Genomic DNA, 57671 nt, shown 5'->3' with positions numbered 1-57671 from the left:
CTTCGGTTCCGGCGGCGGCGAAGGTGTCGAGCGCAACCTGACCGAGCGGGGCGAGGCCGCCCTCGTCGGTGAAGGCGGGTTGGAAATTCCGCGCCGCATAGTAGGCGGCCAGCGTCTCCCGATCGGCCGACCGGGTGGAAAACCGCCCCAGCTCGCTCCCGACGATCGCCGCGAGCCGCATTGCAAATGCCGATTCGCCTGCCGACGCCGCTGGAGCCGCCAAAGCCGGTCCAGGTGCGGCACCCTTATCTGTCGCGGTGCCAGACGTGCCCTCGCCAAGGCCGGGCGCGCCGTCGCCCACCGTCGGCGCGGAGGGCAGAACCACCGCGCCAGGCTCGGCAGCAATGGATTCGGCGGCAAGAGGCATGGCCGGGCCGTACAGCGCCAGCGCCGCGCTACGGGCCGGGCTGGGGCGACGCGGATCGAGCGCATCGAAGGGCTGGCCGTCATCGGCGATCGCCGACAGGGCCGCCGCCGCCTCGCCCGAGCGCAGCATACCCGCCGCGCCGGCATCGAAAGCGGGGCGATCATCGCCGGTACCATGGCCGGCGCGGCCGACGGCGATGGCGCTGCCGGTCGTCGCCGCGCCGCTCTCCTGCGCCGCAACGGAAAGAACGGTGCCGCTGGCAGCCGCAAGGGCGAGACCCGCCACCGTCAACAGCCGCGTTGCGCCTGCGCTCCGGCAAACCACGCCGCGCCTCTCGACCTTACCCGTTACGCCGCGACCGGACATCGACTTCTCCGCTTGTTCCCGCCCCGGACAGACCGGCCTCGCCTCTCCCGGCAGGGATTCGGCGACGATCTGACCACAGCCCACAGACGGTTCAACTCACGAACACGGCAGGGGGATCCTCCGGGATTTTCTCGCCGGCCACTTTGCCGGGGCTTGGTAAAGGCCGTGTTAAGCATAACCCGGCCGCCGCTGGCGGGCTCCTGGCAAAACTCGGTCCGGCGCAAATGTCATCTTCCCTTGCTCCCGGGGCGGCGATTCCTATAATCCCCGCCTTTCCCTAAAGGTGTGGATAGACAGAATGAGCGACCTGACGGCCGGTATGGCCGCCGACCATCGACCCGTCGCCATCATCATGGGCAGCCAGTCGGACTGGGAAACCATGCGCCACGCCGCTGAGGTGCTGGAGGCGCTGGGCGTCTGCCATGACTGCCGCATCGTCTCGGCCCATCGCACGCCGGACCGCATGGTCGCCTTCGCCAAGGGCGCGCGCGAGGCGGGCACCAAGGTCATCATCGCCGGTGCCGGCGGCGCCGCCCACCTGCCCGGCATGGTCGCCTCGCTCACCTCGCTCCCCGTGTTCGGCGTTCCGGTGGAATCGAAGGCGCTGTCCGGCCTCGACAGCCTCTATTCCATCGTGCAGATGCCGGCCGGCATCCCGGTCGGCACGCTCGCCATCGGCAAGGCCGGCGCCACCAACGCCGCCCTGCTCGCCGCTGCCGTGCTCGCCCTTACCGACGAGGCGCTGGCAGCACGGCTGGACGCCTGGCGTGCGGCGCGCACCGCCGCCGTGACGGAGCGGCCGGAATGAGCCTCCCCTCCCGCATTCTCGCCCCCGGCGACACGATCGGCATTCTCGGCGGCGGCCAGCTGGCCCGCATGATCGCCCTTGCCGCCGCCCCGCTCGGGCTGAAGACGCATATCTACGCTCCCGAGGAAGGCAGCCCGGCCTTCGATGTGGCGGGCACCCACACCCGCGCCGCCTATGACGATTTCGGCGCACTGGAGCACTTCGCCAAGGCGGTCGACGTCGTCACCTACGAATTCGAGAACGTGCCGGTCTACACTGCGGAATTCCTGTCCCGCCACGTGCCGGTGCATCCCGGTGCGCGGGCGCTGGGCATCACCCAGGACCGGCTGGACGAGAAGACCTTCGTCTCCCGCCTCGGCATCGAGACCGCGCCCTTCGCCGCCGTGCAGGACGAGGCGGAGCTGGAGGCGGCGCTTGCCGAGATCGGCCGCCCGGCGGTGCTGAAGACCCGGCGCTTCGGCTATGATGGCAAGGGGCAGGTCATCATCCGCGAGGGTGACGATGCTGCGGCCGCGTTCGAGGCGGTCGGTCGCCATCCCTCGATCCTCGAAGGTTTCGTGCCGTTCGAGCGCGAGGTCTCCGTGGTCGCCGCTCGCACCGAGGATGGCCGCTTCAAGGCCTATGAGGTGACGGAGAACGAGCACCGCCATCACATCCTGTTCCGCTCCACGGTCCCGGCCAATGTGACCCCGGCGGTGGATGCGGTGGCCCGCGAGATCGCGCGGCGCATTGGTGAATCGCTCGGCTATGTCGGCGTGTTCGCGGTGGAGATGTTCCTCGTCGTGGTCGACGGCGCGCAGGGAGTGATCGTCAACGAGATCGCCCCTCGTGTGCACAATTCCGGCCACTGGACGCTGGACGGGGCCGTCACCAGCCAGTTCGAGCAGCATGTGCGTGCCATTGCCGGCTGGCCGCTCGGGGCGGTGGAGCGGCTCGGCCATGTCGAGATGACCAATCTCATCGGCGACGAGGCCGACGACTGGCAGGCCATTCTGGACGAGCCCGGCGCGCATCTGCACCTCTATGGCAAGGCCGAGGCCCGCCCCGGCCGCAAGATGGGCCATGTGACCCGCATCTTCGAGGAGTGAGGAAGCGGCGGGGCGGTCCACGCCTCTGTCAGGAACGCCCTCCCGTTTCAGGCGGCATCACATCATCGTGCGCGCCGCCGTTGAAATTCCGACGCCGCTGCGAGCGTATAGGCGGGGAACTGCCCCGTCACCGACCCCAGCGGACCGCCCATGCCCTTCCTGCGCGAAAATTCCGGCAAGCTCAGTACTGAGAAGATCGGCGCGCTGCTGGTCGTCCTCCTCCCCCTCGGCCTGCTGCTGGCGCAGGCGCTCGGCGGCGGCTTCGCCGCGCCGGACGCTCCCGGGCTCGGTGGGCCGGGACTCGGTGGGGCGGGTTTGGGCGCCCCCGGTCTCGGCGGCCCTCCGCCCGGCGGGGCGCTCGGGGGTGGGGCCTTGGGCGGCGAGGTGGCGCTGGGCGCCCGCCCGCTGATCCAGATCATCCATTTCGTCGGCGACTGGGCGGTGCGCCTGCTGCTGCTCTCGCTCGCGGTCACGCCGGCGCGCCGCTTGTTTAACTGGCCGAAATTGCTGCTCACCCGCCGCACCCTCGGCCTCGGCGCCGCCTTCCTGATCGGCGTGCATTTCGTGGTCTATCTGTTCGACACCGGCAGCCTCGCCACGGCAGCGAGTGAAATCGTGCTGCGAATCTACCTCACCATCGGCTTTGTCGCGCTGCTCGCCTTCGCCACGCTGTCCGCGACCTCCTGGGACGGCGCCATCCGTCGCCTCGGCGGGCCGCGCTGGAACCGGCTGCACCGGCTGGTCTATCCCGCCACCGCGCTCGCCCTGCTGCATTTCTTCATGCAGCAGAAGCTCGACGTGACCCAGCCGGTGCTGATGACCGGCTTCTTCGTCTGGCTCATGGGCTGGCGGGTGATGCAGCATTACGGGCGCGGCACCGGCATTTTCAACCTCGTCGCGCTGGCTGCCCTGTCGGGGCTGCTCACCGCGCTGATCGAGGCCGGCTGGTACGCCGCCGCCACCGGCATAGACCCGGCGCGGGTGCTGGCGGCCAACCTTTCCTTCGCCTATGCCATCAGCCCAAGCTGGTGGGTGGCGGGGGCCGGGCTTGGCGTGGCACTGCTGAGCGAAGCCGCCCTGTGGCTGCGCCCTCTCCCCGCGAGGCGCACCGCGCGGGCGTGAGCGCCGTCAGCCGACCGCACGCTCCAGCCAGGCCACGGCCTGCTCCCTGGGCAGCGCCGTCCAGCCGTCGAGCTGGTGGCGGAACCAGGTGTCCTGCCGCTTGGCATAGTGCCTTGTGTCGAGGATCGCCCCATCCACCGCCGCGTCCAGCGGGATCTCGCCGGCGAGATGGCGGGCGAACCACGGCATGCCGTGCGCCTTCAAAAGCGTGCGATCCGCCGGCAGGCCGCGCGCCAGCAAGGCCCGCGCCTCCTCCAGAGCGCCCTGCCCCATCATGGCGTGAAAGCGTTCGGCGATGCGCGCACGCAGGGCCGCCCGGTCGGTGGCGAGGAAGAGCCGCACGGCGCTCTCGGCCGCCAGCACCGGCGGCTCGGCCGTCTCCTGCTGCCAGCGCGCCAGCGGTCGGCCGGTCCCCTCGAACACTTCCAGCGCCCGCATCAGCCGCTGCGTGTCGGACGGCCGCAGCCGCGCCGCCGTCTCCGGATCGACCGCTTGCAGCCGCGCATGCAGGTCCGGCGCGTCGAGCGCTAGGCCGCGCACCCTCTCGCGCACCTCGGCCGGTATTGCCGGGATGGGCGAGAGCCCCTGCGTCAGCGCCTTGAAATAGAGCCCGGTGCCGCCGGTGAAGATAGGCAGCCGCCCCTCGCGCTCGGCCTCGCCCAGCGTGGCCCGCGCCTCCTCCAGCCAGTGCGCGACCGAATAGTCCGCGCGCCCGTCGACATGGCCGTAGAGGCGGTGAGGTGCGCGCGCTTCCTCCTCGACCGTCGGCCGCGCCGAGAGCACCCGGAGGTCGCGATAGACCTGCATGGAATCGGCATTGATCACGACGCCACCGACCCGTTCGGCCAAGGCAAGCGCCAGCGCCGACTTGCCGCTCGCGGTCGGTCCTGCAATAAGCACGGCGCGCGGGCGCGCAGCTCTCGCGGTCACGTCCGCCTCGCTTTTCCGGGTTTCCATCCTGCCTTTTTGCCCGATGCCGGCCCGGCGGCAAGGTCCCAGTTGCAGCCATGACGCATTCCGCTTCCCCTGCCCCGCTTTCCCACGTCGCTGTCCTCGTCTCGCACCCCGCGGCCCCGGCGGTGGATGACGCGCTCCTCGCCCGCGCCCGCGCCGCCCTGCCCGCACCCGGCGCGACGCGCTGGCTCAATCCCGGCATCGCGGTGGAAATCGCACATCACGGTGCGGCCGACGTCGAGGCATTGCGCGCGGTGCTGGCCGGCGCCCCAATCGATGTGGCGCTGCTCCCGGCGCAAGGGCGACGCAAGAAGCTGTTCCTCGCCGACATGGATTCCACCATGATCGGGCAGGAATGCATCGATGAACTGGCCGATTATGCCGACATGAAGACGCATGTCGCCGCCATCACCGAGCGTGCCATGCGCGGCGAGATCGCCTTCGAGCCAGCGCTGCGCGAGCGCGTGGCGCTGCTGAAGGGCTTGCCGCTGGCGGTTGTCGACACGGTAATCGCCGAGCGCATCCGCCTCACGCCGGGCGGCACGACGCTGGTGCGGACCATGAAGGCGCACGGCACCCACACGCTGCTGGTCTCCGGTGGCTTCACCCTGTTCACCGCGCGCGTGGCTGACATGATCGGCTTTGACGCCCACCGCGCCAATGTGCTGGTCGCCGATGGCGAGAGCTTCGCCGGACTGGTGGAGGAGCCGATCCTCGGCCGCGAGGCCAAGCTCGCCTCGCTGATCGAGTTGCGCACCCGCCTCGATCTCGCCCCTGCCGAAACGCTCGCGGTTGGCGATGGCGCCAATGATCTCGCCATGATCGGCGCGGCCGGCCTCGGCGTCGCCTATCATGCCAAGCCGGCGGTCGCGGCGGCGGCACAGGTGCGGATCGACCACGGCGATCTCACCGCCCTGCTCTATCTCCAGGGCTATGCCGCCGACGAGTTCGTCGACGGCTGAGCCGGGCTCACGGCGCCAGCGGCGGCAGGATCATCGGGTTGCGCAGCGGATCATTGGGAATGTCGACCGGCGGCGCCAGCGGCGGCGCGGCGCTGCCCGGCACCATCGCCCCCGGCGGGGTGTATTGCCCATAATAGGATTGTGGCGCGGCCGGCCGGGTAGGGCTCGCCGGCACGCGCGGGGCGGTGGGTGTTGCCGGCGCGCGGCGCGGCGCGGCATTCGGTGAGGCCGCGCGCGGCGCCGCTTGCGGGGCTGGCGCCTGCGAGGGATTGGACCGGCGCAGCGGCCCAGCGTCGGTCGCCTCGCCGCCATCGGTCAGCGGCGTGCGGCCATATTCCGCTTCCAGCCGCTTGGTTTCCCGCTCCAGCGCCCGCATGTTGATGGCGGTGCTCAGCGCGGTGAGGTCGAAACGGCGGTCCGGCGCAGCAAGCGGGCCCCGCCACTGCACGGCTGCGGCGGGAGCGGCCGGCAGGCCCACACTGGCGACATCCTGCATCTCCAGCGTGGCCTCGAAGCTCAGGGCTGGAATATCGAGCGCGCCGCTGAGGCCGAAACGCTGGTCGCCGGTCGCCAGACGGGCGGCACTGGTGCGCGCCACGCCATCGACCACGCTAACCGCGCTTTCCACCCGCGCCAACTTGAGCGGCGCGCGCGCCAGGCCGTCGCTCAGCAGCTGCGCCAGGCGCTGCTGGTCGGGCGGCGGGCCACGCTCGGTCGCCAGCATCACATATTGCAGCGCCTTCGGGTCGCTCTGGTCTACCTCCAGTCCTTCGATGGCGAGGCTGCCCTGCCCTTGTAGCTGGCTCGCCAGCGCGAAGGGCGAATTGCCCCGCCCGGTGACGTCAAGCGTGGTGCTCACACGGCCGCGCAGCTTCGGCTGCGTAACACCGAGGGCCGCAAAAAGCGCCGCGCTCTCGGCGCTGGTCAGCCCCAGTCGACCGTCGAACTGCACGGCCTCGCCGGCGCGGGCAAGGTTGAACTTACCGGCGAACGTCCCTCCGGCCAGCGTCCCGGTGGCGCTCTCCACCGCGAGCCTGCCTTCGGCGAGCCGCGCCACGATTTTCGCCTCGCCAAGCGCCAGTCCGCCGGGAAGGTCGAACCGCCCGACACTGAGCTTCAGCTCGGCGGCAACGGTAGCGAACGGCGCCGGGCCGAAGCGGGCCCGCGACCATCCCTCCGCCTCGCCCGCGCCGGAAGCGCCGACGACGAGACCCAGCGCCGTCGCCACATTCCAGCGCGGCGTGGCCAACTCCGCCCGCAGCGGCTCGCCCGGCATGTAGGCGAGGGCGCCGTCGAGCCGCTGCTCGCCTAGCGACCCGGAAAGCGCGCGTATCCACCAGCTCTCGCTCTCACGGCCGAGCGTTCCGGTGAACCGTGCAGGCACCGTCCCGGGGCCGGACGCTCCCAACTGCAGCACCAACGCCGCGAGGTCGGCGCTCTCCAGCGTCAGGTTGAGGTCGGGGTCGAGGCGGCCAGCGGCGTCGAAAGCGGCCGTGCCCTCTCCGCGCAGCCGTGTGCCGGCAAAATCCAGCGTCGCCTCGATCCGCTGATCGAGATCGAGCGTGAGGCGGGCCGGACCGAGATTAGGGCGGAGGCCCGGCACGCCGACGCCGGAGAGCACGGCGCTGCCATCGCGTGCATCGAGCGTGGCCCGGCCGCTCAGCTTGCCATCCGCGCCAAGCCCGATCTGCCCGCTGCCGGACAGGCCTCCGAGCCGGCCATTCGCGTCGATCGTGGTGCGACCGGCCTGCGACACCAGTGTGAGGGAAAGGTCCACCGGCGCGAGGCTCGCCTGCGTCGCGGCAAGGAACGGTTCGATCTGGGTCAGGCCGACGGCGCTCGCCAGCCCGGGCAGGCCATCGGCGCGCGCGCCGGAGAGCTTGGCGGTAAAGCGGGCATTGCCGGTGGTGTCGGCACCGAAGCCGGCAAGCCGGCCGGAGCCGGTGAGATCGAGCCCGGCAAAATTCTCGATGGCGAGCCGTTCGATCCCAAGGCCGTCGGCTCCGCCCTTGAGGATAATGTCGAGGCTTTGGGCGCTGCCCCCGGCAAGACGCACCTGCCGGCCGCTGAGGCTGAGATTGAGATCCGTCGTCCCCACGCCGAGGTTCACCAGACGCTGAATCGGCGGCAGCAGCGCGTCGACATCGACATCCGACGTGGTCAGCACCGCGTCGATCCGGCCACGCCCCGCGGCCGACGGCAGCGTATAGGCTGCTGTACCGGCAAACCGGCTCGCCCCGGCCGAAAGGTCGATCTTGTCCAGCGCGAAACCGCCGGCACTGACGCTGAGCTCGCCGGAAAGCCGGGCCGCACCGACAGGAAGGCTGGCGACAAGCCCACTGGCCTGCGGCACCGCCCAGGCAACGAAGGCCGGCAGGTCCTGCGCCTCTAGCACCCCGCTGCCACCGAACAGGGCCGCGTTCGCATCGCCGGTGCCGGCCACGCGCGGCAGGCTGCCGGAGAGCGTGATCCGTGCCCCGCCGGGCAGCCGTGCCTCCAGCGTGCGGGCGCGCCAGCCGCCGGGCGACCAGTCGAGACCCGCCTTCACCTCGCGCGCCGCGGCCCCGGCGAGCAGCACCGTGTCGCTGGAGAGATCGAGCGAGCCGACGACCGCGAGATCGGCCAGTGGTGCCAGCAGGCGGGCCAGTGCATCGGTTGCCGCCAGCGGGGTTGCGCCGCCGGTCATGGCGCCGAGATCGAGCTGGCGCGCCGCCAATGTCAGGTCGAGCCGAGATTCGGGATGACCCGGCGCAGCCCCGACGAGCCGGGCGGCGCCGGAAAGCGCCACTGGCCGCTCGGCGGCGTCGAGTGTCAGGTTGAGATCGCTGGCGGCGACCGCCTGCGGCGTCGCCTCCACCTTTGCCGACAGGCTCCAGGCCTTGAGCATGTCAGCACCAGCGCTGCCCGGCACAGCGGCGGTCGTGACAGGTGGCGCGGCGCGCACCAGCGCCGCCCGGCCGCGAAAGCTCGGCGCTCCGCCGGCAAGGCTCAGCACGCCGTCGGCATCGACACTGAGCGGCGAGCCGACATTCTGCGCCCCGAGCCGCATCTTGGCGGTGCCGGCGGCGGCGAATTGCGTCAGGTTGAGCCGCACCCGGCGGCGCAGGCCGGCCGCATTGGCCTCACCCTCCAGCCGCACCGGGCCGGTGGGCCCACCGACCTCGCCGGTCAGATCGACCGAATCGAGCTTGAGCGTGCGTTCATTGGCGCGGTCGACGATCTCGAACGCGCCCTCGGTGACGGAGAGCCCGGCGATGCTGAAACCGCCGGGCTTGGTAACTCCGGTGGGCAGCGAGAGCTTGCCTGTGGTGTCTACGACGAGCCGGGCGCGAGGGCGCAGCAGACCGACATGGTCGGCCACCACCTCGCCGCGCATCAGCGCGCCGAGATTGAGCCGCCCGGAGAGTTCCTCCACGGTGATGCCGGTGCCGCCGCCATCGAGGCCGATCGACACATCGCGCAGCACCACGCGCGGTGTGGGCAGGATCTGCGCGTCGATCGGGCCACGGATGACCACGGGCGCGCCCAGGGTACGGGCCGCCTGTGCCTCGAAGGTCGAGCGCCATTGCGACCAGTCAACGACGAACGGCGCCGCGAAGGCCGCCGCGACGGCCAGTATGATGGCGCCCGCAATCGTCAACAGCAGGTTCTGCACACATCCCTCCGGCCTTTCGGCCCCGGCATCGCCGCCCTCTGGCCGATGCCTTATCACTCTACGCTAGATCATTGATGATTTTCGCGTTCTCCGCGCCCCGCACAAGGCGCGAATTGATGCAGAAGCGGCACAAAGGCCCCGGCGAGCCCGCGGCTGTGCCCTTCGCGCTCCCCTCTCAGGGCAGGATCTTGCCGGGATTCATGATGTTCTGCGGGTCAAGCGCCTGCTTGATCGCCCGCATCGCATCCAGCGTGGCGCCACCATGCTCGGCCTCCATGTAGCCGCGCTTGCCCTGGCCCACGCCATGCTCGCCAGTGGCGGTGCCCCCCATGGCCAGCGAGCGCTTGACCATGCGCGAGATGAAGTCCTTCGCTTTCGCCACATCCTGCGGGTCGTTCATATCGACCAGCGTCACGGTGTGGAAATTGCCATCGCCGACATGGCCGACGATCGGGGCGAGCATGCCCATCTCCTCGATGTCGCGCTTGGTCTCGTCGACGCAGTCGGCGAGGCGGGAGAGCGGCACGCACACATCGGTTGCCAGCGCCTTGGCGCCGGGCTTCAGCGGCAGGCAGGCCCAGTAGGCGTCATGGCGCGCCTGCCACAGCCGGGTGCGCTCCTCGGGCCGTGTCGTCCATCTGAAGCCACCCCCGCCATATTCCGCCGCGATCTCGCTGAACCTCTCGCTCTGCTCGTAGACGCTCGCTTCCGTGCCGTGAAACTCGACGAACAGCGTCGGTTGCTCGGCGAGGTCGAGCTTCGAATAGGCGTTGCAGGCCCGCACCTGCACCTCGTCCAGCAGTTCGATCCGCGCCACCGGCAGGCCGGACTGGATTGTGAGGATCACCGCGTCACAGGCGGCGCGGATGGTGGGAAAGGCGCAGACCCCGCCCGAGATCGCCTCAGGAATGCCGGCGAGCCGCAACGTCAGGCTGGTGATGATGCCGAGCGTGCCCTCGGCGCCGACGAACAGCCTTGTGAGGTCATAGCCGGCGGCGGATTTGCGCGCCCGCCGCGCAGTGGTGATCACCTCGCCATTGGCCAGCACGGCGGTCAGCGCGATGACATTGTCCTTCATCGTGCCATAGCGCACCGCATTGGTGCCGGAGGCGCGGGTGGAGGCCATGCCGCCCAGCGAGGCATCCGCACCCGGGTCGATCGGGAAGAATAGGCCGGCATCGCGCAGATGCTCGTTCAGCTGCTTGCGCGTCACCCCCGGCTCGACGACGCAGTCGAGATCCTCGGGATGCACCGACAGCACCCGGTTCATGCGCGAGACGTCGACGCAAATACCGCCCTGAGGGGCATTGATCTGCCCTTCCAGCGAGGTGCCCGTGCCGAAGGCGATCACCGGCACCCCATGCCGGGCGCAGGCCCGCACGACAAGCTGAACCTCCTCGGTGCTCTCGACGAACACCACCGCATCCGGCGCCTCATTGGCCAGCCAGGTAATGGTGTTGGCATGCTGCTCGCGGATCGCCCGGCCGATGGCGAGCCGCTCGCCGAAATGAGCGGAAAGGGAGGCAATCACCTCCTGCACCGGGCCCGCCGGAACAGGGGCTGCCTGCGTCGCGGGACGCGCCTCGACCGTGGTTTCCATCCCGCTCTCCTTCCGCCTGGTTCCCCCGCCGCGCGGCGGCAAAGCCGGCAGCGCCAACGGCATATACCTTATCAAGGCAGGCCGCGACTCGCCCCGGCCGCCATTGCCGCGCAAAAAGCACCACGAAACCCCGCTGCCGCAAGAATTCAGTCATTCATTTGCCATCTCGGCAGGTGACGACTGCACGGAAAGTCGGCACAATGCTTGTCAATAAGGCAGCGCGGTACCTCGCGCTCGGCGGTCGGGATGGTGTCATGCTGGACGGGATCGATTTCGAACCCGTATTTTTCGCGCCCTTCGTGTCGTCCGTGATGACGGTTGACGCGGGCTGGGCCGATCACAACGGGCATTTGCATGCGGCCTTCTACAGCCTCCTGTTCGACCGCGCGGTCGACGAGGCGGTGTTTCTTGTCGGGCTCGGCCCGCATCTGGTGGAAAGCCGCAGCGCCTCCTTCGTGACGATGGAGGCCCATCAGCGTTTCCGGCGCGAGCTTCGCGCCGGGCAGGAGGTGCGGGCGACGCTCCGCCTGATCAACTATGACGACAAGCGCATGCATCTGTTCCAGGAGCTGCACCACGCCCGCGAGGGCTGGATCGCCTCGACCTACGAGCAGATCGCCCAGCATGTGGAAGCCGGCACCCGCCGCGTCGTGCCCTTCCCGGACGAGGTGCTGGAACGGCTGGCGCTGATGAAGGCCGCCCATGGCGCGCTGCCGGTGCCGGAAGGGCTCGGCCGGCCAGTCAATATGCCGATCCGGCTGAGCTGAGCGGCCCGCGCGCGAAAACGCCTCACCGCCGCGCGGCGGGCGTGATGTTGCGCCCGCGATCGGCCGTCAGCTCCAGCGTGGTCCAGCCCTCGATGGTACGGCGGCGCTTGAGGCGCAGCCCCTGCGCGCGATAGGCGGCCAGCGCCGCATTGGCATGCGAGGGCAGCAGCCCCGACAGCACCACCGTGCCGCCCGGCGCCAGCAGCCGGCTCAGCGGCCGGGCGATGCCCTTGAGCGGCGCCAGCAATATGTTGGCGAGGATCAGGTCGTAAGGCCCCTCGCGGCGGAACGCCCCCGCCCCCAGCCCCGGCGCGTGCAGGAAGCGAATATGCGGCGCGGCGCGGTTGGCTATCGCATTGGCCTGCGCCGTCGTCACCGCCACCTTGTCGATGTCGCTGGCCAGCACCGGGGCGTGGAACAGCCGCGCCGCCGCCATGGCGAGAACGCCGGTGCCGGTGCCGACATCGAGCGTGCGGCCCGGGCGGCGCTGCTTGCCGAAGGCATCGATGGCGGCCAGGCACCCCTTGGTGGTGCCGTGATGACCGGTGCCGAAGGCCAGCGCCGCCTCGATCTCGATGCCGATACGGCTCGGCGCCAGCCGGCCACGATCATGCGAGCCATGGACGACGAAGCGGCCGATGGCGACCGGGGCCAGCCCCTCCAGCGAGGCCGCCACCCAGTCCTTCTTGTCGAGCAGGGAAAACGTGGCCGCCGCGGCGGCCGCGGGCGAGACCAGCGCGATCAGCTCGCGCACCATGTCCTCATCAGGCGGATCGCCGAAATAGACCTCGACCGCCCAGCCAGCGCCCTCGGCGCGGTTCTCCACCTCGAAGGCGGCGGCCGCCACTTCCGCCGGATCGAAGCTCTCGCCGAGATATTCGGCGATGGCGCGCGCCTCATGCTCGGGCGCGTCCACATGCATCACATGCGAGGCGCCATTGGGCGGCAGTCCTTCGAGCATGGGGTCCTCACAGGGTGGCGGGCTTATCTCGGCTGCGCGCTCTGTAAGCGAGGATGCGCCCGAACGCCAGCGCGGCACCGCGACGATCGCTCATCACGCCGCCTCGACGAAGCTGTCGACCACCTTCTTCTCACCGGCCTTGTCGAACTGCACCGTAAGCTTGTTGCCTTCCACGGAGGCGACCTCGCCATAGCCGAACTTCTGGTGGAACACCCGGTCGCCGACAGCAAAGCGCGTGGCCGGGCCGGTGGAGCGGGCGATCAGCTCGCCCTCGATGACCAGCCCGCCGCGCGCCTTCTCGCTGGCTGAGAAGCGAGAAGGGCGGCTGTCGGCAAAGGTACCAGACCCACCGCCGGAGAATCCGCCGGAAGACCCACCCGAGCTCCCCGCGCCACCGCGCGCGGCGTTCTGCGCCCGCTGCCAGCCGGGTGTGGAATAGGAGGAACCGAAGGTCTGTGCCTCATCGAAGCGGCTCGGCCCGTAGCCATAGCGACCTGACTGGCCGCCGCCCCAGCCCTGGCCGCCGCGCGATTCCGTCACCTCGACGTCCTTCTCCGACAATTCGTCGAGGAACCGGCTCGGCACGGCGGACTGCCACTGCCCGTGGATGCGCCGGTTGGAGGCGAAGAACACCTTGGCCCGGCGCCGCGCCCGGGTGATGCCGACATAGGCGAGGCGGCGCTCCTCCTCCAGGCCGGCGCGGCCCTGCTCGTCAAGCGCGCGCTGGTTGGGGAACACGCCCTCCTCCCAGCCCGGCAGGAACACGGTGTCGAATTCCAGCCCCTTGGCCGAATGCAGCGTCATGATGCTGACGGCATCGCCCCCGGCGCCGCGATCCACGTCCATCACCAGCGAGATGTGTTCGAGGAAGCCGATCAGGTTCTCGAACGGCTCCATCGAGCGCACGAGTTCCTTCAGGTTGTCGAGCCGGCCCTGGGCGTCAGCGGAACGGTCCTTCTGCCACATCTCGGTGTAGCCGGATTCGTCCAGCACGATCTCGGCCAGCTCGTGATGGCGCATGGTGGCCATCTGTGCCCGCCAGCGATCGAAGGAGCCGACGAGGTCGCGCAAAGTGAGGCGCACCTTCGGCTTCAGTTCCTCGCTGGCCACCAGCTCGCGCGCGGCCTCGGCAAGCGGCAGCTGGGCGGCGCGGGCGTGGTCGTGGATCTGCCGCAGCGCCGCGTCGCCGAGCCCGCGCTTGGGCACGTTGACGATGCGCTCAAAGGCGAGGTCGTCGGTGGGCGAGGCGATGACGCGCAGATAGGCCAGCGCGTCGCGGATTTCCGCCCGCTCATAGAAGCGCGGGCCGCCGACGACGCGGTAGTTCAGCCCCAGTGTGACGAAGCGCTCTTCAAATTCGCGCATCTGGAACGAGGCGCGCACCAAGATGGCGACCTGCGCCAGCGCATGGCCGGTGCGCTGCAGCTGCTCGATTTCCTCGCCGACGGCGCGGGCCTCCTCCTGGCTGTCCCAGGCGCCCGTCACCGTCACCTTCTCGCCGCTCTCGCCTTCCGAGAACAGCGTCTTGCCGAGCCGCCCCGCATTATGGGCGATAAGGTTCGCCGCCGCGCCGAGGATATGGCCGGTAGAACGGTAATTGCGCTCCAGCCGCACCACGGTGGCGCCGGGAAAGTCGCTGTCGAAGCGCAGGATGTTGTCCACCTCCGCCCCGCGCCAGCCATAGATCGACTGATCATCGTCGCCGACGCAGCACACATTGCGCGAGCCCGCCGCCAGCAGGCGCAGCCAGAGATACTGGGCGACGTTTGTGTCCTGGTACTCGTCGACGAGAATGTAACGGAAGCGGCGGTGATATTCCGCCAGCACGTCGGGATTCTCGCGCAGGAGCCGGATGCTCTCCAGCAGCAAATCGCCGAAATCGACCGCGTTCAGCGCCTTCAGCCGCGCCTGATAGGCAGCATAGAACGCCCCGCCCCGCCCATTGGCGAAGGCTGAGCCCTCGCCGGCCGGCACCTGCGCCGGGCCGAGGCCGCGATTCTTCCAGCCGTCGATGGTGTTGGCGAGCAGCCGCGCCGGCCAGCGCTTTTCGTCGATATTCTCCGCCTGGAGCAGCTGCTTCAAAAGCCGGATCTGGTCGTCCGTATCGAGAATGGTGAAGCCGGAGCGCAGCCCGACCAGTTCGGCATGCCGGCGCAGCATACGCACGCCGATGGAGTGGAAGGTGCCGAGCCAGGGCATGCCCTCCACCTGCTCGCCGACCATGGCGCCGATGCGCTCCTTCATCTCCCGCGCCGCCTTGTTGGTGAAGGTGACGGCGAGGATCTGCGAGGGCCAGGCGAGGCCGAGCGAGAGAATATGGGCGATTCGGGTGGTCAGCACCCGCGTCTTGCCGGTGCCGGCACCGGCAAGCACGAGCACGGGGCCCTCGGTCGCTTCCACCGCCGCCCGCTGCTCGGGATTCAGCCCGTCGAGATAGACGCCGCGCCCCTGCACGGCGTGACCGGGATTTGCCAGCGCCGCCGCACGCGCGGCGATCCCGCCGGGGCGCGGGGTGGCGACCGGCAGGTCGAAAGGGAAGTCGGATGGATCGCCATCCGGGGTGTTTCGGGGATCGGCCAAAGGCCTGCTCTCAGTCATGATGAATGATTCTTGGCGGAACAAAATGGCACCGGCATGCCCGTTTGGCGAGGGCGCGGCGCGCGAGTGGGAATTTCAGCTCGCGCGAGAGCGCAGCGCCGGCAGCACGGCACCTATATGCGCGCCCAACGCCCGCGCCGCCAGAGAGGGGCTGGGATCGGCATATTCCAGCGCGATGCCGATGCTGGGTAGCGCCGGCATGCCCTGCGTGACGATGTGCAGGTCCGGCGGCACCGCCATCCGGGTCAGAACGGCGATGGCATGGCCGGAGCGGGCGATGGCGATCAGGCCGGCCAGGCTGTTGCTGGCGAAGGCGACGCGGTAGCGCCGCCCCACAGACTCCATCGCCGCGCAAGCGGCGCGGTAATCAAGGGTGAGCGGGGCGGAGAGCGCCAGCGGCAAGCTGGCCTGGCCCAGCACCGAGGGCGCGGGGTCGTTGGCCACCCAGACGAAATCCTCCTGCCGGATCACCTCGCGGCCGCCAGGATCGGGAACCGAGACCAGCGCCATCTCGATCTGCCGCCGGTGAAGCAGCGGACGCAGTTCAAGCGTCGGCGCGCACACCATGCGCAGTTCGACATCGGGATGGAGAGCGCAGAAGCCGCGCAGAAGCTCGGGCAGGAACGCGGCCGAATAATCTTCCGGGCAGCCGAAGCTCACCGAGCCGCGCAGCCCGGTCCCGACCATGTCGGCAAGGATCTCGTCATGGCGGGCGAGCAAGGCGTCGGCGTGCACCAGCAGTTTTTCGCCCGCTGTGGTGAGGCGGACGCCCGAGCCGCTGCGGTGCAGGAGCGGCTGGCCGAGCGCGCTTTCCAGCCGGTGCATCTGCATGCTCAACGCCGATTGGGTACGGCCAATCTGCAGGCAGGCGCCGCTGATCGACCCCGTGCGGGCCACGACGGTGAAACTGCGCAGCAGGGCGAGGTCGAGATCGGGAATGAGCGCCATTAGGATATCAATTTCACTAATATCGGAATGAAACAATATCAGTTTGCCTGACTGGGCAAGGCTCGCTAGCTCTTTGTGCCTCGCCATTCGAGGGTGATCCCATGCCGCTGAACGCCGTGCCGCTGAACACTGAATCGCTGAATGCGGACCCCGCGTTCTGGGCCGCTGCCGGCACCCATCTCACCCGCTACGGTCCGAGCTTCGAATCGATCATCGTCGAGCGGGCGGAGGGCAGCTTCGTCTATGACGCCGACGGGCGCGGCATTCTCGACTTCACCTCCGGCCAGATGAGCGCCGTGCTCGGCCACACCCATCCCGACATCGTGGCGACCGTCGAGCGCCAGATGGGCCGCGTCGCCCATCTGTTCTCGGGCATGCTCTCGCGCCCGGTGGTGGAACTCGCCTCCAGGCTCGCGGCGCTGGCACCGGGGCTGGAGCGGGTGCAACTGCTCTCCACCGGGGCGGAATCGAACGAGGCAGCCATCCGCATGGCTAAGCTCGTAACCGGCGGCCATGAGATCGTCGCCTTCGCCCAGAGCTGGCACGGCATGACCGGTGCAGCCGCCGCCGCCACCTACAGCGCCGGGCGCCGGGGCTATGGGCCGGTGACGCCGGGTTCCTTCGTCATTCCCGCCCCCAACTCCTACCGCCCGCGCTTCACCCATTCCGATGGCTCCAATGACTGGCAGACCGAGCTGGACGACGCCTTTTCGCTGATCGACCGCCAGTCCACCGGGGCGCTGGCCGCCTTCATCGCCGAGCCGATCCTGTCGAGCGGCGGCATTCTCGAACTGCCGCCGGGCTATCTCCGGGCGCTGAAGCGCAAATGCGAGGAGCGCGGCATGCTGCTCATTCTCGACGAGGCGCAGACCGGCATCGCCCGCACAGGCGACATGTTCGCCTTCAAGCGCGACGGCGTGACGCCGGACATCATGACCCTGTCGAAGACGCTGGGCGCCGGCCTGCCGCTCGCCGCCGTCATGACGGCCCCCGAGATCGAGGAAAAGGCGTTCGAGAAGGGTTTCCTGTTCTACACCACCCATGTCTCGGACCCGCTGCCGGCGGCCGTCGGCGTCACCGTGCTGGACGTGGTCGAGCGCGACGGGCTGGTCCAGCAGGCGATCGCGCGCGGAGCGCGGCTTAAGGAGGGCCTGCTCGCGCTGCAGCAGCGTTATGACTGCGTCGGCGATGTCCGTGGGCGCGGCCTGCTGCTTGGGCTGGAAATCGTGCTGGACCGGGGCACCAAGGAACCCGGCTTCGAGCTTGGCGCACGCGTCATGGAAGAGGCGATGAACCGGGGCCTCAGCATGAATATCGTCAAGCTCCCCGGCATGGGCGGCGTGTTCCGCATCGCCCCGCCGCTCACCGTAACGGAGGCCGAGATCGACCGCGGGCTGGAGATCATCTCCGACTCCATCGCCGCCGCCACACGCTGATGGGGGGCGCCGGCAGCGGCCTTTGCAAGCGCAGCCGACGGACGATCCCGAACCCAGGGGGAGGAGATGGGGCTGTTTAACGGTGCTGGCATCGGCGGGCCGGGCATGGTCTGATCGCGCGGAATCCTAACCGTGCAGCACGCTCCAAGGCCCCCGATGTTTGAAGCCAAGTTCCAGACTTTCGCCGATTCCGCCGCCCCCGCTTTGGGTACCGCCCGGCTCAGGCTGCTGCGCGAGGAACTGGAGCGGCGCGGGCTGGACGGCTTCATCGTACCCCGCGCCGACGCGCACCAGAACGAATATGTCCCGCCCTGCGACGAGCGCCTCGCCTGGCTCACCGGCTTCACCGGCTCAGCCGGCGTCGCGCTGGTGCTGCGCGAGGAGGCCGCACTCGTGGTTGATGGGCGCTACACGCTGCAGGCCGCCACCCAGGTCGACACCGCCTCCTTCACTGTGGTGCCGCTGGCCGAGACCGCGCCCGACCGCTGGCTGGAGAAGCACCTGCCGGCTGGCGCCCATTTCGGCTTTGACCCTTGGCTGACCACGGTGGAGAGCGAGCAGAAGCTGCGCCGCGCCGCCACCACCGCCGGGGCCGTACTGGTAGCGGTGGAGGGCAACCCGCTCGACGCGGTGTGGCACGACCGCCCGGCGCCGCCGCTCGCTCCCGTCACCCTGCGCGATCCCGCCCTAGCCGGCGAGAGCGCCCCCGACAAGATCGCCCGGGTGCAGGCGTCACTCGCCGAGCAGAAGCTCGACGCGCTTGTCATCTCCGACCCGCATTCCGTCGCCTGGGCCTTCAACATTCGCGGCGGCGATGTGAGCTTCACCCCGCTGCCGCTGTCCTGGGCGCTTATCCCCCGCGCTGGCCGTCCGACGCTGTTCGTCGACGGACGCAAGCTCTCCAATGCCGCGCGCGACGCCCTCGCCACCTTCACCGAAATCGCCGAGCCGGTGCTGCTGGAGCGGGCGGTAGAGATGGCGGCCGCCGGCGGCGCCACGCTGCGCCTCGACCAGGCCACCGCTCCCTGCCTGCTGGCGGCGCGGATCGAGGCAGCGGGCGGCAAGGCTTCAAACGGGGTGAGCCCGGTCGCGCTGATGCAGGCGGCCAAGAACCCTGCCGAGTTGGCCGGCATGCGCGCCGCGCACCGGCGCGACGGCGCCGCGCTCGCCCGCTTCCTCGCCTGGTTCGACGCCGAGGCCCCCAAGGGCGCGCTCACCGAGATCGACGCCGTCTGCGCGCTGGAGACGCTTCGCCGCGACACCGGCGCGCTGAAGGACGTCTCCTTCCCCAGCATTTCCGGCGCTGGACCCAATGGCGCCATCGTGCATTACCGTGTCAGCGAGGCGAGCAACCGGGCGATCCGCCCCGACGAGCTCTTTCTCATCGATTCCGGCGCGCAGTACGAAGACGGTACGACCGACGTCACCCGCACCCTCGTCGTCGGCACGGCCAGCGCGGAAATGCGGGACCGTTTCACCCGCGTGCTGAAGGGGCACATCGCCATTGCCCGCGCCGTGTTCCCGCTCGGCATCTCCGGCGCCCAGCTCGACAGCTTCGCCCGCCAGCATCTCTGGGCGGCGGGGCTGGACTTCGACCATGGCACCGGCCATGGCGTCGGCGCGTACCTCTCGGTGCATGAGGGGCCGGCGCGGATTTCCAAAGCCGGCACGGTGGCGCTGGCGCGCGGCATGGTGCTCTCCAACGAGCCCGGCTACTACAAGGCTGGCGCCTATGGCATCCGGCTGGAAAATCTGGAGATCGTCGTCGACGGCCCGGTGGTCGCCGGGGCGGAGCGGACGCTGCTCGCCTTTGAGACGCTCACCCTTGCTCCGTTCGACCGGCGCGGCCTCGCGCCGGAACTGCTCACCCCGGATGAGGTCGCCTGGCTCGACGCCTATCATGCCCGGGTGCGGGCCGAGATCGGGCCGCTGGTCGATGCGCCGACGCGCGCCTGGCTGGAGGCGGCGACCGCGCCGCTCGGGGGCTGAGGCCCCCGCTCAAAGACCCGATGAGAGAAGAATGGTTCAATGGAACCATCGCCTCGCGATGACGTTATCCCGGCGACCAATGTAACGGGATGGCTGGAGACTCGGCGATGACGACTATTCTGATTGTTATTCTGATCCTCATTCTTGTCGGCGCCCTGCCGAGCTGGGGCTACAGCCGGAATTGGGGCTATGGCCCGAGCGGTCTCGTCACCATCCTGCTGGTGATCCTGATCGTGATGATGCTTACCGGCCGCCTCTGACCGTCGCGCCCCGTAAGTAGAAAAGCCGCCGCGTCTCCCCCCGCGGCGGCTTTTTCATGTCGCCGGCCTCGGGCGTCGCACCCGGCTCGCTCAGCCGCGCAGCACAGCGGCGGCTTCGGCGGCCGGCACCACCTTTGCGCCGGCGAACTCCAGCGCGGCCATCATCGCCGCCTGAACCGCAGGCGCGGGAACCTTGGTGCCATCGAAGGACAGCGCCAGCGTGGCGGTTGCGTCATGGGCAAGCGTCACCTCATAGCCGAGATCGAGCGCCGCCCGGCTCGCCGCATCCACGCACATGTGGCTCATCGCCCCGGCAATCACCAGCCGGGTGATGCCCCGCCCGCGCAGCAGCGCGTCGAGATCGGTATTCAGGAAGGCATTCACCCCCTCCTTGACCACGACCGCCTCACCCTCCAGCGGCGCGAGGCTGGGATGAATTTCCGCGCCCTGCGTGCCGCGCGCGAAGAACGGGGCGTCCTCTCCCGTCATTTCATGACGCACGTGCACCACGTTCGCGCCCTCTTCACGGGCGAGCGCGAGCAGCTCACCCGCCTTCGCGGCTGCCGCCTCAGTGCCGTCCAGCGGGTAGCGGCCACCGGGGAAATAGTCGTTCTGCAAGTCGATGATCAGCAGCGCCGTCTTGGTCATGTGCTTTCCTCTCGCGGTCTCGCCGCCGTCAGCCAGCCACCAGTGCCAGCCACTCATCCTCGGTCAGAACAGCTACGCCGAGATCGCGCGCCTTGGCGAGCTTGGAGCCGGCATCGGCTCCGGCGACGACGTAATCGGTCTTCTTCGACACCGAGCCGGCCACCTTGGCGCCCAGCCGCTCAGCCATGGCCTTGGCTTCGTCGCGCGTCATCTTCTCCAGCGCGCCGGTGAACACCACCGTCTTGCCGGACACCGCCCCGGCGGTGGCGATCGCCTCCATCGGCGCGGGCGTGACCTCACGCAGCAGCGCGTCGACCGCGGCCTGGTTGTTCGGCTCGCCGAAGAAATCAACCACCGCCTCCGCCACCACCGCGCCGATTCCCTCGATGCCGACAAGTTCGGCCCAGGCCTCGTTGCCCTTGGGGTGGGCCTCGCCGGGCGGCACCGCCGCCAATGCCGTCTCGCGCAGCGCCTCGATGGTGGGGAAATGGCGCAGCAGGCGCTTCGCATTGGTCTCGCCGACATGGCGGATCCCGAGTGCGTAGAGGAAGCGGTTCACCGGCACCTGCCGGCGGGCGGCGATGGCCGCGAACAGATTCCTGGCCGACGTCTCGCCCCAGCCTTCGCGGTTCTTCAGCCTTGTGAGCGCGCCGGGCGCCGAATCGCGCGCCTCCAGGGTGAAGATGTCCGCCGGCTGCTTCACCAGCCCGGCCTCGAAGAACGCCTGCACCTGCTTCTCGCCCAGCCCCTCGATATCGAAGGCGTCGCGGGAGACGAAATGGCGGATGCGCTCCACCGCCTGCGCCGGGCACACCAGCCCGCCGGTGCAGCGGCGCACCGCCTCGCCCTCCTCGCGCACCGCATGCGAGCCGCAGGCCGGGCAGAGCGTGGGGAAGTCGTATCTTCTTGCGTCCGCAGGCCGGCGCTCCAGCTCGACGTCGACCACCTGAGGAATCACGTCGCCGGCGCGCTGGATCGTCACCCAGTCACCCTCGCGAATATCCACCCCGCCTCGGATCGGCTCGCCATTGCCGCCGATCCCGCGGATATAATCCTCATTGTGCAGTGAGGCATTGGAGACCACGACCCCGCCCACCGTCACCGGGGTGAGCTTGGCGACGGGGGTGAGTGCCCCGGTGCGCCCGACCTGAATCTCGATCCGCTCCAGCCGGGTGATCGCCCGCTGCGCCGGAAATTTATGCGCCAGCGCCCAGCGCGGCGAGCGCGAGACAAAGCCGAGCCGCCCCTGCAAAGCGAGGCTGTCGACCTTGTAGACGACGCCATCAATGTCGTAGCCCAGCGCCGCCCGCTGCTCGCCGATCATCCGGTAATGCGCCAGCAGCTCCGCCGCCGAGTGGCAGCGCACGGTCAGCGGGTTGGTCGGCAGGCCCCAGCGCGCGAACGCCTCGATCACGCCAAACTGAGTGTCGGCGGGAAGGCCGCCCTCGCTCACCTCGCCCCAGGCATAGGCGAAGAAACGCAGCGGCCGGCTGGCGGTGATCTTGGGGTCGAGTTGGCGCAGGCTGCCGGCGGCCGCGTTGCGCGGATTGGCGAAGAGCGGTTTGCCCACCTCCTGCTGGCGTTCATTGAGGGCGGCAAAGGCATTGTGGCTCATATAGACCTCGCCGCGCACCTCGAACACGGCGGGGACATCATCCCCCTTCAGCCGCTGCGGAATCTCGCCAATGGTGCGGACATTGGCGGTCACGTCCTCGCCCTCGAAGCCGTCGCCGCGCGTGGCCGCCTGCACGAACACGCCATTCACATAGCGCAGCGAGCAGGACAGGCCGTCGATCTTGGGCTCGGCGGTAAGCGAGACGTCCGCCTCCGTGGCAAGGCCGAGGAAGCGGCGGACACGGGCGACGAATTCCTCCACCTCCTCGTCGGAGAAGGCGTTGCCGAGCGAGAGCATCGGCACGGCGTGGCGCACCTTGGCGAATTTCGGGGCGGGCGCGGCGCCCACCTTTTCCGACAGGCTGTCCATGCCGCGCAGCTCGGGAAACTGCGCCTCGATCGCCTCATAGCGCCGGCGTAGGGCGTCGTAGTCGGCGTCGGAGACGGTCGGCGCGTCGTCCTGGTAGTAGCGCCGGTCATGACCGGCGATCTCCTCGCCGAGCCGCGCATGTGTGCGGGCCGCCTCGTCCGCGGTCATCGCGGCGACATCCTCCGGGTCGGCAGGGTTCGGCTGCTCGTCTGCCGGCGTAACAGAGGAAGGTGTCAGGGATCGCGACATAGCATTCACCGCAGGCATGGGCGGGATACCGCCGGGGCCCTCTCCCTTTTCCAGAAATCACCTTCCGCCTCAAGTGTGCCCGTCAGGGCGTGGCCGGCACCGGCCCGGCGGGGGCCGGCGCCTCCACCGGGTCAAGCCGGAACAGCCGTACAGGAGGCATGGTCACATCGCGAAAACGCCGCGACACATCGCCGAGGTCCTTGCGGTCATAGGCGGCACTGATCTCGTTGAAGGAACGGAAGGTGGACAGCACGAGCAGCAGCGGCCCCGGCAAAGACAGCGCTTCCGGCTCGTCCATGAAGGCGTAGCGCTGGCGCTCGTCGAATTGCCGTACGGTGACGCCGGGCAGTTCCCGCTTCAGCATGGCGGTCATCTGGTAATCATTGGTGAGGATGGCGCTGGCGCCGATGGCCCGGCGGCGGGCATCGATTTCAGCGGCGAATTCCGGCCAGCCGCGCGTCATCCGCAGCACGGCATCCTTGTTTCCCGCCAGCGTGGTGGGCACGAACAGTGCGTGAATCCCCAAGGCCAGTATCAGGCCGAACGCCAGCGGCAGCGTCGCTCGCGCCAGCCCGGGCAGATTCCGTCCTGCCCAGCCGCTGCCCGCCGGAGCCAGCATGCCCGACGCCGCCGCTATCGCGAGCAGCGGGTAGAGAAAGCCGACCCAATTGCCCTCGACTCGCGAGCGCAGCGCGTGGACAGCAAAATAGGCCAGCGGCACGAACAACAGGATCAGCACGAGCGCCCACCCGCTGCCCGGGCGGAAGGCGGCTCCCGCCCGGCGCGGAAGCAGGCCGAGCACGGCGAACAGGAAGATCAGCGGCGTCGCGAGCGCGATCTGCGAGCCGACGAATTCCGGCAGGAAGCCGGGCCGGAACGGCGCCTGCGCGGTCACCCGGCCGCCCTGCTTGGTCAGCGTCGCCCAGTCATGGGTCGCGTTCCAGACGATGTTCGGCAGGAAGACGAGCAGCGCCAGCAGGCCTGCCAGCCAGGGCCAGGGGGTGAGCAATTGCCGCCGCAGCGGCGACAGCGCCAGCACTGCCAGCGAGAAGGCACCCGCCAGCATCACGCCGGAATATTTCGATTGCGCTGCCAGTCCGGTCGCCAGTCCCATGGCCAGCCACCAGAGCGGCCGTGGCGCGCGCACCAGCCGCGCCGCGCACCACACCATAGCGGCGCAGAACAGCGCCAGCGGCGCGTCCGGCGTCGCCAGCGTCAGCCCGAGAAAGCCGAAGATCGTGGCGTTGAACAGCACCGCCGCAAGCGCCCCGGCGCGGCGATCCTCCAGCAGATCCTCCGCCGCCCGCCAGACGAACCAACTCGCCGGCACCGCGGCGAGCACGCAGAACAGCCGCACCCCGAGCGGGGTGTCGCCCAGCAGCATCTGCCCGGCGCGGATGAACAGTGCGATCATCGGCGGATGGTCGACATAGCCGGCCGAGAGCCCCTGCGCCCACAGCGCGTAATAGGCCTCGTCCGGCACCAGCGGCACGAAGGCGGCCAGCACCAGCCGCCAGGCCAGCATCAGGCCGATCAGCACCAGCGCGCCGCGCGTGGCGATGTCCACGCCGGAAGAAGAGGCCGACGCCGGGCCGGCGGAAACCGGGCTCATGCCGCGTCTTTCCACACCAGCGTCCGACTCATCGCGTAGTTCCACACTGCGCCGATGAAGGCCCCGGCGATGCCGGCAAGCCACCACTGCGCGGTCTGGTAGAAGGCCCATTCGGCGGCACCGACATTGGCCGCCGCTCCTAGCCCGCAAATCGCATAGAACGCCACCAGCCCGCGCAGGAAGGCCCAGCCGGAAAGCCGGCGGTCGCGATAGGTGAGCAGGTTGTTGAGCACATAATTGAACGTCATCGCCGTCAGCGTGGCGATGGTCTGCGCCACCAGGAAGCTGAGCGCGAAGCCAAGGCCAATGCGCAGCGCCGCGAGATGGACGACGAGCCCGGCCGCCCCCACCGTAGCGAAGGACAGGAAACGCAGCGAGACGAGGCCGCCGCTCGCCTTTGCGACGATAAGGCCGAGAAAATCCATCAGTACCCGGTTGTCGAGCTTGCTGTCGCCGCTCTGCCGGACGCCGAAGCTGTAGCTGAGTTCCGTCACCTTCAGCCGCCCCTTGGCGGTGGCGAGGATGTCCAGCAGGATCTTGAAGCCTTGCGTCGAGAGCTTCGGCGCCAGTTGCTCCAGCGTTTCCCGCCGCAGCATGAAGAAGCCGCTCATCGGGTCGGAGGAGGTCACGTGCAGCACGCGCTGGGCGAGCGTGGTGGCAAGCCGGCTGCCCCGGCCGCGCCAGGCGCTGAAGCCTTCCGCATCGCCGCCGGGGGCGTAGCGCGTGGCCACCACGACATCGGCGCCCACGCCCATCGCTTCCAGCATGCGCGGCAGCAGGCCCTCGTCGTGCTGGAGATCGGCGTCCATGACAGCCACGATCGGCGCCTGCGCCGCCAGCATACCCTCAATGCACGCCCCCGCCAGCCCGCGCCGCCCGATGCGGCGGATGCAGCGGATGCGCGGGTCGCGCCGGCCGATGGCGCGCAGCGCATCGGCGGTGCCGTCTGGGGAATTGTCGTCGACGAAGATCGCCTCCCAGGCGATGCCGGCCAGCACCCGCTCCAGCCGCGCCACCAGCGGCTCCAGATTGCCCCGCTCGTTGAAGGTGGGAATGACCACCGTCAGCGCGGGCGCCGGGGTATGGGACAGCGCCGGGCCTGTGGCATCGACGGAAGCAGGCACCGCTTGGGCAGGCGCGAGGGGCAGCGAAGACGTCATGAGAAGCCGGCAGAAAGAGGGACGGAGCGTGCAGATGTCGAATAGGACAGCACGGCGCGGAAGTCGACGGCCACGATGGCCGGTCCCGGCGGGGCCGCCGCCGTCTGGTTATCAGTCGGCGGCCGCACCTTTCAGCAGCCTGTCGGCCGCCGCCCGTGCCTCGGAGGTCACCTCGGCGCCGGAGAGCATGCGGGCGATCTCCTCGCGCCGGTGATCGGGCGCCAACGGCGCCACACGCGTGGCCACCCGGTCGAGATCGGCCATCGCCTCCTTGGCGATGCGGAAATGATTGCCCGCCCGTGCCGCCACCTGCGGGGCGTGTGTCACCGCCACCACCTGCACACGCGACGAGAGCCGGGCGAGCCGGGCGCCGATGGCGTCGGCCACCGCGCCGCCGACCCCGGTGTCGATCTCGTCGAAGACCAGCGTCGGCGCCGAGCCCTTGTCGGCCAGCACCACCTTCAGCGCCAGCAAGAAACGCGCCAGCTCGCCGCCGGACGCCACCTTCATCATCGGGCCGGGACGGGTGCCGGGGTTGGTCTGCACCCAGAATTCGATGCGGTCATAACCGTCCACCTGCGCGGCTTCGTCCATCTGACAGTCGGTGAGGAAGCGCGCCCGCTCCAGCTTCAGCGGCGGCAATTCGGCGTTCACTGCCGCATCCAGCGCCACGGCGGCCGCCCGGCGCTTCTGCGACAGGTCGCGCGCAGCCTGGCGATAGGCCGCTTCCATGGCGTCGGCGTGGGCCTCCAGCCCTCTCAGCGTCTCCGCCCCATGATCGAGCGCGTCGATCTGGTCGGCAAAGCGCGCCGCAACATTGGGAAGATCGTCCACCGTGCAGGCATATTTCCGCCCGGCCGCGCGCAGGGCGAACAGCCGCTCCTCGATTCGCTCCAGTTCGTGCGGGTCGAAATCGGCCTCGCGCAACGCCGCGTCGAGATGGGTGCGGGCGAGGTCCAGCGCGTTCAGCGCCGCGTCGATCGCCTCGACCGCCGGGCGCACCAGCGCCTCCACCTCGCCGGCCCGGCGCTCCAGCCGGCGCACGGCGGCCGCAAGGCCGGGAATGGGCGAACTATTGCCGCCGACGGCATCCTGCGCGTCGGCGAGATCGGTCGCTATCTTCTCGAAACGCATCATCTCGGTGCGGCGCGTGGCGAGGCGCTCTTCCTCGCCCGGCTCGGCACCGAGGGCGGTGAGTTCCTCCACCGCGTGGCGGATGAAGTCCGCCTCCTTGGCGGCCTCGTCGAGCCGCGCCTTTTCCTGCGCCGCCTCGGTGCGCGCCACGCGCCAGCCGCGCGCACGGGCGGCCACCTCCTCGGCAAGCTCCACCAGCCCGCCATAGGCGTCGAGCAGGGCGCGGTGCGAGGCGGGGTCGACCAGCGCCCGGTCGTCGTGCTGGCCGTGAATTTCCACCAGCCGCCGGCCCAGGTTGCGCAGCATCTGCGCGCTCACCGACTGGTCGTTCACGAAGGCCCGCGTGCGCCCATCGGCGTGCTGCACCCGTCGCAGCACCAGCGCGCCATCATCGTCAATGCCGGCTTCCGCCAGCAAACCGCGCACCGGATGGTCGGCGGCGAGGTCGAACTCGGCCGTCACCTGCCCCTGCGTCGTGCCCTGGCGCACCAGCGACCCATCGCCCCGCCCGCCAAGGGCAAGGGTGAAAGCATCAAGCAGGATCGACTTGCCCGCGCCGGTCTCGCCGGTCAGGACGGTGAGGCCGGAATGGAAGGAGAGGTCGAGCCGCTCGATGAGCACGATATCCCTGATCGACAGGGCGATCAGCATGCGTGAAGCTCCAGAACGTTTACCCGCAGGACAAGGGGGCGCGCCCTTCTAGCATGCCGCGACAGGGCGCGCATTCGCGTTCTTGCTATGTTCTCACAGGTAACGGCGCGGCGGAAGAGGCGTTTTCCATCTTCCGCTCCGCGCCGGCTGCTGGCCGATCGACAATCCGTCACAGGATTCCGCGCCACGCCGTCAGCCGAGGGTGAATCCCTTGAAGGCCTTGGCGATCCACGACTGCTCGTTCATCTTCGGATCGACACCGCGCGACTGCACCAGCTTGTAGGCGTCCTGATACCAGGAGCTGTCGGGGAAATTATAGCCGAGCACCGCCGCGGAGGTCTGCGCCTCGCTCATCACGCCCAAAGCCATATAGGCCTCCGTGAGGCGATACAGCGCCTCCTCGACGTGGCGGGTGGTCTGGTAGCGCGTCACGACCACCTTGAAGCGGTTGATGGCGCCGGCATAATTGCGCTGTTCGAGATAATAGCGCCCGATCATCATCTCCTTGCCGGCCAGCTGGTCGCGGGCGACTTCGAGCTTCTTCTTGGCGCTGACGGCGTATTCGGTGTTCGGGAATTTGCGAATCACCTCCTCCAGCGAATCCATCGCGCGCTGGGTGCGCTGCTGGTCGCGGGAGATGTCCGGGATCTGGTCGAAATAGGAAGCCGCGATCAGGTACTGCGCATAGGCCGCATCTTCCGAGCCCGGGTGCAGCGCGAGGTAGCGCCGCCCCGCCGCGATGCACTCGTCATAGGAACCCTGGGTGTAATTGGCATAGGCGATCATCAGCAGCGCCTTGCGCGCCCAATCGGAATAGGGGTGCTGGCGGTCGACATCCTCGAAGCGGGTGATCGCCTGCCCATATTCACCCTTCTGCATGAGGGTCAGGCCCTCATTGTAGCGCTGCTCGGCCGGAACGTCGGGGTAGATCGTTTCTTCCTTGCTGGTGTCGAACAGGCTGGCGCAGCCGCCGAGCGAGGCGCCGGCCAGGACAAGGCCCAGCAGGCGCACAGCGACGACACCCGAGCGCGCCGTGCCGGCGCGGCGGATGGCAGGGGTCCCGTGGGCGGGAACAGTCTGGCCGAGACAGAGAAGACGCATCACAAGTTCGATCCCGATCTGGTCGCTGCTTCGACGCCAAGTGCGTGGTCAGGCGCTAAGGCGGCTTTCCGACCGGATTATGGCGCCTTGGGATGCCAAGAGCAAAGAGGCGCCACCGGCCACCATTTCATGCCACCTGTTGCGCGCCGGACGCGGTCGAGGGGCGGGCGGAGAGAAGTGGCCCGGGCAGGACGCACCAAGGCGGGAGGAAAACGAGAAAGCCAAAGAGCACACGCAGCGGAAAAGACTCACGCCGAAGGCCGCCGGGCCGGTGGCCCTTGCCGATGCCGGGCAAAGGCGCAGCGACGGGTGTCTCACAGCTCCGGCGCGTAGGCCGGGACGGCGACCGCGATCAGGCCGGCATTGCTGCTGACGGTGCGGCGGGCCGGGATGCGGGCTTCGACGATCTCATAGGCGGAGCGGTCGGACAGCAGCGCGTCGACGACGGCGAAGTTCAGCTTGTGGCCGCCGCGATAGGAGCGGTAGCGAGCCAGCAGCGGCAGGCCGCCAATGGCGAGGTCGCCAATGGCGTCCAGGGCCTTGTGGCGCACGAATTCATCGGCATAGCGCAGGCCGGTGGTGTTGATCACGCCCTCGTCGCCAAGGCAGATCGTGTTGTCGAGCGAGGCGCCGAGCGCATAGCCAGCCTGCCACAGGCGCTCGACATCGCTGACGAAGCCGAAGGTGCGAGCGGCGGCGAGTTCCTTGCGGAACACCTCCGGCGACATGGTGGCGGCGAAGCGCTGGCGGCCGATGGCAGCGTGGTCGAAATCGATCTCGACTTCCAGCCGGAAGCCCATGTCATAGGGCACAAGCTCGCCGAAGCCGGTCTCGGTCTCAACGCGAATCGGCTTGAGCACGCGCAGATAGCGACGGGCATGGCCGGTCTCGACGATGCCGGCCTCGTCCACCGCCGCCACAAAATCGCCAGCGCTGCCATCGAGGATCGGCACTTCCGGCCCGTCGATCTCGACCCGGGCATTGTCGACGCCAAGGCCGGCGAAGCAGGCTAGCAGATGCTCGACCGTGGAAACGGCCGGACCATTCGAATCGCGCAGCACGGTGGCAAGGTCGCTGCCGCGCACCGCACCGCGGCAGGCGCGCACCGACTGGTTGGTGTCCTTGCGGAAGAAGACGATGCCGCTGTCGGCCTCGGCGGGCGAGAGGTGCATCTGCGCCATCTTGCCGGAATGGACGCCGACGCCGGAAAGCGTCACGTCGTCGCCAAGGGTGGTCTGCCGTACAGCGTTCATTCGACCCAAAAAGCGGACGCGTCGGGCGCTCCGCTCTCCCCAATCCCCGAAACCAACACAGTGCGCCGCCTTGTGGGGCACGGAACCGAATCCGCAGCGGACGCTTATCGTTGGCTGGCAAGATAACGGCGCCGTGAGTCCGCGCCAAATCACGCTTGCTTACCGTCTGTTACCGTTTTTATGGTGACGCAAAGACCTATAAAATCCTTTAATTCCAAACAGCTACGCCCGAGCCTCACGACTCGGGCGCTGCATTGCGGTACGCAGTGTGTAACAGGTGGCGCGCGGCCGCCTGCCGGGCGCTCCTCAGCCCTGACGGCGCAGGAAGGCCGGGATGTCGAGATGGTCGTCCTCGGCCGGGCGCGCGGCGCGCGGATCGGCGGGGCGAGCCGCCGGGCGCTTGGCGTATTCTGAGGCTTCGGGGCGCATCTCGGCGAGCGGCCGGGCCTCGGGCTGGGCCGGCGCGCGGCGCACCACGGGACGCATATCGGCCGGGGGCTCCACCTCGTCCTCGTCCTGGCTGCGGCCGAGGCCGACATTGGCGAGGCGCTGCAGCAACGTCATGCGCTTCTTCTCGGCATGATGATGCTCGGTCATCTCGCCGCGTGCGGCGCGGATCTGGTTCTGCGCCGGCATGGGCAGCTCGTCGACGCGCGGCATGCGCGGGGCGGGACGCTCAGCCTGCGGCGGGATGAAGGGCTCGATCGCGTGCTCTTCGTAGGCCGCCTCATTATAGGGGGCGGGCTCCGGCTCGGCATAGAGCGCGGGCTTGGGCGCCATCTGGCGGATCGTCACCTCGTCGATCGCGGCGGAGGCCTGCGAATAGGCGGGCTGCGTGTAGGCCGGCTCGCCATAGGGGTGGTCGTTGACCGGCGCGGCGGCGAAGCTCGGCTCGTGATGCGGGGCGCCGAAATCCTCCGCGTCGAGCGCCGAGGCGACCGAACGCAGGGCGGCGTCGCGGCGCGCTTCCACAGCAGCGCGGCCGGCATTCGAGACGCGGCGACCACCGAGATCGGGAAGGTTGTTGAGCGCGTGCGGGATCTGCTCGGGAATCACCGCCGGGTCGATGCCGGTGGCGACGACGGACACGCGGATCAGGCCTTCCAGCGTCTCGTCGAAGGTGGCGCCGAGGATGATGTTGGCGTCGGGATCGACTTCCTCGCGGATGCGGGTCGCCGCCTCGTCGACCTCGAACAGGGTCAGATCCTTGCCGCCGGTGATCGAGATCAGCAGGCCGCGCGCGCCGCGCATCGACACTTCGTCGAGCAGCGGGTTGGCGATCGCCGCCTCGGCCGCGTGGCGGGCGCGCTGCTCGCCGGAGGCCTCGCCCGTGCCCATCATCGCCTTGCCCATCTCGCGCATCACGGCGCGGACGTCGGCGAAGTCGAGATTGATCAGGCCTTCCTTCACCATCAGGTCGGTGATGCAGGCGACGCCCGAATAGAGCACCTGGTCCGCCATGGCGAAGGCGTCGGCGAAGGTGGTGCGCTCATTGGCAACCCGGAACAGGTTCTGGTTCGGGATGACGATGAGCGTGTCGACGCCCTTCTGCAGCTCGTTGATGCCCATCTCGCCGATGCGCATCCGGCGCTGGCCCTCGAAGTGGAAGGGCTTGGTCACGACGCCGACGGTGAGGATGCCGAGCTCGCGGGCGGCGCGGGCGATGACGGGGGCCGCGCCGGTGCCGGTGCCGCCGCCCATGCCGGCGGTGATGAACACCATGTGCGCGCCGGCCAGGTGATCGCGGATCTCGTCGAGCGCTTCCTCGGCGGCGGCGCGGCCGACTTCCGGCTGCGAGCCGGCGCCAAGACCTTCGGTGACGGCGACGCCCATCTGCACGATGCGCTCGGCCTTGGAGAGGGTGAGCGCCTGCGCGTCGGTGTTGGCCACCACGAAGTCGACCCCCGTCAGGCCGGCCGTGATCATGTTGTTGACCGCGTTGCCACCGGCGCCGCCGACACCGAAGACGGTGATGCGGGGACGCAGTTCGCGGATGTCCGGTACCTGGAGGTTGATGGTCATTTTTAGTGTCCCCTAACGCCGGCGGGCGCGCGGCCCGTCATGATCCCTGTGGTGCCGGTTCCGCCGGCGCGGATTAGATGGAGCACGTCAGAAGGCCTCCCTCAGCCAGTGGCCGACGCGCGAAAAATAACCGGAGCCGTCGCCCTCCGAGAGGCGGCGGCGGCGAGCCTCGAAATGCTCGAGTCCCGCGACCTGCGGATAGACCAGAAGCCCGGTGGCGACAGCGAAGGGCGCGCCGCGCGTCGCCTCGGGCAGCTTCGAAATACCGAGCGGGCGACCGATTCGCACCTGTGGTCCCAGTATGTTACCGACTAGCTCGGCAAGGCCAGTGAGTTGCGCGGCCCCGCCGGTCAGAACGATGCGCCGCCCCGCGCCGGCCGCATGCCCGGAGGCGTGCAGGCGGTCGCGCACCAGCTCGACGATTTCCTCGACACGCGGGCGAACGATCCGCACCAGCCGCGCCTTGGGGATCGCCCGCGGCAGGTCGTGGTCGTCGGAAATGCTCGGCACGGTCAGCATTTCACGCTCGTCGGCGCCCATCGCCATCACCCCGCCATGCAGGCTCTTCAGCCGCTCGGCATCGGCAAGGCGGGTGGAGAGCCCGCGCGCCACGTCATTGGTCACGTGCTGGCCGCCGATGGCGATGCCGTCGACATGGACGCAATGGCCGTTCTCGACCACCGCCACGGTCGTGGTGCCGGCGCCGAAATCGATCAGCGTCACGCCAAGTTCCGATTCGTCGTCGGCCAGCGTGGACAGCGCCGCCGCATAGGGTGCCGCTACCATGGCCTCGACGCCGAGATGGCAGCGCTCGATGCACAAAAGCAGGTTGCGCACGGCGGCCGCCTCGGCGGTGACGACGTGAAGGTCGACGCCGAGCCGGCGCCCGAGCATGCCGCGCGGCTCGCCGATGCCGCCGGCACCGTCGAGCGCGTAGCCCACAGGCAGAGCGTGCAGGATGGTGCGCCCCTCGCCGACGGCGAAGGTGGAGGCGGCGTCGAGCACCCGGCGAATGTCGCCCTCGGCCACGGCGGGTTCCGGAAGGTCGACCTCAGCGTTGAAATGCTCGGAGGCGAGCCGGCCGCCCGCCAACGAGACGATGACGGAGGCGATCTGCGCCCCGGCCATGCGCTCGGCGGCGTCCACCGCGCGGCGAATCGCGTGCTCGGCGCGCTCCATGTCGATGACGGTGCCGCCCTTGATGCCGTGGGCGCTGGTGTGGCCGATGCCGAGCACATCCACCGAATGGGTGCGCCGGCGCAGGCTGGACGTCGCCTCGCGCGGCTTCAGCCGGGCGATCATGCACACGATCTTGGAGGTGCCGACCTCCAGCACGCCGACCACGCCGGTGCGGCGCGGCGCCAGCGGCCGCATCTTCGGGGCGATCTCGAAAGGAGCGCGCTGTCTCATGAGCTGCTGCCCTTCTTGGCCTTGGCCTTGGCTTTCAGCTCGGCCTCGCGGGCGGCATAGGCCGCATCGGAAAGACGGACCGAGACCCGGTCGGGAAGACGCAGGTCAACAATGGTGATGTCACGGGAGAGCAACGACTTCTGCTGGTCCAGCAACGCGAGCTGCTCGAGCGCGTCGTTCAGCCCCTGCTCGGGCAGGCGCACATCGACGCCGTTGCGCATCTTCAGCGTCCAGCGGCGGTCAGCGACCCGGATGGCGGCCGCGACCTGGTCGCGCACGCCAGGCACCAGGCTCAGCGCCTCGACGATCTCGACAACACTGGTTTCGGCCCCGTCGCCGACCACGATGGGAAGGCGGATATAGCGCGGATCGTCGGAATAGGGCGCGATCACCGTGCCGTCGCGGGCGATGACGTTAATCTTGCCGTCCTTCTGCCAGAGCGCAAAGCCCTCGCGCTCGACGATCTGAATATCGAGGCGGTCGGGATAGAGCTTCTGCACCGTGGCGCGCTTGATCCAGGCCAGCTCTTCCAAGCGCATGCGCGCGCCCTCGGCATCGAGGAACAGCAGCGAGGAAGTCGGCTTCACCCCGGCCGTGGCGAGAATGTCGCCGGGGGTGACGTGATTCTGGCCGGAAAGGTTGATGTTGGCGATTCGCAGCCCGGCGAGGTTGGCGGCGGCATCGCCCATGTCGCGGGCGGTCTCGATCGCCGCCGGCATGTGGCCGCCGCGCTCCATGCCGTAGAGGCCGGTGGCGACGAACAGCGCTGCCGTGAGCCAGGCCCCGGCGCCGGTAAAGACGGCGCGCGAGGTGCACAGCCCGACAAGCAGGCGCCGGCCGCCGATGATGGTACGGTCGAGAAGACGGGTGCGCTCGGACACCGGCACAGGGCGCGCCGGCATGCGGGCCCGCACGCCTCGGGTCGAATCGCCGGTGGCCGCGCCGGTCCGCTTGCCCGCCGGCGTCTGCCGCGGGGTCAGCGATCGAGCGAAGCGTCCTCCACCATCCATCGTACTAGCTCACCGAACGAATGGCCCTCATGGGCTGCCAATTCGGGCACAAGCGACGTCTCGGTCATTCCGGGCTGCGTATTGACCTCCAGACAGACAAGACCGGATTCATCCCCGGCCTGGTCGTCGTAGCGGAAGTCCGTCCTGCTGATGCCCCGACAGCCGAGCGCGCGATGCGCCCTGACCGCTAACATCCGCGCCTTTTGGTAAATATTCGGTAAAATTTGGGCCGGCAGAATGTGGCGGGATCCGCCCGGAGCGTATTTTGCCTCGTAATCGTAGAACTTTAGGTCCGACTGGATTTCGATGACTCCGAGCGCGTGATCGCCCATTACGGCGCAGGTCAGCTCCAGGCCGGGGATATAGCGCTCCGCGAGAACGTCCTCGCCGAATCCCCAGTCGACGCGATTCAGCTCCTGTGGCGGGTGCTCCTGGTCCTCGCGGACGATGAACACCCCGACCGAGGAGCCCCCGGTATTCGGCTTGAGCACATAGGGGCGCGGCAGCACATGTTCGCGCGCGGCCTCGGCACGCGACACCATGCGCCCCTCGGGCACGGGGATGCCATGGGCGGCGAGGATGATCTTGGCCTGCGTCTTGTCCATGGCCAGCGCCGAGGCCAGCACGCCGGAATGGGTGTAGGGAATGCGCAGGACCTCCAGAATGCCCTGGATCGTGCCGTCCTCGCCCGGCCGGCCATGCAGCACGTTCAGCGCCACGTCGGGCTTGAGCGCGCTCAGCACCTGCGCGATGTCGCGCCCCACATCGACACGGGTGACGCGGTAGCCGACGCTTTCCGCCGCCTTCGCGCACGCTTCGCCCGACCACAGCGACACCTGCCGCTCCGGCGACCAGCCGCCCATCAGGACGGCGACATGCTTGCCCATCGTCTTCTCCTCGGCGGCCGATGAGGCCGCATCGCTCAGGCGGGAAGGCCGATACGCTTGATCTCCCATTCCAGCTCGACGCCGGACTGGTCCTTCACGCGCCGGCGAACCTCTTCGCCGAGCCCCTCGATGTCGGCGGCGGTGGCGCCGCCGGTGTTGATCAGGAAATTGCAGTGCAGCGTCGACATCTGCGCGCCGCCACGGGTCAGACCCCGGCAGCCGGCCGCGTCGATCAGCTGCCAAGCTTTCTGGCCCGGCGGGTTCTTGAAGGTGGAGCCGCCGGTCTTCTCGCGAATCGGCTGGCTGGCCTCCCGCGCCGCGGTGATTCGGTCCATCTCGGCGAGGATCGCTGCGCTCTCGCCCGGCCGCCCCTGAAACAGCGCGCTGGTAAAGATCATGTCGGCGGGCGCCTGCGAATGCCGATAGCTGAAGCCGAAATCGGCGTTGGCAAAGCAGCGAATCGTGCCCGCACGATCGACGCCGCGCGCCTCGATCAGCGCGTCCTTCGTCTCCCCGCCATGCGCCCCGGCATTCATCCGCAACGCCCCGCCAATCCCGCCGGGAATGCCGCGATAGAAGGCCAGCCCGTCAATCCCCGCTTCCGCCGCCGCGCGGGCCAGCTTCACGTCCGGCACCGCCGCGCCGACGCGCAGCCGGTGCTCTTCCTCGATCGCGATCTCGCCGAAGCCGCGCCCCAGCCGCACCACCACGCCCGGCAAGCCGCCGTCGCGCACGATGAGGTTGGAGCCGAGGCCGATCACCGTCACCGGGATCTCGGCCGGCAGGCCGGCGAGGAAGCTGGCGAGGTCGTCCTCGTCGGCGGGGGTGAACAGCAGCTGCGCCGGGCCGCCGACGCGGAACCAGGTCAGTTCGGCCAGGGACTGGTTGGCGATCAGCCGCCCGCGCAGATCCGGCAGACGGGCGGCGATCTCGGACGTAAGGTCGGGAAAGGTCACGCCGCCGGCTCCCCGCCGAGCTGCTCGGGCAGCGCATAAGCCCATTGGGTGATGTTGCCGGCGCCAAGGCACACGACATAGTCGCCCGGCTTCATCAGCCCCTTGACCAGCCCGGCCAGCGCCTCCGGCCCCTTCAGCGCCGCCACCGAGCGGTGGCCGCGCGCGCGCAGCGCCTCGACCAGATGGTCGCGGTCAATGCCGGGGATCGGCGGCTCGCCCGCGGCGTAGACATCGGCGACGATCACATGGTCGGCGTCGTTGAAGCAGGTGGCGAACTGGTCGAACAGCGACTGCAGCCGCGTATAGCGATGCGGCTGCACGACGGCGATCACCTGTCCCTCGGTGGAAGCGCGGGCGGCGCGCAGCACGGCGGAAATCTCCACCGGGTGGTGGCCGTAATCGTCGAATATGGTGACGCCATCCACCTCGCCGGTGCGGGTGAAGCGCCGCTTCACCCCGCCGAAACCGGCCAAAGCGCTGCGAATCTGCTCATCGCTGGCGCCCAGCTCATGAGCAACCGCGATGGCGGCGGTGGCGTTCAGCGCATTGTGCTTGCCCGGCATCGGCAGGACGAGGTCGCGCAATTCGTGCACCACCGCTCCTGTACGGTCGCGGAACAGCACACCGAAGCGGCACAGCCCGCCGCGCAGGTCGACATCGACGATCCGCACATCCGCCTGCGGGTTCTCGCCATAGGTGATGACCCGCCGGTCCTCGACATGGCCGACGAGGTCCTGCACCACCGGATGATCGGTGCACATGACGGCGAAGCCATAGAAGGGCAGGTTGTCGATGAAGCTGCGGAACGCCGCCTGCACCGCCTCGAAGGTCTTGAAGTGGTCGAGATGCTCGGGGTCGATATTGGTGACGATGGCCACCTCGACCGGCAGCTTGAGGAAGGTGCCGTCGCTCTCGTCCGCCTCCACCACCATCCATTCGCCATCGCCCAGGCGCGCATTGGTGCCATAGGCGTTGATGATGCCGCCGTTGATCACGGTCGGGTCGAAGCCGCCGGCGTCGAGCAGGGTGGCGACCAGCGAGGTCGTGGTGGTCTTGCCATGGGTGCCGGCGATGGCGACGCAGCTCTTCAGCCGCATCAGCTCGGCCAACATCTCCGCCCGGCGCACCACCGGCAGGCGCTTGGCGCGGGCGGCGACGAGCTCAGGATTGTCGCGGCGGATCGCGGTGGACACCACCAGCACCTCGGCGCCGTCGATGTTCGCGGCCGCATGGCCGATCAGCACCTTGATGCCCTTTTCGGCGAGGCGCTTCACATTAGCGCTCTCGGCGACGTCGGAGCCCTGCACCGTGTAGCCGAGATTGTGCAGCACTTCGGCGATGCCGCTCATGCCGATGCCGCCAATGCCGACAAAATGGATGGGGCCGAGAGAGAGCGGGAGCTTCATACGATCTTCCTTCCGCCCGCGCGCGCGGCGGGCGTGCTTAGCCGGCGCGCAGGAATAGACGAGCGCGCCGCCCCCGTCACCGGGCCTTTGGTCGGGGAAACTTGGGCGCTGGCGCCGCGCGCGGTTCTAGACATGGATCTTACCGATTTCGAGCACGAGCGCAGCGAGGCGCTCGGCCGCGTCCGCGCGGCCCATGGCGCGGGCGGCGGTGGCCATCGCCTCCAGCCGGCTGGGCTCGCTGGCGAGGCGGGCGACCGCCGCGGCAAAGCTCTCGGGGGTGAAGTGGCTTTGCGGCATCACCACCGCCCCACCACCGTTGGCCAGTGCGGTAGCGTTGGCGAGCTGGTCCTGGTCCAGCGCCCCAGGCAGAGGGATGAGGATGGAGGGCCGGCCGATCACGCCCAGTTCCGCCACCGTCATCGCGCCCGAACGGGAAATGACGAGATGAGACCCTGCGATGCGCGCCGGTAAATCGGCAAAGAACGGCGCGACCTCCGCGCTGACGCCGAGGCGGGTATAGGTGGCGCGCACAGAATCGACATCTTCCGGCCGCGCCTGCTGCACGAGGCGCAGCCGCGCGCGCAGGGCTGGGTCGAGCAAGGCGACACCCGCCGGCACCACCTCGCTCATCACCCGCGCGCCCTGGCTGCCGCCGGTCACGAGCAGATGCAACGGCCCGCCCGGTTCCGGCGGCGCGAAGGGGATGGCAGCGGCGGCGATCACCGCCGGGCGCACGGGGTTGCCGGTGTGGTGCGCCTTGGCGGCGAGGGCGGGCCTGCCGGCGCAGATGTCGGGATAGCCCGAGGCGATGGCGGTGACGCGGGCGGCGAGCAGCGTGTTCGCCCGCCCCATTACCGCATTGGCCTCGTGGATCAGCGTCGGCAGGCCGGCATAATGGGCGGCGAGGATCGGTGGCAGGGTGGGATAGCCGCCGAAGCCGACGACGATGGCCGGCTTCATGGAGCGCATCAGGCGGAAGCCTTTCACGAAGCCGAGCCCCAGCGTCAGCGCGGTGCGCGCCAGCGCGACGGGTGAGCGCCCGCGCACCGTCTCCGCCGGCAGCACATGCAGCCGGCGCGCCGGAAAATGCCCGGCATAGCGGGCGGCGCGCGAATCGGTGACGAGATCGACGTCGATGCTGCGCGCGGCCAGCACGCCGGCCAGCGCCTCGGCCGGGAAGAGATGGCCGCCAGTGCCGCCGGCGGCGAGCATGACGAGCGGACGGGGCGCGGAGGTCATGTCGATCCTCACGCCGGGCGCGGCATCGGCGCGCCAAGCCGTGTGCCGAGCCGTTCCAGCTCAGCCAGCGTCGCGGTGCGCGGGCGACGGCGTGTCAGGGCGAGCAGCATGCCCATGCCATAGGCCAGCGACAGTAGCGAGGAGCCGCCATAGGAGACGAAGGGCAGCGTCATGCCCTTAGCCGGCATCATGTGCAGGTTGACCATCATGTTAATGCAGGACTGCAACCCGAACAGCATAGCGAGGCCGGCGGTGGCGAAGCGCACGAACGGGTCTTCGTCGTTCAGCGCCCGGGAGAGCGCGCGCAGCACAATGAAGGCGAACAGGCCGGCAATCATCAGGCACAGCACGGCGCCGAACTCCTCGCCCGCCACCGCGAAGATGAAGTCGGTGTGGCCGTCCGGCAGCACCTTCTTGAAGCTGCCCTCCCCCGGCCCCTGCCCCAGCCAGCCGCCATTGAGGAAGGAGTTGATCGACAGGTCGATCTGGTAGGTGTCGCCGGAATCCGGATTCATGAAGCGATCGATACGCTGGGTGACATGCGGCACCGTCTTGTAGGCGATGAACAGGCCCGACGCGCCGATTCCGGCGAGGCCCACCACCCAGACAATGCGCAGCCCGGCCAGGAAGAACAGGCCGCCCCACACCAGCGACACCAGCATGGTCTGGCCGAAATCCGGCTGCATCACCAGCGGCGTCACCACCATGCCGAGCAGGCCGATGGCGAGGAACTGGCCCGGCATTTCCGGCCGCCGCACGCTCTCCGAGAACAGCCAGGCGGCAATGATGACGAAGCTGGGCTTGAGGAATTCAGAGGGCTGCACGGTGACACTGGCAATGTTGAGCCAGCGCCGCGCCCCCTTCACCTCCGGCCCGATCACCAGCGTGGCGCAGACCAGGGCGAGGAAGAACAGGAACAGCACCAGCGCGATGCGCCGGATGTTGCGCGGCGACAGGAACGAGGTGGCGAGCAGGATGATAAGCGCCGGCACCAGGAACATCACCTGCCGGTTCACGAAGTGGAACGGGTCGGGAATGCCGATGCGCGCCGCCACCGGCGGGCTCGCCGCCAGCGCCAGCACGATGCCAATGATCATCAAGGCGGCGAGAGCGCCGAGCAGCAGCCGGTCTATGGTCCACCACCACTCGCCGACGACCGTCCTTTCGGCACGCGATATCATGTACGCCACTCCGGGAAACAGGTTCCCGGAGTATCGGACGGTTAAGGTTGACGCCCGCTTAATGCCGGCGCGCTTGCTCAGACAACCGGCAGCGCATTGACGAGATCGCGGAAGGCATCGCCGCGCACCTCGAAATTGCGGTACTGGTCGAAGCTGGCGCAGGCGGGTGACAGCAGCACCACCGGATGCGCAAGCCCCGACGACGCCGCGTCGTCTCCGGCGCGCGCCACCGCAATGTCGAGCGTCCCGCACATCTCGAACGGCACCGCCTCGCCCAGCGTGCCGGCGAAAGCCTCGGCGGCGACGCCGATCAGGTAGGCCTTACGCACGCGCGGAAAGAAGGGCCGCAGCGGCTCGATACCGCCTTCCTTCGGCTTGCCGCCGGCGATCCAGAAAATGTCGTCGAACGAGGTCAGCGCCCGCTCGGCCGCATCGGCATTCGTCGCCTTGGAATCATTGACGAACAACACCTTGCCGAGGGTACGCACCTGCTCCATCCGGTGCGCGAGGCCGGGGAAACTCGCCATGCCGGCGGCGATCACCTCCGGCGCGAGCCCCAGCGCCCGGGCGGCCGCGAAGGCGGCGGCGGCGTTCTGCGCGTTGTGAGCGCCGCGCAGCGAGCCGATGCCGGCCAGCTTCAGGGTAAACACCCGCACGCCCTTTTCCGCCACGGCGAGGTCGGTGCCGTCGAGAAAGACGCCGTCATCGAGCGCCTCTCGCACCGAGATTCGCACGACGTTCTTGCCTGCCGCCTCGGCCCGCTCCGCAACGGCACACGACCACTCGTCATCGACACCCACCACCGCCGTGCCGCCAGCTTCGACGCCAGCGATCAGCCGTTCCTTCACCGCCGCATAGTTCTCCATCGAGCCATGCCGGTCGATGTGATCGGGTGACAGGTTCAGCAGGAGGCCGACCGCCGGATCGAGGCTGGGGGCAAGGTCGATCTGGTAGGAGGAGCACTCGATCACGTAGACGCGGCCGGCTTTGGGCGGTTCGAGGCCGAGAATCGCCGGGCCGAAATTGCCGCCGATCTGCACGTCGCGCCCGCCGACCTTGAGGAGATGAGCCAGCAGCGCCGTCGTGGTGGACTTGCCATTGGTGCCGGTGATCGCGGCAAACGCCGGCCGGCGCACGGCGCGCCGCCGCTCGCGGCAGAACAGTTCGATGTCGCCGATGATCTCCACCCCGGCCTCCTGCGCCCTCCTCACCGTCCAGTGCGGCTCGGGATGGGTGAGTGGTACCCCCGGCGCCAGCACCAGTGCGGCAAAGCCGGACCAGTCGGCCGCGCTAAGGTCGCCGGTCGGGATGCCCTCAGCCGCTGCTTTTTCCACCGAGGCGGGCGAATCATCCCATGCCGTCACAGCAGCCCCGCCGGCGAGGAGCGCCCGCGCGGTGGCGAGGCCCGACCCGCCGAGCCCGAACAGGGCGACGGCGCGGTCCTTCAGGGAGGAAACGGGAATCATGGCGAGCAACCTTGGAAACGGCACCCGGGAAAGGGCTGGGCGGGCGCCTCTCGCTAGCGCATTTCGCCCACCGATGAAATGATCGACGCTCGACACGACAGCATTTCCGCCCCCCAGCCTGAGAGCTTGCCATGTCCGCCCCCGCCCTGCTTCCCCTCGGCTCGACGATGCGGGTCCTGCGACCGCATCCCAACATCTACGCCTTCTACGATGGGCGGATCGACGGGGCGCGGGCGCATTCGCCGGCGCCGAACTGGCTGGACGACGGGGCCTATGCACTCGGCGTCTGCGTCTATGCAGTGGTGGATGGGAGCGAGGCGCTGCTCTACGACACCCATATCTCGATCCCGCACGCGCAGTTCATGCGCCGGACGCTGGAAGAGGCCGGCATCACCTCCTTCCGCGTGGTGCTCAGCCACTGGCATGACGACCATGTCGCCGGCAATGCCGTTTTCGCCACCGACGAGATCATCGCGCTGGACCGCACCGAGCGGACGCTCGCCGCCAACCGGGTGGCACTGGAGAATGGCGACCCGCCGATCTTCCCGCTTGTCATGCCCAACAAGATCATCACCGGCCCGACCGAACTCGCCGTCGGTCGTCTCACCGTGAAGCTGGAGCCGGCGGAGATTCACAGCCATGACGGGCTGATCCTGCTACTGCCCGAGCTCGGCCTCATGCTGGCCGGCGACACGCTGGAGGAGCCGATCACCTATGTCGGCGAGCCCGAGCGCTTGCCAGTCCATGTCGAGGAGCTCAAGCGCATCCGGGAATGGGGCTATGCCCGCATCCTGCCCAATCATGGCGCGCCTGATGTGATCGCCGCCGGCGGTTATGGCCCCGAACTGATCGATGCCACCATCCGCTATCTGAACAAACTGCTGCACACCCGCATCGACATGGCGCTGGCCGACCAGGACCTGTCCACCTTCATCGCCGGCGACCTCGCCTCGGGCACGCTCAGCTATTTCGCGCCCTATGAAGCGGTCCACGCCAACAATGTGAAGAAGGTGCTGGCACTGCCCTGAGCGGTGGCGATGCTCGCCGCAAGCCCAGCGCGCTCAGTACGCGCCGGTTTGTCAAAGGTGGTCCGGGAGACGGCAGCCCGATCCGCCGCGCCCGGGCCCGCGGGCGCTAGCCGTCGCGCTCGTGCCCGGGCGCGGCATGCACGAGTTGCGTCTCGGGCAGATCCACGAGGTTGAGATAGCGCTCGAACTGAACCAGCACGTCGGTGATGAGCTGGTCGCGCGCCATCCCCATCACGTCATAGCCGCGCCCGCCGCTGGAGAAGTAGGTCCGCGCCTCGTAGCGATATTCGGGCTTCCCGGCCCCCGCCGCCATAAAGGTCGGCAGGCGGTGCGCGACGGCGCTGACGCCATAGACGAAGTCGCGCACGTTCTCCGCCGGCGAGCGCAGCGCCACGGCACCGTTTTCCTCTTCGTGGACCTGCGCGACACGGCCTCGGCTGCTCAACTCCTGCGCAACCTGCTCGAGGGCGGGACGCACTTCACCACCGATGAAATGTGCCACCTCGCGCTCGGTCGGCGCATGGAGAATCAGGGCGAGCCGCCGCTGCCAGGTGACACCGGAAGCTGGTGCGCTGGGCACGGAGAACGACTGGGCGGCATGCACCCGCTGCTGGGCAATGTCTGCCCGCATGCCCTTAAACAGCGCCCAGACCAGCGCCAGCATAACGAAGGTGAAAGGCAGCGCGCTCGCGATGGTGGCCGATTGGAGCGCCCCCAGCCCGCCTGCCAGCAGCAGGCAGGCCGCCACCGTTCCTTCGAGCACACACCAGAACACGCGCTGGCCGGTGGTGGTCTGCGTCTCGCCGCCGGCGGCGATGGAGTCGACAACGAGCGAGCCGGAATCGGACGAGGTGACGAAGAATACCGCGATCAGGATGATGGCGAGGGTTGAGGTGACAACAGGGAGCGGCAGGTATTCGAAGAACCGGAACAGCCCGACCGAGACATCCGCCGCCACCGCCTTGCCGAGATCGCCGGCGGCAATGCCGGTGTCGATGAAGATTGCTGTGTTGCCGAAGACGGTCATCCAGAAAAAGGTGAAGCCGGCGGGGATGAACAGCACCGCGACCACGAACTCGCGCACCGTGCGCCCGCGGGAGATGCGGGCAATGAACATGCCGACGAAGGGCGACCAGGAGATCCACCACGCCCAGTAGAACAGTGTCCAGCCATCGATCCACGGCGTCGGTTCATAGGCATAGATGTTGAAGGTGCGGAGCACGAGGGTGTCGAGATAGAGCCCGATATTCTGCACGAAGTCACGGAACAGCATCGCGGTCGGGCCGACGACCAGAACAAACAGCATCAGCAGGATGGCAACGACGAGATTGATCTCGGAGAGAATCCGTACGCCCTTGTCGAGGCCCGTGACCACCGAAGCCGTGGCCAAGCCGGTAATGACAGCGATCAGCGCCAACTGTACCCAGGGCTCGATGGGTAGGCCGGTCAGGTAGTTCAGCCCCGCATTGATCTGGCTGACGCCAAGGCCGAGCGAGGTGGCGATGCCGAACATGGTGCCGACGATGGCGAAAATATCGACGGCGTGGCCGATCGGCCCGTTGATGCGCTCTTTCAGAAGCGGATAGAGGCCGGAACGGATGGTCAGGGGCAGATTGTAGCGATAGCCGAAATAGGCCAGCGAGAGGCCGACGACGGCATAGATCGCCCAGGCGTGAATCCCCCAGTGGAAGAACGTCACGGACATCGCCTCGCGCATCGCCGCGATCGAACGCGGTTCGGCGGTGGGAGGCTGCATGAAGTGAGTTATCGGCTCGCCCACGGCGTAAAACATCAAGCCGATACCCATGCCCGCCGCGAACAGCATGGCGATCCAGGACGAGAAGCGGAAATCCGGCGTGGAATCGTCCGGTCCCAATTTGAGCCCGCCGAACCTTCCCAGACACAGCAACAGGACCGAGGCGAGGAAAATCCCGACCGACAGCAGGTAAAGCCAGCCAAACCCCGCAAGTATCTTTGCCTGCAGCGTGCCAAATATCGCGCTGGCCTGTTCCGGCATGATGATGCCAATGGCGAGAAACACGAAAATGACGCCAACCGACCCGAAAAAGACAGGCGGATTGATAATAAAGGGCTTGAACATTTGGTGCTCCTTCTACGCCACAACCGTGACGGAGCCGTATCGAGACGAAACCGGTGAGCCTCATTTAATCAAATGTCGCGCCTCGACGCACATCCCGCCATCCACAGGCCCGAAAGGTCACACCCGAGCGTCGCTTCGCAGGGCCCGCACCATATGAAAGAGCGGCGGAGCCGGGGCTGTGGAATGTCCCGTCGACGCTCTATCTGCCACTCCGGCACCGCGTCCACATGACTGGCGCCGCCATGCCCTGCTCCGCCGGGCTCCGGAGGAAAAAGGCCGATTACGCGACGCTGGCGGGCGGTGGACAGGCGCCAACCCGCGTTCAGTTTTCGCCGAGGCTAGTTCGGCCCGGGAGGGAAGCTCAGCGCAGCTTCAGCGTCGACAGCCCGATCAGCGCTAGCACAACGGCAATGATCCAGAAGCGGATGACGATCTGCGGCTCGGTCCAGCCCTTCTGCTCGAAATGGTGGTGGATTGGCGCCATCTTGAACACGCGCTTGCCGGTGAGCTTGAACGAGGCGACCTGCACGATGACCGACACCGCCTCCAGCACGAACAGGCCGCCGATCACCGCCAGCACGATCTCGTGCTTGGTGGCCACCGCGATGGTGCCGAGCAGGCCGCCCAGCGCCAGCGAGCCGGTGTCGCCCATGAAGATCTGCGCCGGCGGAGCGTTGAACCACAGGAAGCCGATGCCGGCCCCGATGATGGCCCCGCAGATCACCGCCAGTTCGCCGACGCCGGCGACGTAGTGGATTTGCAGATAGTCGGCGAACAGCACGTTGCCGGAGAGATAGGAGATCATCCCGAAGCTGGCAGCGGCCACCATGACTGGGACGATGGCGAGGCCGTCGAGGCCGTCGGTCAGGTTCACCGCATTGCCGGCGCCGACGATGACGAAGGCGCCGAGGATCACGAAGAACCAGCCGAGATCGAGCAGAAGGTCCTTGAAGAACGGGAAGGCCAGCGAGGAGGACAGCGGATCCCGCCCCACATGCATGATCACCACGGCCGCAGTGCCCGCGATCAGCGCTTCGATGGCGAGGCGCGTCCGACCGGACAGGCCGTTGTGGGTCTGCTTCGTCACCTTCAGATAGTCGTCATAGAAGCCGATGAGCCCGAAGCCGATGGTGACGAAAAGCACCACCCAGACATAGGGATTGGACAGGTTGCCCCACAGCAGGGTCGCCACCATGAGCCCGGAGAAGATCATCAGCCCGCCCATGGTGGGCGTGCCCTTCTTGGTCAGCAAGTGCGACTGCGGCCCGTCGGTGCGGATCGGCTGGCCCTTTCCCTGCTTCAGCCGCAGCATGGCGATGATGGCCGGGCCGAACATGAAGACGAAGAGCAGCGCGGTGATGATCGCCCCGCCGGTGCGGAAGGTGATGTAGCGGAAGACGTTAACCGCCGGGACGCTTCCCTGGAATTCGGCGAGCCATTGCAGCATGGAGGATCAACCTTCGGGTGGGCAGGGCGACAGGCCGGCGCGCCGCTGCGGGCGGCAGGGCTTGCCCGGAATCGGGAAGAAGTGACCGGCGCGGCTCATTCCGACGTTTCCGCCGCTTCCGCAAGGCGTGCGGCGGGAAAACGCTCGGCCAGGGCGCGCACCAATGGGCCCATGCGGCTGCCATTGGAGCCCTTGACCATGATCACGTCGCCGCCACGCAGCCGCTCCGCCACCAGCGGCAGCAGCGCGGCCGAATCCGGCGCCCAGGCGCCCCGGCGGCTCTCGGGCAGTGCCTCCCACAGCGCCCGCATCAGCGGGCCGGCGCAGAAGATGAGATCGGCACAAGCAGTCGCCGGGGCCAGTTCGCGGTGCATCGCCTCCCCCGCGCTCCCCAGTTCCAGCATGTCGCCGAGCACCGCAATCCGCCGCCCGCGCCCGGCCGCCGGCGTCGTGCCGAGCACGGCCAGCGCGGCGCGCATCGAGGCGGTGTTGGCGTTGTAGCTCTCGTCGATAAGGAGAGCCTCGCCGCCCTTTACCGCCAGTACCGTCCGCACGCCGCGACCCGGCGGCGGACCGAGCGCCGACAGCGCGAGCGCCGCTAGGCACAAATCCGCCCCCGCCAGTTTGGCGGCAGCGAGCACGGCGAGCGCGTTCTGCACGATATGGCGCCCCGGAAGCCCGACCTTGAAGCTGACGCTCTCACCCATGATATCGGCAATGGCCGTCGACATGTCGGGCTTGAGCTTGACGCAGGAAAGCCGGGCATCGGCCCCCTCCGACTCGCCGAAGCCGATGATGGTAGTGATGCCCGCTGCCCGTGCCGCCGCCGCGAGCCGCTCGAAATGCGGGTTGTCACGGTTGAGCACCGCAGCTCCGCCCGGCTCGACACCGGTGAAGATCTCGGCCTTGGCGTCGGCGATGGCCTCGACGCTGTCGAATTGGGCGATGTGCACCGGCTCGATAGTGGTGATGATGGCCACATGCGGGCGGACCATGGCCACCAGCGGGGTAATCTCGCCGGCATGGTTCATGCCCAGCTCGAACACGCCATAGGCACTCGCCTCCGGCATGCGGGCGAGCGAGAGCGGCACGCCCCAGTGATTATTGTAGGAGGCCGCCGAGGCATGGGTCGGGCCATCCGCGCCAAGCGCCAGCGCCAGCGCCTCCTTGGTCGTGGTCTTTCCGACCGAGCCGGTGACGCCGATGATGCGGGCACTGGTGCGGGCACGGGCGGCGCGGCCCGTGGCCTCCAGCGCGCCGAGCACATCATCCACGGCCAGCAGGCCCGCACCGTCCGGCATCTCGCCGACGCGCCCGCGCTCCACCACGCTAAGCGCCGCGCCGCGCTCATGGGCGGTCGCCACATAGGCGTGGCCGTCACTGTTCTCGCCGCGAATGGCAAAGAAGACGTCGCCCGGCTGCAAGGTACGGGTGTCGATGGAAATGCCGCCAATGGCGCCGGCGGGCGGGCCCGTCAGCGTGCCGCCGGTCGCCAACGCGAGCGCGTCCGGGGCCCAAAGCGGCGAAGCGGCGGCCAAACCCATGCGGTCATCTCCCGAGAAGGCCGGCCGCGACGTCGCGGTCGGAGAATGGCAATGTTCGGTCGCCGATAATCTGGCCGGTTTCGTGACCCTTGCCGGCGATCAGCACCACATCCCCCGGCCCGGCCAGGGTAATGGCGGCAGCGATCGCCTCCGCGCGGTCGCCGATCTCGCGCGCCCCGGCGGCACTGGCGAGGATGGCGGCACGGATGGAAGCAGGGTCCTCGCCGCGCGGATTGTCGTCGGTGACGATGACGATGTCGGCCTTCGCGGCCGCGATCGCCCCCATGATCGGGCGCTTGCCACGGTCGCGGTCGCCGCCGCAGCCGAAGACGACGATCAGCCGCCCACTCGCATAGGGGCGCAGCGCATCGAGCGCGTTGGCGAGCGCGTCGGGCTTGTGGGCATAGTCGACGAACACGCCGGCGCCGTCCCTGGTGCCGACGAGTTCCAGCCGGCCGGGAACCCCATCCAGCGTCTCCAGCAGCGGCAGCACCTCGCCCGCCGGGGAGCCGGTGAGCAGGACGAGGCCGGCGGCGACCAGCGCGTTGCAGGCCTGGAAGGCGCCGACGAGCGGGAGTGTCAATGTCTGGCGTCGGCCTTTGATCTCGACCTCCAGGCGCTGCCCGAGCCCCTCATCGGCGCGCGCCAGCAGCGCGATGCCTGCCCCGGCGACGCCGATGCCGAGCACGTTCAGCTCATGCTCGGCCGCCATCTGTGCGACATGGCTGCCTTCGGTGGTATCGATCCACACCGCCGCCCCTCCGCCACGCGGCACGAGATCGCGGAACAGCCGCATCTTGGCGTCGAGATACGCCTCCATGTCAGGGTGATAGTCGAGATGGTCGCGCGAGAGATTGGTGAAACCGCCTGCCTTCAACCGCACCCCGTCGAGACGGTGCTGGTCCAGCCCGTGCGAGGAGGCCTCCAGGCACAGATGCGTCACTCCCTGCTCGGCCAGCGCGTGCAGGGTACGGTGCAACTCGATCGGGTCGGGCGTGGTCAGCGTGCCATAAACAGCGCCCGAGGGCGCCACAACGCCAAGCGTACCGAGGCTGGCGGCGGAAAAGCCGAGGCCCTGCCAGATCTGACGGGTGAAGGCAGCAACCGACGTCTTGCCCGAGGTGCCGGTGACGGCGGCAATGGTTTCGGGCTGGCGCGGAAACGCCCGCGCGGCGGCCAGCGCCACCGCGCGTCGCGCATTGCCGACGCGCACGTAAGAGATGGCGGGGTCGAGCCAGCTGGGCCGCTCAGCCTCGGCCACCACAGCAACAGCACCGCGCCCTATGGCGTCAACCGCATGAACGAGACCGTCTGTCTTCGCCCCGGAGAGCGCGAAGAACACGTCGCCCGCCCGCACGCTGCGGCTGTCGAGCGAGGGCTCGCCGACGGCAAGCTCGGGCTCGGCGCCGGCATAGTCGGCATCCTCGCCGATCAGGCCCCTCAATGTGAGGCGACGGGCGCAGTCGACGGTGGGTCGCATCCGATCAGGCATTGGCGTCGTCCTGCGCGCCGCACCCGGCGCTCTTTCACATCACTGCGCGCGCGCCAGCGTGGTGTTGGCGAGCAGGCTTTCGGCCGGCGGCACGTCCGTGCGCGGCATGATTCCGAGCATCGGCCCGATGCGGGAAATGATCTTGCCTGTCGTTGGCGCGGCGTTCCAGCCGGCCGTGGCATAGCCATAGGTTCCCTCGACCGCCTGCGGCTCGTCCAGCATCACCAGTACGAGGTATTGCGGGTTGTCCATCGGGAAGACGCCGGTGAAGGTGGTGAGCAGCTTGGTCTTCGAGTAGCGCCCATTGATCACCTTCTCCGCCGTGCCGGTCTTGCCGCCGGCATAGAAGCCGGGAACGTTGACCTTCTTGGCCGAACCCTTCTCGGCGTTGAGGCGCAGCAGATAGCGCATCTGGGCGCTCGTCTTCGGGCTGATTACCGGCGTGCCGGCCGCCAGCGCTTCCTCGCGCGAACGCTTGAGAAAGGTCGGGGGAATGAGGTAGCCGCCATTCACCAGAGCGTTCACCGCCATCACCGCCTGCAACGGCGCCACCGCTAGGCCGTGGCCGAAGGCGATGGTGGCGGTGTTCACCTCGCCCCAGCGCTTGGGCACGATCGGCATGGCGCTCTCGGGCAGCTCGGTGCGCAGGCGATCAAGCTGCCCCGTCTTGGCCAGAAACGCCTTGTGCGCGTCGACGCCCAGCGACAGAGCCATCTTGGCCGTACCGATATTGGACGAGAACAGGAACACTTCGGGGAGCGTCAGCACGCGGTTCTCGGCGTGGTAGTCGCTGATCCGGAACCGACCGAAGCTCAGCGCCCCACGCGCATCCAGCGTCGAGTTGATGGTGTAGCGGCCGCTGTCCAGCGCCATGGCGAAGGTCAGCGCCTTGAAGGTCGAGCCCATTTCGAACACGCCGGTGGTCAGGCGGTTGAGGTTCTTCGGATCGAGCGAGCGGGCGGGGTCGTTGGCGTCGAAATCCGGCAGCGAGGCCATGGCGACGATCTCGCCGGTGCGCACATCGACCACCGTGCCGGCGGCGGCGATGGCCTTGAACTTCTCCTTGGCCGCGAAGAGCTCGTCGCGCAGCACGTGCTGGACGCGCAGATCGAGCGCCAGTTCTACCGGCTCTTGTTGCCGGTCTGAGGCGAAGCCGGCGAGGTGCAGGTCGGCCAGGCCGCGGGTGTCGACCCATTTCTCGATGCCGGCAATGCCCTGGTTGTCGATATTGGTGGAGCCGAGCACGTGCGCCCCGAGCGTGCCGCCGGGATAGACGCGGCGGTTCTCGGTCATGAAGCCGATGCCGGGCAGGCCGAGATTGTGGATCTCGCGCTGCTGCTGCGGAGTGATATCGCGCCGAAGCCAGATGAAGCCGCGATCGGTGGAGAGCCGCTGACGCAGTTCGTTGGCGTCGAGATCGGGCAGCACCGCGGTGAGCGCCTCTACCGCCTCGTCGACATCGATCAGCCGGCGCGGCTCGCCATAGAGCGAGGCCGACTTCACATCGGTGGCCAGTACCAACCCGTTGCGATCGACAATGTCCGGCCGTGCCGAAGCCACCGCATCGGTGGACACAATCCGGCGCGCCACCGCACCCTCGGGCGCCGAGGCGAGAACGGCGAGGCGGCCGGCAATGGCAAGATAGGCCCCGGCGAATACCAGCATGCATAGCACGATGCGCGCCCGCGCCACCGCATGGGCTTCAGGCCGGCCGCGCCCAAAGGCGGCGCGCACAATGGCGAGCAGGCCGCGCAGAAGGCTTCTGGGCAGGCGCAGCAGGCGTTGGCCCATCGGGGCGGCGGAAATCTTGGGCATGCGGGTCATGGTGCCACCTCGGGATTACTGGCCGACATCGCCGGGGGGAAGCAGTGGCGCGGCCGCTGCTGGATTGAGCGGCGCGCCGAGAACGCCCTGCGGCCCGGTGGGGCTGCGGCGCGGCGTGCCCATGGTGCCGGCCGGCGGCATGGCCGAGAGCGGCAGGGGTTCGGCGGAGAAAGGCTGCTCGGGCAGCGGTGCGTCGTCGGGGAGCCGAGCGACCGGAGTGGTGCGCGCCGGCTTGGCCGGCTTGGGCGCGGCGGCTTCCGGCGCCGGCGGGTTCAATGACGGGCCGTCCACCAGCGCCTCGATCATGCCGCTCAGCCCGTCGCCGCCCGCATCCGGCTTGGCGGGAAGGCTGGCGAGCCGGTCCATATGGGCGACATCGAGCGGCCGCATGTCGAGATGCCGTTCCGCCAGCGCCTGGACGCGATCGGGCGCGGTACGGCGGGCCCATTCGGCATGCAGAATGGCGATGCGGTCACGCTCGCTGCGGATTTCCGTCCGCAGCTTCGAGATTTCCTGCGCCTCGAAGGCAGAGGAATACTTGACATGGTAGACCGTGCCGGCGGCGGCGAGCAGCGCGATGACCGAGACGGCATTGAAGATGCGGAACATGTCTCGACCTCAGCGGCGGCGGTGGGCGTCAAGGACGGGCAGAGGCGGCAGCAGCGATCCGAGATCGCCATAGGGATGGGCCGGCGCCGTGGTGCGGGCGGCCGCGCGCAGCTTGGCCGAGCGCGCCCGGGGATTGGCGGCGCGCTCCTCCTCGCCGGCCTCCACCGCACCACGCGCCAGCAGCGTAAAGCTCGGCGCCGCGCCGGCCACGGCCGGCAGATGGCGCGAGCCGGAGGCGACCTTGGAGCGGTTGGCAAGGAAGTTCTTGACGATGCGGTCCTCCAGCGAGTGGAAGGTCACTACGACCAGCCGCCCGCCAGGCTTGAGGATGCGCTCGGCGGCCGCGAGCGCGCGGGCGAGTTCACCCAGTTCATCATTCACCGCGATACGCAGCGCCTGGAAGGTGCGGGTGGAGGGATGGGGTTCGTGCGGCTTGGCCCATACCACCTTGGCGACAATATCGGCGAGCTGCAGCGTGCGCTCGATCGGCGCCTCGGCCCGCGCCGCGAGGATGGCCTTGGCGACGGCACGGGAATGGCGCTCCTCGCCGAAGCGATAGACGAGATTGGCCAGTTCAGTCTCGGAGAGCTTCGCCACAAGGTCGGCGGCGGAGGGCCCGTCCTGCGACATCCGCATGTCGAGCGGCCCGTCCCGACGGAAGGAAAAGCCGCGCTCGCCCTCATCGATCTGCATGGAGGACACGCCGATATCAAGCACGACGCCATCGACCAGCGTTTCACCGGCCGCCTGCGCCACCGCGTCGAGCGCGCTGAAGCGCTCGGGCACCAGCGTCAGCCGCCCGCCGAATTCGGCAACAAGTGCCTGCCCGTCGCGGATGGCGTTGGGATCACGGTCAATGGCGATCGCACGGCAGTCCGCCGCATCGAGAATGGCGCGCGTGTAGCCGCCGGCGCCGAAGGTGCCGTCGACATAGACGCCGCCCGGCTGCGGGGCGAGATAGTCGAGAACCTCGGTCAGCAGGACAGGCAGATGACGGGCCGGTCCGCCGGCAGCGTCCGTCTCCGAACCGCCGCGACCCGCCATCATGCCCCATCGGCGCGGGAATCCCGCGTCGCCCCCTGAGAGCCGATCTCCTGCTTCAGCGCGCGCACTTTGGCAGTGGCCTCCGCCAGATGCGCCCGGAAGCGATCGGGCTCCCAGATTCGAAAATGATCCCCGAGGCCGACAAGCACGGCCTCGTCCTTGATGTGCGCATGGGCCTTGAGCCCCTCGCCAAGCATCACGCGGCCCTCCGGATCGAGTTTCACCATCTCGATCGCCCCGTAGAGCGCGCCCGCCAGTTCCTCCCGCGCATCCGAAAAGGGCGGATAGCGCGCGATCAGGGCGTCGATCCCCGCCATCAATTGCACGCCCCCCGCCTGCAGGGCGGGACGATCGAGTGCCGGATGGCAGTACAGATGTTCCAGCCCGTCCCGCGCGAGAAGCGCGCGGTACGGCGCCGGGATCGACATCCGGCCCTTGGAATCGAGCCGCATCGGATAGGTCGATACGAAACGTTCCATCGGCTCGGTACGCCCCTACGTAAACACGCCCCGCAGCGGCGTCCGCAACCCGCAAAAAATGCCGGACGACAGGCGCCGGAAAGGCGCCATCGGCATTGCTTACGCGGTACTGCAACGGGATGATTTGGGATACCATGGGACACGATGGGCGTCAATGGAATGACCGTTGCGAATCCACCTCCTGTGAAGGGTTCACAAGGGTGATTCCGCCGCGATCGGCATCTCGCGATTAACGCCCCATGAACCTTAAGAATCTGTTGAATCACCCGCGTGTCGGGATTAGCTGCTGCGCGATGAGCGACACCGACGCCCCCTTTCCGCCCGACTCGCCGCTGGTTGCGCAGGTGCTGCCCTCGCCGAACCATGGCCCGCGCCTCGGCGTCGCCCGGCCGAACATGCTGCTGCTGCACTATACGGGCATGGAATCGACCACCGAGGCGGTCGACTGGCTTCGAGCACCCGAGCGGCAGGTCTCCGCGCATTATGTCGTGCTGGAGAATGGCCGCATCCTGCAGCTGGTGCCCGAAGCTCGCCGCGCCTGGCATGCGGGGGCCGGCTTCTGGGCCGGGGCCACCGACATCAATTCGCATTCCATCGGCATCGAGATCGCCAATCCCGGGCATGATTTCGGCTACCCGCCCTTCCCCGCCATCCAGGTCGAGGCCGTCACCGCGCTGGCCAAGGACATTCTCTCGCGCCAGCCGATCCCGCCCGATCGGGTGCTCGCCCATTCCGACGTCGCGCCCCTGCGCAAGAACGACCCGGGCGAGAAATTCCCCTGGGAGGTGCTGCACCGCTTCGGCGTCGGCCATCTGGTGGAGGAAGCACCGCCGAGCGACGGGCGCTTTTTCATGCGCGGCGAGCATGGCCAGCCGATAGAGGCGCTGCAGGCCATGCTCGCCTTCTATGGCTATGGCGTGCCGGTAAACGGGACGTTCTGCGAAACAACAGAGGCTGTTGTCCGGGCCTTCCAGCGCCATTTTCGCCGCGCCCGGATTGACGGCGTCGCTGATGTCTCGACGCTGGCGACGCTCTACGCACTCTGCGCCGCCCGTCCGGCGGCGAGCGGCGACGGGGCCGAGACCACCTCCGATTCCGCCTGAAATAGCGGCATGGCTATAATATTTGCGCAGCGCGACAGGATGCTGCGCGTGTCGCCCCTTTGGCGCAAGCATCGTTCACGTTCGCTGCGATTGCACCACATTGCACGGTATTGATGCCCGGTTGCGGCTGAGGCACGTTTCGATTGCGGCCCCACTCGTGCGTTAAACGTCACATTCGCAACAGATTTTATTGGCTTTTCCCGGCCGTCGCAACCGGATGAAAAGGCCTTCGCCGCGTAATGAACGTTTCCAATCTCCTATCTGCTTCCCTCACCGCCGCTATATTCATCACCTGTTCAACGAATTTCGTCAACGCAAAATCAATATTCGAGCGCCCCACGTCCAATTCCCCTGGCATTTCTGAATTAAACGTTTCTGCCGTCGAAGATAAATTGGTCGCGCTGGTCGACCGCGAAGCCCGTGCCAATGGCATCCCGGTCGCCCTCGCCCGCGCCGTGGTGCGCATCGAGAGCAACTGGAAACCCAACGTCACCGGCCGCGCCGGCGAGGTCGGGCTCATGCAGATCAAGCACCAGACCGCGCGCGGAGTTGGCTATAAGGGCTCCCGTGCGAAGCTCTATGAACCCGCCACCAACATCCGCTGGGGCATGCGCTATCTCGCCGGCGCCTATCGCCTCGCCGGCGGCGACACCTGTGGCACCGTGATGCGCTATCAGGGCGGGCATGGCGCCAAGCGCATGTCCTCGGCGGCGCGCAGCTATTGCAGCAAGGCCCGCACCATCATGGCCTCGAATTGACACGACCTCTCGGCGTGCACCTGCGGCAGGGGCCACGAACCGCGTCGTCCCCAGCCGCTGCTGCGCCCGGCGGTCCATCCGCCCTCCCCGCACTTGACGCGGCCACGCGCCTCGCCCATTGCTGCGCCGCCAGCCGGCCGGACGGCCGCGTCATCGCAAGATGCCGAGGAAAGTCCGGGCTCCACGGAGACACGGTGCCGGATAACGTCCGGCGGGGGCGACCCTAGGGAAAGTGCCACAGAAATCAGACCGCCACGGGTTCGCCCGCGGTAAGGGTGAAACGGTGCGGTAAGAGCGCACCGCGCGTCCGGCAACGGAGGCGGCACGGCAAACCCCACCGGGAGCAAAGTCGTATAGGGGTGGCACGAAGCTTCGCTTCAGGTCCCGTCTTCGGACAGCCGCCCGGGTTGACTGCTTGAGGCGCCAAGCAATTGGCGTCCCAGAGGAATGGCCGTCACGTGGGAGAAATCCCGCCATACAAAACCCGGCTTATAGGCCGGCTGGCACCCATTTACCCCGCGCGCCAATTGGCGCCGTCCCCGGGGCTTGCTACGGCTACGCTCTCCGTCAGGAACCAAGGAGCCCCGCCATGGCGATCCGCATCCTCCTCGCCGGCGCCACCGGCTGGGTCGGCCGCGCCCTCGCGCCCGCCATTGCCGCCGCACCGGATCTCGAACTGGTCGCCGCCGTCGCCCGCTCGCAGGCCGGCAAGGACTTGGGCATCGCGCTCGGCGGCGCAGCGAGCGGGGTCCCGGTCTTCGCCAGCGTGACCGAAGCTCTCGCCGTTCCTGCCGACGTACTGATCGACTACACCAAGCCCGGCGTGGTGAAGGCCAATGCCCGCGCGGCGCTGGAAGCCGGGCTCGCCGTGGTCATCGGCACATCGGGGCTGGGTGCCGCCGACTATGCCGAACTCGACGAGGTGGCGCGGGCGCATGAAGCCGGCCTGCTGGCGGCCGGCAATTTCTCCATCACCGCCACTTTGCTCAAGCGCTTCACGCTGGAGGCGGCGAAATATGTCGCCGATGTCGAACTCATCGACTACGCCTCTGCCGGAAAGCCGGATGCCCCTTCCGGCACCGGCCGCGAACTCGCCGAGGCCCTGGCCGGCGTCCGCCAACCAGCGACCTCGCGCCCTGTTGCCGAGGTGGTCGGCGTGCCCGAGACACGCGGCGGCGCCTTTGGCGAGGGAGCGCGCGAGGTGCGGGTGCGCGCGCTACGCCTGCCGTCCTTCGTACTGGGGGTGGAGGCGATTTTCGGCGCCCCGGACGAGCGGTTGACGATCCGCCACGACGCCGGCTCCTCGGCCGCTCCCTATGTCGCTGGCACGCTGCTCGCTGCCCGCAAGGTGCAGGGCTGGGTCGGGGTGAAGCGCGGCCTCGACACGCTGCTCGACTGACGTCCGCTAAGGTTCAGTCCGTACCCGCCTCGGCGCCCACGCCGGGAATTGGGCTGGCGAACTCGCGCTCGGTGGTGAAGGAGCGGACATTGCCGGTCGACGTTGTGGGTGTCGTGTCGAGCCCCAGCCATTTCGCCAGCGGGATGCTGCCGGGCGGCAGGAGACCGGGCGGCCGCGTCCGGGCCGGTGCGGCCGGGGCCGGTGGCGCGGCGGGCGGATAGGCCTGCGCCGGGTAGGTCCGAGCGGGATATCCCTGTGGGGCCGGCGCGCCGGGGGTAGGATCCGGTGCGTAGCCGCCATTGGCGTAGGGATCGACCGCCGGCGGTGTCAGCACCATCGGCTCACCCACACCCCCCATGGGGACGCGCCCCGTCGCCGGATAGGCCGAAGCCGCAGGATAGACAGGAGCGGGCGCCGCCGGATAGGCGGAAGCCGGCACCGTCCGCGCGACCGCCGGGCGGGACGGCGCAAGAGGCGCTGGAGCGAGAGGCGCGGATGCGCTGGCCTCGACGTCATACCCCTCCTGCTCGGCGCCTTCCGGCCCGTAATTCTCCACCGGCTCGGCGGCACCGGGCACCGCGGAGATCGGTCCGCCCTGCCACGCGGCGCCATAGGGTGGAGCCTTGTAGGCCGGCGCCTTGTAGACCGGCAGGCGCGGCGGAATCGGTCGCTGCGCCAGAGGCTTACAGGTGGAATTTCCGGAGGCGCGGCGCATCAGGTCGATGTGGATATGATCGTAGTGGTAGATGTTCGAGCCGGGCGCCAGCACGACGCTGAACCGCTCGCACGCATCGGCCTGCACGGTGCGCAGGAATCCGCGCGCATCGGCGCTGCCCTTCCAGTCCTTCTTGACCGAAATCTCGCGCCCGTTGGCCAACACGAAGCCGGCAATGTCGAGACCGTTGCCGAAGGCGTGCTCGGAGATCTTGCCCGTCTTCGCGCCGTTCATCCGCCGGCAGGAATAGGACGACATCTGCTTCATCTTCACCACCGGCTGGCCGAACCAGGCCATGGCGGCGGGCTGCACGTCCTGCGTCACCCATTGGTCGACGGCCGAGGTCATCGGGCAAGCCAGCGTCGCGCGCGGGCTAACCTCAACAGATCCCTCGGAGAAAGCCGTGATGCGGAAGGCATGGTCCATGCCGCAGGTGCCGGCGCCGTTGATCGCCCGATCCGCGACGATGAAGGCGGAGGGCTTGACCCGGCCCTCCGCCAGACACCGTTCCTCGGCCTCCGAGCGCCAGGGTTCGCGCTGTTCATACAGCCCGAACTTGCAGCCGGAGAGCCCCAGGAGGACGAGCGGGGCTACGAAAAACCAGGATACGCCGCGCGTCATGGGCAGACGCTAGCCGCTCTTGGTTGACAGCCGGTTAAGCCCGCAGGCCGCTGGTGCGGAAAGACAAAAAAGCCGGGCGTTGGCCCGGCCTTTCTGCGCTGCGAGGGGTCGAACCCGGTTCGATCAGGAGGACGATCGGGCCGATTGGCCCGATCCGCCCCCTCAATGGTTGAGGTTCTTCACAATGTCCTCGACCATCTTCTTGGCGTCGGCGAACAGCATCATCGTGTTGTCGCGGAAGAACAGCTCGTTCTCCA

General features: G+C 68.7%; 45 protein-coding genes and 1 other RNA gene (1 of these 46 running past the window's edge). 13 read left to right on the top strand and 33 right to left on the bottom strand.

Annotated elements, in window-relative coordinates; translation table 11 throughout:
* A protein-coding gene (locus BLO63_RS13650; protein ID WP_091441541.1) for a L,D-transpeptidase family protein crosses the window boundary here: on the bottom strand, positions 1-733 show its 5' portion. 1367 nt of this gene lie to the left of the window's left edge; 733 of the gene's 2100 nt are visible here — the first part of the coding sequence; its start codon is at positions 731-733; its stop codon lies beyond the left edge, outside the window.
* A gap of 298 nt (positions 734-1031) precedes the next feature.
* Between BLO63_RS13650 and purE the strand changes: the two genes are divergently transcribed.
* The 3 genes from purE to BLO63_RS13635 all read left to right on the top strand — a co-directional run bounded on the left by purE (position 1032) and on the right by BLO63_RS13635 (position 3751).
* On the top strand, positions 1032-1541 hold the full coding sequence (gene purE / locus BLO63_RS13645) for a 5-(carboxyamino)imidazole ribonucleotide mutase (RefSeq protein ID WP_091441539.1): 510 nt from the start codon (positions 1032-1034) through the stop codon (positions 1539-1541).
* Positions 1538-2629, top strand: coding sequence for a 5-(carboxyamino)imidazole ribonucleotide synthase (locus tag BLO63_RS13640; protein ID WP_091441537.1), 1092 nt, complete (start codon positions 1538-1540; stop codon positions 2627-2629). Before purE ends, BLO63_RS13640 begins: the two co-directional genes overlap by 4 nt.
* A 150-nt stretch (positions 2630-2779) precedes the next feature.
* The gene (locus tag BLO63_RS13635; protein WP_091441536.1) at positions 2780-3751 is read left to right on the top strand and encodes a protein-methionine-sulfoxide reductase heme-binding subunit MsrQ; all 972 of its coding nucleotides are present in this window, start codon (positions 2780-2782) and stop codon (positions 3749-3751) included.
* A gap of 6 nt (positions 3752-3757) precedes the next feature.
* Here the strand turns inward: BLO63_RS13635 and miaA are convergent, their stop codons facing one another.
* Positions 3758-4708, bottom strand: coding sequence for a tRNA (adenosine(37)-N6)-dimethylallyltransferase MiaA (gene miaA / locus BLO63_RS13630; RefSeq protein WP_091441533.1), 951 nt, complete (start codon positions 4706-4708; stop codon positions 3758-3760).
* A gap of 50 nt (positions 4709-4758) precedes the next feature.
* Here miaA and serB point away from each other — a divergent pair, with 50 nt between their 5' ends.
* Complete coding sequence (gene serB, locus BLO63_RS13625) at positions 4759-5667, top strand: phosphoserine phosphatase SerB (RefSeq protein WP_091441531.1); 909 nt, start codon at positions 4759-4761, stop codon at positions 5665-5667.
* A 7-nt stretch (positions 5668-5674) separates the two neighbouring features.
* On the opposite strand, the gene BLO63_RS13620 is transcribed toward serB, so the two are convergent.
* Complete coding sequence (locus BLO63_RS13620; RefSeq protein WP_091441528.1) at positions 5675-9322, bottom strand: AsmA family protein; 3648 nt, start codon at positions 9320-9322, stop codon at positions 5675-5677.
* Positions 9323-9497: 175 nt separating this feature from the next.
* Positions 9498-10922, bottom strand: a complete 1425-nt coding sequence (locus BLO63_RS13615; protein ID WP_425284335.1) for an FAD-binding oxidoreductase — start codon at positions 10920-10922, stop codon at positions 9498-9500.
* A 254-nt stretch (positions 10923-11176) separates the two neighbouring features.
* Between BLO63_RS13615 and BLO63_RS13610 the strand changes: the two genes are divergently transcribed.
* The gene (locus BLO63_RS13610; protein ID WP_091442094.1) at positions 11177-11689 is read left to right on the top strand and encodes a thioesterase family protein; all 513 of its coding nucleotides are present in this window, start codon (positions 11177-11179) and stop codon (positions 11687-11689) included.
* A gap of 22 nt (positions 11690-11711) precedes the next feature.
* On the opposite strand, the gene BLO63_RS13605 is transcribed toward BLO63_RS13610, so the two are convergent.
* The 3 genes from BLO63_RS13605 to BLO63_RS13595 all read right to left on the bottom strand — a co-directional run bounded on the left by BLO63_RS13605 (position 11712) and on the right by BLO63_RS13595 (position 16196).
* The gene (locus BLO63_RS13605) at positions 11712-12650 is read right to left on the bottom strand and encodes a 50S ribosomal protein L11 methyltransferase (protein WP_091441524.1); all 939 of its coding nucleotides are present in this window, start codon (positions 12648-12650) and stop codon (positions 11712-11714) included.
* Positions 12651-12743: 93 nt separating this feature from the next.
* Positions 12744-15248, bottom strand: coding sequence for an ATP-dependent helicase (locus BLO63_RS13600; RefSeq protein WP_205409335.1), 2505 nt, complete (start codon positions 15246-15248; stop codon positions 12744-12746).
* Positions 15249-15323: 75 nt separating this feature from the next.
* Positions 15324-16196, bottom strand: a complete 873-nt coding sequence (locus BLO63_RS13595; RefSeq protein ID WP_091441520.1) for a LysR family transcriptional regulator — start codon at positions 16194-16196, stop codon at positions 15324-15326.
* 101 nt (positions 16197-16297) lie between these two features.
* Between BLO63_RS13595 and BLO63_RS13590 the strand changes: the two genes are divergently transcribed.
* The 3 genes from BLO63_RS13590 to BLO63_RS13580 all read left to right on the top strand — a co-directional run bounded on the left by BLO63_RS13590 (position 16298) and on the right by BLO63_RS13580 (position 19881).
* Positions 16298-17632 (top strand): aspartate aminotransferase family protein, encoded by a 1335-nt coding sequence (locus BLO63_RS13590; protein ID WP_091441517.1) that lies wholly within the window; start codon positions 16298-16300, stop codon positions 17630-17632.
* A 156-nt stretch (positions 17633-17788) separates the two neighbouring features.
* On the top strand, positions 17789-19621 hold the full coding sequence (locus BLO63_RS13585) for an aminopeptidase P family protein (RefSeq protein WP_091441515.1): 1833 nt from the start codon (positions 17789-17791) through the stop codon (positions 19619-19621).
* Between the two features lie 107 nt (positions 19622-19728).
* Positions 19729-19881: a DUF3309 domain-containing protein gene (locus tag BLO63_RS13580; RefSeq protein ID WP_018387773.1), complete on the top strand. Its 153-nt coding sequence runs from the start codon at positions 19729-19731 to the stop codon at positions 19879-19881.
* A 90-nt stretch (positions 19882-19971) separates the two neighbouring features.
* On the opposite strand, the gene BLO63_RS13575 is transcribed toward BLO63_RS13580, so the two are convergent.
* The 16 genes from BLO63_RS13575 to murD form a co-directional block, all read right to left on the bottom strand.
* The gene (locus BLO63_RS13575; RefSeq protein WP_091441512.1) at positions 19972-20529 is read right to left on the bottom strand and encodes a cysteine hydrolase family protein; all 558 of its coding nucleotides are present in this window, start codon (positions 20527-20529) and stop codon (positions 19972-19974) included.
* A 28-nt stretch (positions 20530-20557) separates the two neighbouring features.
* Positions 20558-22681 (bottom strand): NAD-dependent DNA ligase LigA, encoded by a 2124-nt coding sequence (gene ligA, locus BLO63_RS13570; RefSeq protein WP_205409334.1) that lies wholly within the window; start codon positions 22679-22681, stop codon positions 20558-20560.
* Positions 22682-22844: 163 nt separating this feature from the next.
* Complete coding sequence (locus BLO63_RS13565; RefSeq protein WP_091441508.1) at positions 22845-24374, bottom strand: glycosyltransferase family 39 protein; 1530 nt, start codon at positions 24372-24374, stop codon at positions 22845-22847.
* Positions 24371-25534, bottom strand: a complete 1164-nt coding sequence (locus BLO63_RS13560; protein WP_244517873.1) for a glycosyltransferase — start codon at positions 25532-25534, stop codon at positions 24371-24373. Before BLO63_RS13560 ends, BLO63_RS13565 begins: the two co-directional genes overlap by 4 nt.
* A 111-nt stretch (positions 25535-25645) precedes the next feature.
* Positions 25646-27319, bottom strand: coding sequence for a DNA repair protein RecN (gene recN / locus BLO63_RS13555; protein ID WP_091441506.1), 1674 nt, complete (start codon positions 27317-27319; stop codon positions 25646-25648).
* A gap of 192 nt (positions 27320-27511) precedes the next feature.
* Positions 27512-28420: an outer membrane protein assembly factor BamD gene (locus BLO63_RS13550; RefSeq protein WP_425284334.1), complete on the bottom strand. Its 909-nt coding sequence runs from the start codon at positions 28418-28420 to the stop codon at positions 27512-27514.
* A gap of 314 nt (positions 28421-28734) precedes the next feature.
* On the bottom strand, positions 28735-29673 hold the full coding sequence (gene lpxC, locus BLO63_RS13545; RefSeq protein ID WP_091441504.1) for a UDP-3-O-acyl-N-acetylglucosamine deacetylase: 939 nt from the start codon (positions 29671-29673) through the stop codon (positions 28735-28737).
* Positions 29674-29979: 306 nt separating this feature from the next.
* Positions 29980-31695 (bottom strand): cell division protein FtsZ, encoded by a 1716-nt coding sequence (gene ftsZ / locus BLO63_RS13540; RefSeq protein WP_091441501.1) that lies wholly within the window; start codon positions 31693-31695, stop codon positions 29980-29982.
* An 87-nt stretch (positions 31696-31782) separates the two neighbouring features.
* Positions 31783-33105: a cell division protein FtsA gene (ftsA, locus tag BLO63_RS13535; protein WP_244517872.1), complete on the bottom strand. Its 1323-nt coding sequence runs from the start codon at positions 33103-33105 to the stop codon at positions 31783-31785.
* A complete protein-coding gene (locus BLO63_RS13530; RefSeq protein WP_091441498.1) occupies positions 33102-34007 on the bottom strand; it encodes a cell division protein FtsQ/DivIB in 906 nt (301 codons plus the stop codon). Before BLO63_RS13530 ends, ftsA begins: the two co-directional genes overlap by 4 nt.
* A gap of 74 nt (positions 34008-34081) precedes the next feature.
* Entirely contained in the window at positions 34082-35002 is a 921-nt protein-coding gene (locus BLO63_RS13525) for a D-alanine--D-alanine ligase (protein ID WP_091441497.1), read from the bottom strand.
* Positions 35003-35037: 35 nt separating this feature from the next.
* Positions 35038-35958 (bottom strand): UDP-N-acetylmuramate dehydrogenase, encoded by a 921-nt coding sequence (gene murB / locus BLO63_RS13520; RefSeq protein WP_091441494.1) that lies wholly within the window; start codon positions 35956-35958, stop codon positions 35038-35040.
* Positions 35955-37364, bottom strand: coding sequence for a UDP-N-acetylmuramate--L-alanine ligase (gene murC, locus BLO63_RS13515; protein ID WP_091441492.1), 1410 nt, complete (start codon positions 37362-37364; stop codon positions 35955-35957). The genes murB and murC overlap by 4 nt, the downstream gene beginning before the upstream one ends.
* 126 nt (positions 37365-37490) lie before the next feature.
* On the bottom strand, positions 37491-38603 hold the full coding sequence (gene murG / locus BLO63_RS13510; protein ID WP_244517871.1) for an undecaprenyldiphospho-muramoylpentapeptide beta-N-acetylglucosaminyltransferase: 1113 nt from the start codon (positions 38601-38603) through the stop codon (positions 37491-37493).
* An 8-nt stretch (positions 38604-38611) separates the two neighbouring features.
* Positions 38612-39784: a putative lipid II flippase FtsW gene (gene ftsW / locus BLO63_RS13505; RefSeq protein ID WP_091441490.1), complete on the bottom strand. Its 1173-nt coding sequence runs from the start codon at positions 39782-39784 to the stop codon at positions 38612-38614.
* 77 nt (positions 39785-39861) lie between these two features.
* Positions 39862-41250, bottom strand: a complete 1389-nt coding sequence (gene murD / locus BLO63_RS13500; protein WP_091442083.1) for a UDP-N-acetylmuramoyl-L-alanine--D-glutamate ligase — start codon at positions 41248-41250, stop codon at positions 39862-39864.
* 131 nt (positions 41251-41381) lie between these two features.
* Here murD and BLO63_RS13495 point away from each other — a divergent pair, with 131 nt between their 5' ends.
* Positions 41382-42278 carry an MBL fold metallo-hydrolase gene (locus tag BLO63_RS13495; protein WP_091441488.1) on the top strand — a complete coding sequence of 299 codons (897 nt, stop codon included), beginning with the start codon at positions 41382-41384 and terminating at the stop codon, positions 42276-42278.
* A gap of 106 nt (positions 42279-42384) precedes the next feature.
* On the opposite strand, the gene BLO63_RS13490 is transcribed toward BLO63_RS13495, so the two are convergent.
* The 8 genes from BLO63_RS13490 to BLO63_RS13455 all read right to left on the bottom strand — a co-directional run bounded on the left by BLO63_RS13490 (position 42385) and on the right by BLO63_RS13455 (position 52818).
* A complete protein-coding gene (locus BLO63_RS13490; protein ID WP_091441485.1) occupies positions 42385-44379 on the bottom strand; it encodes a BCCT family transporter in 1995 nt (664 codons plus the stop codon).
* Between the two features lie 361 nt (positions 44380-44740).
* Positions 44741-45826: a phospho-N-acetylmuramoyl-pentapeptide-transferase gene (gene mraY / locus BLO63_RS13485; protein WP_091441483.1), complete on the bottom strand. Its 1086-nt coding sequence runs from the start codon at positions 45824-45826 to the stop codon at positions 44741-44743.
* A gap of 95 nt (positions 45827-45921) precedes the next feature.
* Positions 45922-47370 carry a UDP-N-acetylmuramoylalanyl-D-glutamyl-2,6-diaminopimelate--D-alanyl-D-alanine ligase gene (locus BLO63_RS13480; protein WP_091441481.1) on the bottom strand — a complete coding sequence of 483 codons (1449 nt, stop codon included), beginning with the start codon at positions 47368-47370 and terminating at the stop codon, positions 45922-45924.
* 4 nt (positions 47371-47374) lie between these two features.
* On the bottom strand, positions 47375-48862 hold the full coding sequence (locus tag BLO63_RS13475) for a UDP-N-acetylmuramoyl-L-alanyl-D-glutamate--2,6-diaminopimelate ligase (protein ID WP_244517870.1): 1488 nt from the start codon (positions 48860-48862) through the stop codon (positions 47375-47377).
* A gap of 39 nt (positions 48863-48901) precedes the next feature.
* Positions 48902-50686, bottom strand: coding sequence for a peptidoglycan D,D-transpeptidase FtsI family protein (locus BLO63_RS13470; RefSeq protein ID WP_091441478.1), 1785 nt, complete (start codon positions 50684-50686; stop codon positions 48902-48904).
* 15 nt (positions 50687-50701) lie between these two features.
* A complete protein-coding gene (gene ftsL / locus BLO63_RS13465; RefSeq protein ID WP_091441475.1) occupies positions 50702-51295 on the bottom strand; it encodes a cell division protein FtsL in 594 nt (197 codons plus the stop codon).
* 9 nt (positions 51296-51304) lie between these two features.
* The gene (gene rsmH / locus BLO63_RS13460; RefSeq protein WP_205409333.1) at positions 51305-52342 is read right to left on the bottom strand and encodes a 16S rRNA (cytosine(1402)-N(4))-methyltransferase RsmH; all 1038 of its coding nucleotides are present in this window, start codon (positions 52340-52342) and stop codon (positions 51305-51307) included.
* Entirely contained in the window at positions 52339-52818 is a 480-nt protein-coding gene (locus BLO63_RS13455) for a division/cell wall cluster transcriptional repressor MraZ (RefSeq protein WP_091441470.1), read from the bottom strand. Before BLO63_RS13455 ends, rsmH begins: the two co-directional genes overlap by 4 nt.
* A gap of 293 nt (positions 52819-53111) precedes the next feature.
* Between BLO63_RS13455 and BLO63_RS13450 the strand changes: the two genes are divergently transcribed.
* From BLO63_RS13450 to dapB, 4 genes are all read left to right on the top strand, one after another.
* Entirely contained in the window at positions 53112-53921 is an 810-nt protein-coding gene (locus tag BLO63_RS13450) for an N-acetylmuramoyl-L-alanine amidase (protein ID WP_091441467.1), read from the top strand.
* Between the two features lie 392 nt (positions 53922-54313).
* Positions 54314-54679, top strand: coding sequence for a lytic transglycosylase domain-containing protein (locus BLO63_RS13445; RefSeq protein WP_244517869.1), 366 nt, complete (start codon positions 54314-54316; stop codon positions 54677-54679).
* Positions 54680-54808: 129 nt separating this feature from the next.
* Positions 54809-55187, top strand: an RNA gene (gene rnpB, locus BLO63_RS13440) — RNase P RNA component class A.
* Positions 55188-55268: 81 nt separating this feature from the next.
* Positions 55269-56078: a 4-hydroxy-tetrahydrodipicolinate reductase gene (gene dapB / locus BLO63_RS13435; RefSeq protein ID WP_091441464.1), complete on the top strand. Its 810-nt coding sequence runs from the start codon at positions 55269-55271 to the stop codon at positions 56076-56078.
* Positions 56079-56091: 13 nt separating this feature from the next.
* Here the strand turns inward: dapB and BLO63_RS13430 are convergent, their stop codons facing one another.
* Both BLO63_RS13430 and BLO63_RS20975 read right to left on the bottom strand, forming a co-directional pair.
* Positions 56092-57414 (bottom strand): extensin-like domain-containing protein, encoded by a 1323-nt coding sequence (locus BLO63_RS13430; RefSeq protein ID WP_091441460.1) that lies wholly within the window; start codon positions 57412-57414, stop codon positions 56092-56094.
* Between the two features lie 162 nt (positions 57415-57576).
* A partial coding sequence (locus BLO63_RS20975; protein WP_143007076.1) for an NAD(P)(+) transhydrogenase (Re/Si-specific) subunit beta occupies positions 57577-57671 on the bottom strand: 95 nt, incomplete at its 5' end.

Origin of the sequence: Ancylobacter rudongensis, assembly GCF_900100155.1 — a bacterium.
Lineage (GTDB): Bacteria > Pseudomonadota > Alphaproteobacteria > Rhizobiales > Xanthobacteraceae > Ancylobacter > Ancylobacter rudongensis.
The sequence above is the reverse complement of the archived record's forward strand: the minus strand, read 5'-3'. Positions and strand labels throughout refer to the sequence as shown.

Excerpts from the sequence above, each read along its gene's own strand:
- purE (WP_091441539.1), top strand. The coding sequence starts at position 1,032 with ATGAGCGACCTGACGGCCGGTATGGCCGCCGACCATCGACCCGTCGCC.
- BLO63_RS13640 (WP_091441537.1), top strand. The coding sequence starts at position 1,538 with ATGAGCCTCCCCTCCCGCATTCTCGCCCCCGGCGACACGATCGGCATT.
- BLO63_RS13635 (WP_091441536.1), top strand. The coding sequence starts at position 2,780 with ATGCCCTTCCTGCGCGAAAATTCCGGCAAGCTCAGTACTGAGAAGATC.
- miaA (WP_091441533.1), bottom strand. The coding sequence starts at position 4,708 with ATGGAAACCCGGAAAAGCGAGGCGGACGTGACCGCGAGAGCTGCGCGC.
- serB (WP_091441531.1), top strand. The coding sequence starts at position 4,759 with ATGACGCATTCCGCTTCCCCTGCCCCGCTTTCCCACGTCGCTGTCCTC.
- BLO63_RS13615 (WP_425284335.1), bottom strand. The coding sequence starts at position 10,922 with ATGGAAACCACGGTCGAGGCGCGTCCCGCGACGCAGGCAGCCCCTGTT.
- BLO63_RS13610 (WP_091442094.1), top strand. The coding sequence starts at position 11,177 with ATGCTGGACGGGATCGATTTCGAACCCGTATTTTTCGCGCCCTTCGTG.
- BLO63_RS13605 (WP_091441524.1), bottom strand. The coding sequence starts at position 12,650 with ATGCTCGAAGGACTGCCGCCCAATGGCGCCTCGCATGTGATGCATGTG.
- BLO63_RS13600 (WP_205409335.1), bottom strand. The coding sequence starts at position 15,248 with ATGACTGAGAGCAGGCCTTTGGCCGATCCCCGAAACACCCCGGATGGC.
- BLO63_RS13595 (WP_091441520.1), bottom strand. The coding sequence starts at position 16,196 with ATGGCGCTCATTCCCGATCTCGACCTCGCCCTGCTGCGCAGTTTCACC.
- BLO63_RS13590 (WP_091441517.1), top strand. The coding sequence starts at position 16,298 with ATGCCGCTGAACGCCGTGCCGCTGAACACTGAATCGCTGAATGCGGAC.
- BLO63_RS13585 (WP_091441515.1), top strand. The coding sequence starts at position 17,789 with ATGTTTGAAGCCAAGTTCCAGACTTTCGCCGATTCCGCCGCCCCCGCT.
- BLO63_RS13580 (WP_018387773.1), top strand. The coding sequence starts at position 19,729 with ATGACGACTATTCTGATTGTTATTCTGATCCTCATTCTTGTCGGCGCC.
- BLO63_RS13575 (WP_091441512.1), bottom strand. The coding sequence starts at position 20,529 with ATGACCAAGACGGCGCTGCTGATCATCGACTTGCAGAACGACTATTTC.
- ligA (WP_205409334.1), bottom strand. The coding sequence starts at position 22,681 with ATGACCGCGGACGAGGCGGCCCGCACACATGCGCGGCTCGGCGAGGAG.
- BLO63_RS13565 (WP_091441508.1), bottom strand. The coding sequence starts at position 24,374 with ATGAGCCCGGTTTCCGCCGGCCCGGCGTCGGCCTCTTCTTCCGGCGTG.
- BLO63_RS13560 (WP_244517873.1), bottom strand. The coding sequence starts at position 25,534 with ATGACGTCTTCGCTGCCCCTCGCGCCTGCCCAAGCGGTGCCTGCTTCC.
- recN (WP_091441506.1), bottom strand. The coding sequence starts at position 27,319 with ATGCTGATCGCCCTGTCGATCAGGGATATCGTGCTCATCGAGCGGCTC.
- BLO63_RS13550 (WP_425284334.1), bottom strand. The coding sequence starts at position 28,420 with ATGCGTCTTCTCTGTCTCGGCCAGACTGTTCCCGCCCACGGGACCCCT.
- lpxC (WP_091441504.1), bottom strand. The coding sequence starts at position 29,673 with ATGAACGCTGTACGGCAGACCACCCTTGGCGACGACGTGACGCTTTCC.
- ftsZ (WP_091441501.1), bottom strand. The coding sequence starts at position 31,695 with ATGACCATCAACCTCCAGGTACCGGACATCCGCGAACTGCGTCCCCGC.
- ftsA (WP_244517872.1), bottom strand. The coding sequence starts at position 33,105 with ATGAGACAGCGCGCTCCTTTCGAGATCGCCCCGAAGATGCGGCCGCTG.
- BLO63_RS13530 (WP_091441498.1), bottom strand. The coding sequence starts at position 34,007 with ATGCCGGCGCGCCCTGTGCCGGTGTCCGAGCGCACCCGTCTTCTCGAC.
- BLO63_RS13525 (WP_091441497.1), bottom strand. The coding sequence starts at position 35,002 with ATGGGCAAGCATGTCGCCGTCCTGATGGGCGGCTGGTCGCCGGAGCGG.
- murC (WP_091441492.1), bottom strand. The coding sequence starts at position 37,364 with ATGAAGCTCCCGCTCTCTCTCGGCCCCATCCATTTTGTCGGCATTGGC.
- murG (WP_244517871.1), bottom strand. The coding sequence starts at position 38,603 with ATGACCTCCGCGCCCCGTCCGCTCGTCATGCTCGCCGCCGGCGGCACT.
- ftsW (WP_091441490.1), bottom strand. The coding sequence starts at position 39,784 with ATGATATCGCGTGCCGAAAGGACGGTCGTCGGCGAGTGGTGGTGGACC.
- murD (WP_091442083.1), bottom strand. The coding sequence starts at position 41,250 with ATGATTCCCGTTTCCTCCCTGAAGGACCGCGCCGTCGCCCTGTTCGGG.
- BLO63_RS13495 (WP_091441488.1), top strand. The coding sequence starts at position 41,382 with ATGTCCGCCCCCGCCCTGCTTCCCCTCGGCTCGACGATGCGGGTCCTG.
- BLO63_RS13490 (WP_091441485.1), bottom strand. The coding sequence starts at position 44,379 with ATGTTCAAGCCCTTTATTATCAATCCGCCTGTCTTTTTCGGGTCGGTT.
- mraY (WP_091441483.1), bottom strand. The coding sequence starts at position 45,826 with ATGCTGCAATGGCTCGCCGAATTCCAGGGAAGCGTCCCGGCGGTTAAC.
- BLO63_RS13480 (WP_091441481.1), bottom strand. The coding sequence starts at position 47,370 with ATGGGTTTGGCCGCCGCTTCGCCGCTTTGGGCCCCGGACGCGCTCGCG.
- BLO63_RS13475 (WP_244517870.1), bottom strand. The coding sequence starts at position 48,862 with ATGCCTGATCGGATGCGACCCACCGTCGACTGCGCCCGTCGCCTCACA.
- BLO63_RS13470 (WP_091441478.1), bottom strand. The coding sequence starts at position 50,686 with ATGACCCGCATGCCCAAGATTTCCGCCGCCCCGATGGGCCAACGCCTG.
- ftsL (WP_091441475.1), bottom strand. The coding sequence starts at position 51,295 with ATGTTCCGCATCTTCAATGCCGTCTCGGTCATCGCGCTGCTCGCCGCC.
- rsmH (WP_205409333.1), bottom strand. The coding sequence starts at position 52,342 with ATGATGGCGGGTCGCGGCGGTTCGGAGACGGACGCTGCCGGCGGACCG.
- BLO63_RS13455 (WP_091441470.1), bottom strand. The coding sequence starts at position 52,818 with ATGGAACGTTTCGTATCGACCTATCCGATGCGGCTCGATTCCAAGGGC.
- BLO63_RS13450 (WP_091441467.1), top strand. The coding sequence starts at position 53,112 with ATGAGCGACACCGACGCCCCCTTTCCGCCCGACTCGCCGCTGGTTGCG.
- dapB (WP_091441464.1), top strand. The coding sequence starts at position 55,269 with ATGGCGATCCGCATCCTCCTCGCCGGCGCCACCGGCTGGGTCGGCCGC.
- BLO63_RS13430 (WP_091441460.1), bottom strand. The coding sequence starts at position 57,414 with ATGACGCGCGGCGTATCCTGGTTTTTCGTAGCCCCGCTCGTCCTCCTG.